We start from the raw sequence: 57367 nt of genomic DNA, 5'->3' as shown, positions 1-57367 counted from the left end.
GAGCGGCACGCGGTGGGCGCCACGCATTTTCATCTTCTCCGGCGGAAGGTTCCAGACCGATTGGTCGAAGTCGAACTCGGCCCATTCGGCCTGTCGGAGCTCACCGGGGCGCACGAACATATGGGCCGAGAGTCGGAGCCCATAGAGCGTAATCGCCTGTCCGCTATAGCCTTCGATCGCGCGCATGAGCTCGCCGGCGCGCTTGGGGTTGGTGATCGCCGCGTGGTGCTTGGCCTTGGGCACGGTGAGCGCCCCACGCAGGTCGCCGGTCGGATCGCGCTCGGCGCGCGCGGTGGCGACGGCATAGCGGAAGACCGGCCGAGCACGCTGTGCATCCGGCGGGCACTCTCATAGCGCCCAGTTGCCTCGACCGACCTCAGGACAACCAGCACCTCCTGGGTAGTGATCTTGGCGATCGACCGGTTGCCGAACTTTGGATAGGCTTTGTCGAGGAGCCAGCGGATCTTGTTCAGCGTGATCTCGGCTATGTTCTCGCGCTCGTTCTTGGCGATCCATTCCTTGGCGACGGTCTTGAACGTGTCGTTCTCTTCCACACGGGCCTTCGCCAGGGGCGACCTTCTGCTCATGCGAGAGATCGAGGCCAGCCGCGAGCAGCCGGCGAGCCGCGTCCCGCCGGGATCGTGCGTCGGCCAGGCTGACCTCCGGCCACTAGCCGAAGGCAAGCGTTCGGCATTTTTCGAGATAGCGATAATTGAGGCGCCAGAGCTTCGTCCCGTTGGACCAGACAAGAAGATAGAGACCACCGCCATCGTACAGCTTATAGTCACGGTCCTGTGGCATGGCGTCGGCAACGGTCGTGGCGAAAAGAGTGCTCATGGGGGTATCGCCCTGCAAAAGGACGGAGAACGATACCCTCGGATATACCCCCATTGTTCCCGATTGGTGCCGTATCCGCCCGGATTTGACCGGACGGTGATAGCACAGAAAATGCCGGATTTTCAGCCATTTCCGGGACGTCCTCGGACGTCCCCGGAAGAACAAATGGTGCCAGAAGAGGACTCAAAAACGAGCGATTCCGGCGCAGAAAACCGCCAATTCTTGAGCATTGTCGCGGGCTGATACCATGATCGATACCCAAGGACTTTTTGTCGGAGCGGTTCGGGTCCTGAAGCCCCCGAAATTGTGAGTGTGCCCAGGTGATTCGATAAAGCTGCTTTGGGACGGCTATGGCCCTTGCTGGCGATTCAAGAAATTCTTGAAACTTTCATTTTTTGAAAGTATATGGAATTTTATGAGCGCGCTTTCGGAACAGATTTCGGGATCAAGCCTTGCTGAGCGGGTCTTCAACGAAGACCAGCTTCGTGAGTTGTTGGGCGGGAGCGATGCCCGCCGTCATGCTCTGGTACATAGGGCTTTGAAGGACGGTTCTCTGATTCGCCTCAAGCGGGCCACCTACATGTTGGGTCAGCGAACCAGCAACGATGCCATCCATCCCTTCGTGGCTGCACAGGCGCTTTTGCCAGGGAGCTACATTTCCTTTGAAACCGCCCTCGCCTACCACGGCTGGATTCCGGAGGCCGTCTTCACCACGGCAAGCGTTTCGCCCAGCCGCAAGACGATTACCTATGACACGCCATCCTTCGGGCAATTCAGCTTTCATCCCCTCGCGCTCAAGGAATACCAGTTTCTGACGAGCGTCGACCGGGAAAAGTTCGGCAAACTTGCGGCATTCGTCGCACAGCCTTTACGAGCACTGATGGATCTTGTCGCCTTAAGGAAAGAACGCTGGTCCGGTTTGGACTGGCTTACCACGGGCATGCGCATCGACGAGGATCGGCTGTTGTCACTTAAGCGCAAGGATTTCTCCGCACTCCGACCCGTTTACAAGCATAAGGCCGCCAACCATTTTCTCCATTCTCTTGAAGACGCCATTTTGACGAACAAAGGCGCAGCCAAAGGACGCCTCGCGGATGATTGAAATCATTCAGGAGAAGCTTCGCCAATATCGAGCAACCAACGCGGTCGAGGAAGAGAATGCGACCAAGGAGATCATCCAGGAGATCGCTCTGTACGCGCTATGGCGTGGCGACTTTTTCGATGTTGCTCTTTTCCAGGGCGGCACGAGCCTGCGCATCCTGCACCGTCTGCCAAGGTTTTCCGAAGACCTCGATTTCATGCTCCGGTCACCGAACCCCGAGTTCGATTGGGCACCCTATCTCAAAATTCTGGTCGAGGTTTTCGCACAGTTCGGATTGAAGCTCGATGCCCAGCCGAAGGAGAGGATGGACAAGGCGGTTCGGGAGGCGGTGCTCAAGGATGACTCCATCGCGAGTCAGCTCGATCTGACCTTCGCAGGCACGGGACGCCGCCGAACGATCAGGATTAAGCTGGAGATCGACACCAATCCACCGCCCAGGTCCGGGGAAGCCAGCACCTTTCTCGATTTCCCCGCCGACTATGAGGTACGGCATCAGGATCTGCCGTCCAACTTCGCGCTGAAAATCCATGCGCTCCTTTGCCGAGGCTATCTGAAGGGCAGGGATTGGTATGACTTTTCCTGGTATGTCTCGAACGGGGTGTCTCCCAATCTGGCGCATCTCCAGGCGGCCCTCATCCAGGCGGGCCCATGGGCGGGGCAGGAAGAACTCAAGATCAATATGGCATGGCTGGAGGACACGCTGCGGAACACCATAGCCACTATCGACTGGAAAGCCGCCGCCAACGACGTCATGCGCTTCCTTCGCCCAGCGGAGGCGAAGTCGCTGGAATTATGGAGCGACCGCTTCTTCCTCGCAAAGCTTGGGAAGATGGCGGCGGCGTAAATTGGCCATTCCGAGTTGCGGTCAGCGGCGTTTTGTCCAGCGTACTGACTAGTTGCCATGCCCAAGGTAGAAGTATTGGCCCTCTCCGCGATAAAGCAGTCAGGTCGTTCTACGGCTTGAACAGATCTGACGTTCGAATCGCGGGTTAACGGCTCTCGACATCTCAGGAAGGGGTCGACCACTTTAGGAAGTTTGGCGGCAGGAGCGCGAACGTCGTTCTGTTCGAAGACCCGCCGTTCGCCTGGCGCAAAGCATCGGTACACCAGCCCAGGAGATGCGACGACGATGGAGGCAACGACGCCCTGGGCGAGCGTCGGCATTACCTGCGTTGCGCCAAGAGACGCCGGCAGCAACTTGCCCGGCGTAAGCAAGGGGGCGCCGGGCAAGAAGCAGAAATGTGCAGGATCGCTTGAATGCAAGCTCATCGATGCACGGCAGGTCAAGCGCGTGTCGCCTCGGTGGCGGGCATATCCGCGATCGTGGCATAGGCGACCAAGGGCACGAGGATCAGGCTGAACGCGATCGTAAGGATCACCTTGCCGCCAATGGCATCGGCCTGCGTTAGCAGTCCGTCGCCGAGCGCAGGCATAAGCAGCGCCAGCGGGAGGGAAAACAGCACGGCACATAGCGCCGCAGCGGTGATCGCGCGCAGGACCAGATTGCGCGGCAGCATCTTCGCCAGCCGCGGCGCGCGAAGCCCTGCCTCCTCCATCATCCGGCCGCCCGCGAGCGCCTTGCGGACAAACGGCGTGCCGAGCAGCACCGAAAGCAGGCCGATCCAGATCGGCGTCATGGCAAGATCCGCGCCGATCGTTTCTAACGGGAGCACGGGCGCCTGCCAGAGATAGGCTGTATAGCCCGCGTTGCAGACGGCATTGAACGCCGCGACGCCAAGCGCCTGCGCGATCAGATAGGTTTTCCACGTCATCGTCGGTCTCCTTCGGTGGGGGTCAGGCCAAGGCTAAATCGGCGGCATGCGGGGTGCGCGCGATGCAGCCCATGCCGGCCAGTGTCGCGGCGACAGCATTGTCGAGCGGCGTATGCGGTTCGGTGCCGAGCAACTCCACGAGACGGCGATTGTCGAGCCGCATCGGATGCTTCCAGACGGGTTCGATCTCCAATGCTTCGCGGGGAAAGCCGCCAAAGGGGGCCGCGAGACGCATCATCCACCAGGGAAAGGCGCGCTCGGGCACGTCCTTGCCCACGACGCGGCGCACCGCATCGCGCATCTGCGTGCCGGTCGCGTCCCATTGGCCCGCGAACTGGACCTTCTCGTGGGGGCGCAACCGCTCGGGGATCGCGAGCAGGCCGGCAAAGGCGGCGGCAAGATCGGGGAGATAGGCATAGGCATGCGGAACCTCCCGCGCCATGCTGGTAAAACTCTGCACGGGTTGCCCCGGCTTCACCATCGCCTGCGCGAACCAGCTGGCCCCCGCCGCCGGCCCGAAAAAGTCGCCTGCGCGCAGGATCAGCGACGGAACCTCGGCCTCCGCCAGCTTGCGTTCGAGCGCGACGCGAATCTGCCCTTTCCGGGTGCGCGCATTTTGCGGCGTGGTTTCGTCGATGACGGGCGTATGCGCGGGGTCATAGTTATAAACGGTGCCGGGCAGCACGATCCGCGCGCCCCCGGCGGCGCGCGCCGCCGCCAGCGTGTTGTCGATCATCGGCAGCACGAGCGACGACCAGTTGCGATAGCCCGGTGGGTTGACCGCATGCACGATGACCGCAACGCCATCACCAAAGGTGGCGGCACGGACGACGGCGGCCCTATCCATGGCATCGCCCGTCACGAAGTGTGGGGCGGCGCACGCATGCCGCCAGCGCGAGGTCGCTAGATCGGCCTCGCGGCAGAGCGCGCGCACCTGCCATCCGTCGCGGATGAGTTGGGCGGCAATCGCACCGCCGACCCCGCCGGTTGCACCAAGAACCAATGCCGCCCGGGGGGCGGCGCTTGTCGAAACAGTCTGAACCATCGGTAATCTCCTTCAAAGCAGAAGATCGCCCCGATCGGCTCACATGAAAATTGTCAATTATCCACCATCAGACTATAAGAAATTTATGAGCCAGAATGTCGGATGGGACGATCAGCGCGCCTTTCTGGCGGTTGTGGACACGGGCAGCCTGTCGGCTGCGGCACGCCGGCTGGGCTTGTCGCAGCCCACGGTGCGCGCGCGCATCGAGGCGCTGGAGGCGGCGTTGGGCACGGCGCTGTTCACTCGCTCGGTGCATGGCCTGGTTCCAACCCCGACCGCCGAGGCAATGGCCGCACCCGCGCGCGCCATGGCGCATGCATCGGAAGCGATGCTGCGGGCGGCATCCGCCGATTCAGGCGCCGTCGCCGGCCGGGTTCGGCTCAGCGTCTCCGACTTCGTGGGTCTGGAGGTCCTGCCCCCGATGCTTCGCAGCCTGCGCGACAAGCATCCCCGTCTCGCTGTCGAGTTCGAGCTGAGCAATGCCAGTGCCGACCTGCTCGACCAACAGGTGGATGTGGCGGTGCGGATGCATCCGCCGGAGCAATCCGCGCTTGTGGCCAAGAAGGTGCCTTCGATTCCGCTCGGTCTGTTCGCTCATCGGGATTATCTTGCGACCTATGGTCGTCCCGGCTCCAGCGCCGAGATTGCCGACCATCTGTTCATCGGGCCGGACCGCAATCGTAGCGACCTCGCTATCGCAGCGCGGATCGGCGACCCTTCTCGCATCCGCTGGATCGCACGGACCGACAGCCATCCCGCGCAACTCGCGCTCGCCCGCGCGGGCCTCGGCATTGCCGTGGCGCAGGTCCCGACGGCGCTGCGCTATCCCGATCTCGAGCGCGTCCTGCCCGATATCGCGCTTCCCGAATTGCCGACCTGGATCGTGACGCATGAGAATCTGCGCCGCCTGCCGCGGGTCGGGGCGCTGTTCGATCATCTCGTCGATGCGTTCGAGGCCTATGGCGACTACCGGCGCGTGGATAGCCGGAAATGAAGCGGGACAATCCCATCCGATTGTCGATATTGCTGCCATAAATTGGACTTCGCCTTCATAGATTGGCTTGGGCATGGTCGCGCCACAGCTTAGGGATAGTGCCCATCATCATCGGGCGTTCCTCCCATTCCTAAGCCGTGCCAGTCGGGGCAAACGCCGTTTATCGCCTCCTGACAAAACCTGCCGTTCACCTATCGCTTGGGAACGGCAGCTTCGTCCCAAATCCCGCCTTTCGACAGGCGCCGGTAAGCCACACCAAATGATCAACTTGAATGGCTGGCTTCGAGAATGCGGCGCAAGGTTTCTCCCTAAAAATTGAGTGCGAAGCTATCGCGGTCTCTCGCTGGCCGGACACGCCCGGACGCCGCTGGACGTCGTCGGATTTCAAGCAGAAGAGGACTCGAAAACGCCATATTTATCTCTATAATTCAGTGCCTTACTATGGCTGTCGTCGGTCGATACCATAATCGATACCCTGGGACTTTTTGCTTCGGAGGTTCGAGTCCCTCGACGGAAAATTCCGACCTAAAAACACATCAATCAGGCGAGTGATTCGGATGGTACGATTCCGACCGCTCAAACACGAAAACCTAATTTTCGCGCAGCACGCTAACCTAAAATCTGCGCATCCCGAAGCGCTCGACCCAGCGTATCGCGCGCTAGGGTGAGAGCCAACGCTGTCCGAAATACGACTGCAAATTTCGGACAGATTATGAGCCGCCAGACCCTAAGATCTGCATTCTCCAGCGGATTAGCGCCGGCACGCCACGAAGCGTATGGGCGCCAGCGGACGTTTTCGGCCTCGCGATGCCGCCGAAAAGCCCTCCAGCGCCTCGTCGCCACCAGCACCTCGTTCTCTTCCCTCCTGAACCGGCAGATGCCATCCAGAACGTGATATGTTTACATATCTCGTTTGACTCATATGATATGGAAAGGGAGCATTCAAATTTGACGTGCCGGCCGAAGCAAGATATGTAGACGCTTCATGTGATTTCATTTTGAATCGTGTAGGGATCATCGTGGGCGCTATATCTGAAACCCTGCGCGAACTCGGCGAACTCCTGCGGCAGGCGAGGCTGGCCGCCGGACTGACGCAAGAGCAGGTGGCCGATCTGGCTGGCATATCCCGTCCACGCTATCGCGATATCGAAACGGGCATTGCTGCAGCGCGCGCCACGACGCTCATGAATGTCTCCCGTGCCATCGGGCTGGAGATGATGCTGGTGCCGCAAGCGATGGTCCCGGCCGTCCGGGCGTTGATGCGTCCGCATGACGACGACGACTTGCCGGCCTTTGTTTCACAGCCCGATTGAAGACGAATATCATGGCACAAACTTCTCACGCACCTCAGGCGATCCAGTCCCTAGACGTGTTCCTGAATGCGCTGAAGGTCGGTGTGATCGTCAGGACGCCCGGTGACTTCAACGCGTTCAGCTTTGACGAGGTGTATCGGGCGACCGGCGGTGTGCCGATCCTCAGCCTGTCCTTCCGCGCGGCTACCGGGGGCTTGCGCAAGGATCCCAAGCCGGTGAGCGGGGCATTGCCGGCCTTCTTTGCGAACCTGCTGCCAGAGGACAAACTGCGCGAAGCGATGGAAAAGCATCATGCAGGCGCCGTCCGCCCGGGCAATGATTTCGACCTGTTGGCAGCGCTCGGCGCGGATCTGCCGGGAGCCGTCCGGGCCCTGCCGAGCGACGGCACGAAAGCAGCGCCGCAGGACCGTGCAAAGGGAAAGCCGAAGGCGCGTTTTTCGCTCGCGGGCGTGCAGATGAAGCTGTCGGTGATGAAGAACACCGGCAAGGGCGGCGGACTGACCCTTCCGCTCGATGACGGCCAGGGGCAATATATCGCGAAGTTCCCCTCCACGGCATTTCCCGGCGTGTCCGAAAACGAGTTTGCCAATCTCGCCCTCGCGGCCGCGGTCGGCATGGAGGTGCCCGAGCGTGAATTGGTCGCGAAGTCCGATTTTGAGGGGATTCCGGAAGATTTCGACACGCTGTCAGACGGCAAGGTTCTTCTCATCAGGCGTTTTGACCGTGGCCCACAGGGTGAGAGAATCCACATAGAGGACTTCGCCCAGGTGTTTGGCGTCTATCCCTCCCGCAAATATGAGGGGGCGGCCTATCACGATGTGGCCGCCGCCGTGAACGCGGCCGTGTCTCCTGCCGCCGCGCTCGAATTTGTGCGCCGGCTCGCGCTGGCGGTAGTGACCGGCAATGGCGACATGCACCTGAAAAACTGGTCGCTGATCTATCGTGATGAAGGCAGCACGCCCGCGCTCGCGCCGATCTACGACGTGTTGTCGACTATCCCTTACATTCCCACAGACAGCATGGCGCTATCGCTGGGTGGCGAACGGTCGTTCAAGGCGCTGTCGGCGCCTCGCTGGAAATCTTTCGCGAACCGAGCAAGGCTGCCTGAGCCGGCGGTTCTTCAGGCCGTGGTGGAGACAGTGGCTCGCGTTAACGAGCATTGGTGGCATCTGCCGGAGCGCGCCATCCTCCCTGCAACGGTGCTCAAGCGTATCGACGCGCATGTGAAAGCGATCACGCCGATCTTGAACTCCTGCGCGGAAAAATGAGCAGCGGAAGAGGAACTCGAACGACAAAATGATCATCATAGGCGGCGGAGTTCGTTCTCCCCAAGCAAGGGGAGAAAAGTCGGCGGCCTCCCTCACGAGCGATAGCGCTCAACCAGGATCGACCAGTTCCTTGGGGAGCAGCAGCCGATATTTCGCGACATAGCGCCCGTTCGGCACGAGGCTGCGGTCGCCGACCCCGAGATCGATCCGATCAAGGTCGAGATGGCGCATGACCGGCAGATCGGCGCGCTCCGCAAGATAGAGAAATAGCCTGCGCGCCTTGATCGAGGCGCATTGCTCCAACAGGCTCTGCATGAGTTTTGGCCGTATCAAGGTCATGCTCTCCATGATCAACCCGGCCTCGACGAGGCCGAATATCTTCGGCGCGAGATGCAGCAGTTCCAGCGCGGCGCGTTCCGCAGTGGAAGTCCTCAAGGCAAAGCCCTCAGGCGTTGTCTGCTCGATCACGCCCAAGTCCGGCGGGAGGAGCTTCGTCTGGACGTGGCGGATCTCATCGCCCCAATGGGTTCTAAACCAGAGCGGCAGCGCGACGTTTAGCGGCGAAAGCAGACAGGCCCGCGTGGCAGCGAACCGCACATAATGGTTGTTGCCCCACATCTCGAGCGCGGTCAGCGCCCCCACATGGACAGGCGACCGCAACTGGGACTGCAGGCCGTGCAGTGCGCCTTGCCAGGTCACCGTTTCCTTCGGGCGCTTGAAGGCGCCCCGGCCGAGCGACATCAGCCAGCGCGATGAAGTGTAATTCTGAAGATCCTGCGGCGTTATGCCGAGGGTCTTGAGATAGGCAGTGGTCGCGACGCTGCGGGGCTCCCAAGCATCGAGCAGAGACCTCAATTTCTCTGACCGTAATGAACTCATGGTATATTTATGGCATAATTTTCAATGCCCTCAAGCGAAAGTTCGCCCGCGCATTTCGCCGGCCGGGTTCCGCATCATCCGGCTTTGACGAGAAGGCGTTTCACGCGTTCTCCCGAATGGGCTTGCCGAAAGCGTGACTGCTCATATTCCCGAACGGGAAGATTGGCTTGGAAATGGGCTGATGAGGGCAGAAAAATTCCCGATCGGGAAGATGCGAAAGGTCGCTCGCTTGACGACTACCTTGTGACGAACCCTTGGGATGTTCTGGTTTCTCTCAGAGGATTTGTCACGTGATCGCCGGCCCCGCTGCCCTAGCGCCTGCCATCACGTATCGGGCTGCGTGGCAATGAATGCGCCGGAATCTACTCCATTTCCGATCTCGATCACCGGATGCACCGCGAGTGTCGCATTCAGACAGAAAACAAGCAGCCGTTCGTCGGCGTGCTTCGTCAATCTCCGATCAGTCGCTTCAGGCACCGATATGGGATGAACGTCGACCGCCCGATCTTGACCGTTTCGATCTCACCGGACTTGATCAATTCGTAAAGCGTCGATCGGCCGATGCCGGTGAGCTTCACTGCCGTGGAGACCCGCACGCTGATCGGCTCGGTCGGCAATGCCTGCTGAGCGGCGAGCGCCTCCCGCGTCGCCTGCCGCCGCTCATCTATGGTTGGGCCCCTCGTCATGATCTCGGCCGTGAGCAGATGGCGATCATCGCAGGATCCTTCGCGCCAGCCAGCCCTCGACGTCACCCTGCCGCCGGGCAAGGTCGAGCGGCGGCAGAGCGGATGCGAAGCGCGAGACGCCCGACCCATCGAAACTGTCGATGTCGGCCCCTGCGCACAGGTGGATGCGGCGCACACTGTTGACCCGTCCGACATGGCAGATCGCACCGTGCGCGTGCGCAACGCGCGCCCACTGGGCCATGGTCGCCAGCTTCCAGCGCGTGTCGCCGCCGACGAAGATCCCTACTTGCGGACCTAGCAGACCGCGGACATGCCCGGGCTTGATGCCGTTCTGGACTGCGATCAGGAAGGTCGCGCCAGACAGTGTGCGACGATGCCGAAGCCTGTCGAGCCAACCACGCGAGAATTGCAGCGAGGCGAGACCGCCCATGACGATGTCGGGCACCACGATCCAGTCGGCATCTGCCCCGAGCCGCGCTACGGCCCTCTCGAACGCGGCGACATGAAAGGGCTCGCCACGCTGGAACGAAGTCCACGCGCCGTTGTCGAGCGCATAGCAGAATCCTTCAGTGCGAAGGACACCGCGCGCCGATACCAGCAGCCGCCATCCGGCGGTACGCAGGGCGTCCAGATTGCGGCGTGTCCCGGTGCGGGAAGCGTAGGCGATCATCATCGCACCGGGACACGCCGCGAGCGCAGGAAGGCCCGGTCGCTTTCGAGGAATGCCGCCAGCATCGCAGGGATGAGTTCTGCAATCGGTTCTTCGCGCCCATAGGATTCTGCATAGAGCGCGGCATAGTCCTGCAGCATCTGGTGCAGGTCGGGCGTGACGGTGATTGGCAGCTTGATCGACGTCCTGTCCGGCAGCTTGGGAAGCTTGAGTTCCGGCATGTGTTCCTCCTAACCGCGCCACGGCGCGAGTATGAGATCGCGGTGCACAATCAGCCGTACCGGCGCGCCAGGCCGGATGGTGATTGTCGGCTGTATCTGCAGATTGCGGGACGTGATCTGGTCGCCGGCGCGCGACACATTCTGCTGCGTTGATTCGCGGATCGCCTGGACGAGGTCACTCTCGCCCGAGAATGTCACGTTCGCGCCAACGCCGAGCAGGGTCGAAATCGCAACGCCCTTCAGGAGCGCCCATGTGTGGAAGTCGACCTTGTCGGCGAGCCCGGCATAGCCAGATGGGTCCGTCGCGGGCACGTTGTCGAGCCGAATCGAGCTGCCGTCCGGCAAGATAATCCGCTGCCACACCACCAGCGCGCGCTTCTGTCCGAAGGCGACTACGCTATCGTAGCTGCCGATCAACCGCGCGCCCTGCGGAATGAGAAGGATGTTGCCCGTTGCGCTGTCGAAGACGCGTTCGGTCACTTGAGCGGTGACGAGGCCAGGGAGGTCGGATCGAAGCCCGGTGATCAGGCTCGCCGCGATGACACTGCCGGCGGATAGCATGTTCGGCGACGCCGGCGGGCTCAACCGATGCTCGTTGACGTCGCGGCCGGTGTCGCGCGCCGCGACGAAGTCGGCCTTGCGCTGCTGGGCATTGGGATCGCGATCAGGATCGATAGCGATCCGCGACGCATCGGTGGCTGCGACCGGTGACGAGGATGGCATCGCAGCGGCGTCGCGGCTCGGATCGGTGCGATTGCCGGATTGCACTAGCAATCCCGATTCACGCGCCGCCCTCAGCTCTGCTGCCCGTCGATCGCGTTCGGTCGCTGCGGCCTGGTCGGCACGCCCGGTTTCGCCGCTCGTCGGCGCGATGCCCATGGCGCGCTGATGATCGAGGATCGGCCGGCCGAGATCGCCGGGCAGCGGTGGCCCGAGCTTGGGCACGTCGCCATAGCTGCCCGGCAGCCCGCTCAGTGTATCGGCCGGCGCTTTCGCCGCGACCGTCTGGTCGTCGGCTTGTCCAGCGAGGTGCAGTGCGGACGGCCGCAGCGCGACCCACGCCGTCGCAACCAGGCTGACGGAGCCGAGCGCCGCGATCGCCACAACGGCGCCCCGCTTGAAGCGGATCGCCCGTGCCGGCTGGGCGCGAAGCGCCAGCGTTTCCGGGTCCACCTTGCCCGGTGCGGCGGGGATCTCGGATGCTGGTGGGGCTGCCGCCTCGGCGGTCATGATCCCCTCCGCTTGGGCGCGCCTTCCGCCACCCGGCTGATGCGGACAATCTGCTGGTGCTTTGTGCCGAGGCGAAGTTCGGCAACGTCGAAGATGCGATCGACGACGTAGAAGCGGCCCTTTACGCGATAGTTGACGAGCTGCGCCTCGCCTTTCCCGTCCACCAGGAAGATCGGCGGCGCCTCGCCGACGGCCAGCGTCGCCGGGAATTCAATGAAGGTCTGCCGCCCGTCGTCAAAAGCACGAAACGGCCGCCAGGCTGGCCGATCGCCCGATACGGCATAGTTGAAATGAAGCTGCTCGACCTCGATCCCGGCCGCCACCGGAGCCGCCGCCTCGGTCGCCGCGGCGGCGCGCTTCAATGCGATCAGCGCATCCTGGGGATAGGTCCAGGAGAGCGCGGCCATCGCCGTCTTCATCACGCTGGTCAGCGCGATATGATAGCTGCGCCGGTCGGTGGTGATGACGAGATTGGTCGACAGACCAGCGCTGAACGGCTTGACCAGCACATGGGTTCGCTTTTCCGCGCCCGACCCGCTGCTAGTATCGCCGATCACCCAGCGCACCGTGTCTCCGCTTGCCACGGCGACCAGCGTCTCACCCGGTTGCAGCGCGATGTCGGTCACCCGCTCGGGCGCGGTGATGACATGATAGATGGCGCCGTCGGCGAACGGATAGACCTGCGCGGCGTTGATGAAGCCCTGCGCGACGGGCTCGATCGTCGCCGCGCGGTTGGCCGCGGCGACCGGCGTGGTTTTGTCTGTGGTCGCCTCTGCGGTTTGGGCAGCAAGGATCAGGCAAGGCGCCAGCAGCGCTGCGGCTGCGAGAGTTCTGGTCATGGCTGGGTCTCCGTATTGACGGTCGGTTGAGCGGCAAGGTTCGGGTCGAGCGGCGAGCCGAGCGGCACGTTGCTGGGCGGCTGCGTGGTGCGCGCGGGAGCAGTCGACGCCGCGGGCTCGAGTTCGCGGCTCCAGTCGATCGCGTCGATGTAGATGCCGAGGGGGTTCTTGCGGAGGGTGTCGGCCGATACTGGCGGCTTCGTCAGGATCGTCAGGATGCCGGTCCAGTGGGAGGAACCTGACTCGCTCCCACGCTCATAGGCCGTCTCGGTCCATTTGACTTGAGACATGCGCCGACGCCTTTGGCCGCGAACGGCTTGGACATGCGCGTCGGCCACCCGGCCGCGTCGATGGCGGGTCAAACTTTCCCAAGCGAGGTTCTCAAGCCTCGGCGCCGCCCTCGCGACGCGTGACCAGACTAACGCCCTGACTCGAAGAAGCAACACTAACCGGTTGGGTTCAAAACCTTCTCCATAATGGATGTAATTTCGGGCTGCGATGCTCGGCATGAAAGGCGGGGGTCAATGCGTCCCCGGCGATGGCTCCTCGTGACTACAGAGCCGTAAGGTCCAACGGATGCTGAGCCAAACCTTCGCTGGTAGCCTCCCGGCAAGAGTCCGCACGCACGGGATTTTCGTCATGGGCGCAAGCGGTCGTCGTTCCGGGATAGTATATCCGCTTCGCCCAGAAGGTCGTGCAGAAAGTCCTGCATCCATGCCGGCAGAGTGCGGATGCCGCCGCGGAGATCTTCAACGATGGCAGGGCCATGATCGGGGTCGCCGAAGATCGCGCGCAGTCGCGCGCGTATGCGCTCGCCATCCTGCGGCAGCACGTCCTGAAGCCAGTGCAGCGCCTGCACGACGCGCATTGCTGGCCGTCCAACCCAATAGAGCTTGCTGGGGGCAGTCTTCCTGAACGCAATCACGAGATTGCCAAGCTCGAAGGATTTGAGGCGCGCGTCGGTATGCACGACGATGTGCGCGGGCACCGCATTGGTAAGGCCGAGGTCATTGGCGGCCGTGATGCCGTCGATGAGCATGCGGGTCTGGTCGCGCCGAGACAGCGCGTCGATCACGGCGCGGGGATCGGGATTGGTCAGCTTACCGGTCAGGCTGTTGGTTCTGGGCTTGTCGTAGAGTCCGCGCGCGATGCGGCGGATCTGCTTGCCGCGCGTCAGCCGGTGAAGCGCCTGGTCGACAGCCTCGCGCGGCCCGAGATCGAGGAAATCGACGGGTGTCCAGGCGCCGAAGGGGGCCGCTTGCTCCAGCCGATCAAGGATGTGCGCTTTCAGATCGAGGGCATTCCCACGCATTGCCGCTTCCTTTGTCAGAAATATATATACATTTTTCTGACAAAGATCGTGCGCGAAGAATGGCTGCTGGGATCAGCAGTCGCGGTGCCTACGCCTGGCGGCGCTTTCCCTCGAAGCCATCCTTCACATCGTTGACCCAAGCCGCGATCTCTCGGTCACTCCACCGCGACGCGAACGGCGACAGCTTGTACGGCGCGGGGAACTTCCCTTCTTGGATCAGCCGGTAGATCATGGTCTTACCGAGACCTACCCGATGACGAACCTCTGCAAGACGGAGCAGACGGTCGGGCGGTTGCGCGGCTTCGGGGTCTGTTTCGGTCGTCATTTGTGCGACTCCGCCAGCCTTTCGCGCGCCTTTGCGAAACCGCGCCTACCGAAGGCGGCAAGCATGGCCATGCCTCCCAACAGTTGCATCGTGGTCTTTCTCCCCTGGTCGCCGCATGGCTGGTTGGGCGGGAGACGGCGAAGGTGAAAGGTACCCGCCAACTATTTTTGCGAGGAAGGAAGCCGATCCCTCCCGTTTCGGGGTGGCTGAAGGATATTGGGCGAAATGCTCGGATTCAGCGTCGGGCAAGCTGGTGATGTCGAGAGTGTCCCCTTCGACGTGGTTGCGCGCGACCAATCCGACCTTTGATTTCAAAATACTGTCGGGGAAAATCGCTGGCGTGCGTCAATGACGACGGAAGGCGATCCTCGTTGCCGCTCCCGGTCATAAAGCGAGGTTAAACGGCACAGCATGCAGGGCTGCTCGACACCATGAGTTCTGATGATGAGCGTCCCGATGCACACACCAGCCTGACCCGGCAGCAGCTTCACGCACTCGTCTGGGAAAAACCGATCAGCCATCTGGCAAGGACATTCGGCCTGTCGGGTCACGATCTGGCGAAGATATGTGATCGGCTCGACATTCCCCGGCCGGCTCCGGGACATTGGAACAAGCTGGCCGCCGGCAAGGCGGTTGAGACAAGGGCGCTGCCACCAGCGCGTTCCGGCATGGCGGACCCGATCAGCATAATGCCGGTCCCGCCCACCCGTGCCGCTGAGCCGGCGGTGGAAAAGGAACTGGCGGCTGCACGGGACAGGACGAAAGCGCTGCAGGTGGCCGAACTGCTTGTGCGCCCGCATCCGATCATAGCCGGCTGGGTCGCCAGACGAGAGAAAGAGATCAGGAAGGGCGAACAAGTCTACGATCGTCGGCTCAAACGGTTGGTCCGGCCCTCGGCGTTCACGCCGCAGGAGCGGCGACGCCACCGCATGCTCGATGCGCTGCTCAAGGCGCTGGAAGCTCAGAAGATCCTCGTCACCGAGGGCGAGCGGTTGGAGCTTTTTGCGACATCCGGCCGCGAAAGGATCGAATTTCAGTTCAGGGCGAAGCTGCAACAGGTCCGGCGACCGCTCACGGCCGATGAGCAGCGTTGGCGCTCGTCCGGTGACAAGGACTACAAGCTCGAACTCGTCGAAACCGACATTCTCATCTTCGAGGTGAAAGGCTGGCTGCCCGGTGGTTTGCGGCGCAACTGGCAGGACGGCCGCAAGGGCACGGTCGAGATGATGGTCGGCGACATTCTTGCGACGCTGGTCGCCGCGTTCCCGCTGATGGCGGTCGAGCGGGAGCAGCGCGAGAAGGCGGAGGAGCGGCGGCGGATCGAGGCTCAGCGGCGCTACGAACTGGAACAGCAACGCAAGCTCGAGGAGAACCGCTTTCGGCGTCTGCTCGAACATGCCGGCCGGTGGCGCGAAGCCGAGCTTGCCCGGAGTTTCGTCGCCGCGCTTCGCGCCGCGATTCCGGATCCGACCGTGGTCATAGAAGACAAGCTGGCGTCCGAATGGCTGGATTGGGCGGAGGCGCGGGCGACCCAATATGATCCGCTCGCATCCGATCCGCTGGATGTGTTCGAATCGATCGCCGATGTGACGAACTGGACCTACCGTGATCGGTGATCGGATGTCCGTCCTGTCAGCCGCGCGCAAAATTCGGCTTCAGCACCTTGGCGCCGTCGCGCAACTGGTCGAGATGATCGGACCAGTGCTGCATCATGCGCACGCGCTCGTCCCAATATTCGCCGCGGGTGTAGGCACGCCGGATGGCGTTGGTCTCCATATGGGCTAGCTGGCGCTCGATGGCGTCGGGATTGAACTTGCCCGTTTCGTTGAGCAGCGTCGCTGCCATCGCCCGGAAACCGTGCGCCGTCATCTCCTCCTGGCCGAAGCCGAGCGCCCGCAGCGCCGCATTGACGGTATTCTCGGACATCGGCCGACGCGGCGAGCGGAAGGAGGGAAAGCAATATTTCCCCGTGCCCGTGAGCTCCCAGAGCTGCTCGAAGAGCTTGGTTGCCTGCGTGGACAGCGGCACGCGGTGCGGCCGCCGCATCTTCATCTTCTGCTCGGGAATGTTCCAGACCGAACGGTCGAAGTCGAATTCGCTCCACTCGGCCTGGCGCAATTCGCCGGGGCGCACGAACAGGTGCGCCGACAGCCTGAGCCCGAACAGGGTGATGGCATGGCCGGTATAGCCTTCGATCGCGCGCATGAGTTCGCCCGCGCCCTTGTCAGTAGTGATGGCGGCGAGATGCTTGGCCTTGGGCACGGTGAGCGCGCCGCGCAGGTCGCGTGCCGGATCGGTTTCGGCCCGCGTGGTCGCGATGGCATAACGGAACACGCGACCGAGTACGCTGCGCATGCGCCGTGCGCTTTCGTATCGGCCGGTGGCCTCGACCGAACGGAGGACAACAAGCACCTCCTGCGCGGTGATCTTGGCGATGGGGCGATTGCCGATCCTGGGATAGGCTTTGTCGAGCAGCCAGCGAATCTTGCTGAGGGTGATCTCGGCCATCCCTTCGCGTTCCTGCTTGGCGACCCATTCCTCGGCGACCAGCTTGAAGCTGTTCTCCTCGGACAGCATTTCGCGCGCGGTGGCGAGCTTGGCCTCGTGCGAGGGATCGAGGCCGGCCGCGATCATCTTGCGCGCTTCGTCGCGCCGTTCGCGCGCGTCACCGAGGCCGACATCGGGCCAGGCGCCGAAGGAGAGCGTCCGCTGCTTGCCGAGATAGGCGTAGTTCAGCCGCCAGAGCTTCCGGCCGTTCGGTTTGACGAGGAGATAAAGACCGGCGCCGTCGGTGAGCTTGTATTCGCGCTCCCTCGGCCTGGCGCTCGTAACGGTCGTCGCGTAGAGTTTTCCCATGGTATCGGCCCGTCCATAAGGGGCCTTCGATACCATGCAGGATACCATATTTGTTCCCGATTGGTGCCGGATCAGCCCGGATTTGACCGGACGGTCTTGGCACAAAAAGTGGCTGAAATCAGCCACTTTTCGGACGTTCTCGGATATCCCCGGAAGAACAAATGGTGCCCAGAAGAGGACTCGAACCTCCACGACCTTGCGATCGCCAGCACCTGAAGCTGGTGCGTCTACCAATTCCGCCATCTGGGCACGGGGTAGGGGCGGGCCTTTAGGGGAGGTGGAGCGGCCTTGTCAACAGGCCTGTTGCTGGGGCAGAGGCGAACCCAGCGATCGGTATGAGGAACGGACGGGCATGAACAACACGCTAGTGACGGTGATCGGTGGCGGCGGCTTCCTGGGCCGCTATGTCGCTCAGGCGCTGATGGCGCGTGGCGCGCGGGTGCGGATCGCGCAGCGCGATCCGCGCGCGGCCTGGTTTCTGAAGTCGCTCGGTAGCCTCGGGCAGACCCAGTTCGTCGGTGCTGACATCACCAAGCCCGAGACGGTCGCGCATGCGGTCGCGGGCAGCGATGCGGTGGTCAATCTGGTCGGCATCCTCTCGGGCGATTTCGCGCGAGTGCATGTCGCCGGCGCGCGCGTGGTCGCCGAGGCGGCGCGTGCGGCGGGCGTCGAAACGCTCGTGCATATGTCCGCCATCGGCGCCGACCCGGCGAGCAGCTCGGCCTATGGTCGCAGCAAGGGCGAGGGCGAGGCGGCGGTGCGCGCGGCGTTCCCGCAGGCGACGATCCTGCGCCCCTCGATCGTGTTCGGGCGCGAGGACCAGTTCCTCAACCGATTTGCCAGCATGATCGCGAGCGCGCCGCTGGTGCCGGTGCTGCGCGCGCAGACCCGGTTCCAGCCGGTGTTCGTCGGTGATGTGGCGGAGGCGGTCGCCGCCGCGATCGCCGAGCCGGAGCTGGCGGCAGGCAAGACGTTCGAACTCGGTGGCCCGGACGTGCTGACGATGGCCGCGCTGCTGCGCTGGATCGCGCAGGCGATCGGCCGCAAGCCGACGTTTCTCGAGTTGCCTGACGCGATCGGTGGGCTGATCGCGATGGGCGGCGCGCTGCCCGGTGCGCCGATCACGCAGGATCAATGGAAGATGCTCCAGCATGACAATGTCGTGGGGAGCGCGGCGGTCGGCTTCGCCGATCTTAAAATTTCCCCAACCCCGCTTGCTGCGGTCGCCCCGACGTGGCTTGTCCGCTATCGTCGCAACGGGAGATTCGGCGCCCGCGCTGCCGCCTGAACGGCGGAGCGTGACGGCGTGGACGTGCGGGGGGCGCGATGGCGCTCGCCGCAAAGGGGGATTTGCGTGACCGATCTACTGACCATCATTCTGCTCGGCATCGTCGAAGGCGTGACCGAGTTCCTGCCCGTGTCCTCGACCGGGCACCTGATCCTCGCCTCGGCGCTGCTCGGCTATGATTCCGCCTATTGGGAAGTGTTCAACATCGTCATCCAGCTCGGAGCGATCCTCGCGATCGTCGTGCTGTACTGGCGGACGTTCTGGGCGGTGATCTCCGGGCTGATGCGAGTCGATCCGGTGTCGATTCGATTCGTCCGCAACCTGCTCGTCGCGTTCCTGCCGGCGGCGGTGATCGGGCTGGCGCTGCACAAATATATCGAGGCGCTGCTCGCATCGCCCGTCACGGTCTGCGTCGCGCTGATCGTCGGCGGCTTCGCGATCCTGTTCATCGAGCGCACGGTGAAGGAAGGTGACATCGCCGGCGTAGCGGACATTCCGCTGCCCAAGGTGATCGGCATCGGCTTCATCCAGTGCCTCGCGATGATCCCGGGCGTTAGCCGCTCAGGCGCGACGATCCTCGGCGCACTCAGCCTCGGGGTGGAGCGGCGCACTGCGGCGGAGTTCAGCTTTTTTCTTGCCATTCCGACGATGCTGGGCGCTACCGCTTTGGAATTGGTCAAGAACCGGCATGAGCTGGCGGCTGGGGGCGGGGTTGGATTCGGCGGCATCGCGATCGGTTTCGTGGTCGCGTTCATCGTGGCGCTGCTGGTGGTGCGCTGGTTCGTCGGCATCGTCACCAAGCGCGGCTTCTCGCCCTTCGCGTGGTATCGGATCGTCGCTGGCAGTGCGGCGCTGGTGTGGCTGTTGGCAAGGTAGGTCCGTACCGTACCTAATCATGCGCGAAGATGTGACGGAAACGGTGTCGTGTCTCGGCAATATCTCCAAATAGGTAATGTTAGCTTACCTATGCGACCAAAAATGCGTGACAGGCGTAACAATCGCCTGTATAGCCGCGTCTGCAACCAGAGCAGGCGAAGATGGCGAACGATCACCTCCTGAAATTTGTCGACCGCGCGCAAAGCTATCCCGCGAAGCGCGATGCCGAGGATCGCGCGGACGATTTCCGCGAGATCGCCAACCGCTATTCGGTGCCGGCGGCCGAGGATCAGGCCGGACGCTGCTCGCAGTGCGGCGTGCCCTATTGTTCGGTGCATTGCCCGTTGCATAACCATATCCCCGATTGGCTGCGCCTTACCGCCGAGGGTCGGCTGCGCGAGGCGTATGAGCTTTCGAACAGCACCTCGACCATGCCGGAGATCTGCGGCCGGATCTGCCCGCAGGACCGGTTGTGCGAAGGCAATTGCGTCATCGAATTTTCCGGTCACGGCGCGGTGACGATCGGCTCGGTCGAGAAGTTCATCACCGATACCGCATGGGAGGAAGGCTGGGTCGAGCCGCTCGTACCGGGGCGCGCCCGTGGCCAGTCGGTCGCGGTGATCGGCGCGGGGCCAGCCGGCCTCAGCGCCGCCGAATATCTGCGCGGCTTCGGCTATGACGTGCATGTCTATGACCGCTACGATCGCTCGGGTGGATTGCTGACCTATGGCATCCCGGGCTTCAAGCTGGAGAAGTACGTCGTCACGCGCCGCGTCGAGCGGCTCGCGGCGGGCGGGATCGTCTTCCACAATGATTTCGAGATCGGTCGCGACGCCAGCCTCGACGAACTGCGCCAGCGCCACGATGCGGTGCTGATTGCCACCGGCGTCTACAAGCCGCGCGCGATCAAGGCGCCCGGCGTCGCCAGCGACGGCGTGGTCGATGCGCTCGACTATCTCACCGCCTCCAACCGCAAGAGCTTCGGCGACGCGGTGCCGGCGTTCGACGATGGCAGCCTCGATGCCGCGGGCAAGCACGTCGTCGTGATCGGCGGCGGCGATACCGCGATGGACTGCGTGCGCACCGCGGTCCGCCAGGGTGCGGCCAGCGTGAAGTGCCTCTACCGCCGCGACCGCGCCAACATGCCCGGTTCGCAGCGCGAGGTGGCGAATGCGGAGGAAGAGGGCGTCGAATTCGTCTGGCTCTCCGCACCCGAGGCGTTCCTCGCCGGGGAAAGCGTGACAGGCGTCAAGGCGAGCCGGATGCGGCTCGGCCAGCCGGATGCCAGCGGCCGTCGCGCGCCGGAGATCGACCCCGCCGGCGGCTTCGACGTGCCCGCCGATCTCGTCATCAAGGCGCTGGGGTTCGATCCCGAGGATCTGCCTGGCCTGTTCGGCGCGCCCGAACTCGGCGTGACGCGCTGGGGCACCGTGCTGGTCGACAACAAGACGCTGATGACGTCGCTCGACGGCGTGTTCGCAGCGGGCGACATCGTTCGCGGTGCATCGCTGGTGGTGTGGGCGATCCGCGACGGCCGTGACGTCGCAACAACGATGCATGTGTACCTCAAGGCGAAGGTGGGCGCGGGGAAGGTCGCGGCGTGAGGCTCGCACCGTTTGCAATGGCGCTGGCGTTCGCTAGTGCGCCCGTCACCGCGCAGACGGCGGCTCAAGCGCCCGCTGCGCCAAGCGAAGCTGCGTTGGTCGCCGCGCGTGGTATCGTCGTCCGGCTGGTGCCGCCCGGGACTTACAAGGCGCTGATGGGTTCGACCATGTCCAACATGACGTCGAGCATGGCCGACAGCTTGAAGGCACTGCCGATGCGCGAACTCGCCCAACTGGGCGGGATGAGTGCCGAAGACGCGCAGAAGCTCGACCGGGTCGATCTCGAACAGGTTATGGCGATCTACGATCCGCGTTGGCGCGAGCGCCAGCAGCGCACGATGACGGCCATGTTCGGAGCGATGGGCGATTTCTTCAACACGCTAGAACCCGAATTGCGCGAGGCGATGGCGCACGCCTATGCATCGCGCTTCTCGGTCGACGAACTCCGCGATCTCGATAGATATCTCGCCACGCCAACCGGCACCAAATTCGCTGGAATGCAGATGACCATCATGACCGACCCGGCGATGATGGCATTGATGAAGGGTATGGTGCCGCGCCTGATGCGCGAGATGCCGCGCTTCGTGCAGGCCGCCAAAGCCGCGACCAAGGATCTGCCGCCGCCGCGTAAGGTCGAGGATATCACCCCGGCCGAACGTGCCAAGATGGCGAAGATGCTTGGAGTGGACGAAGACAAGCTCGGCAATCCGAAGACGGTGATGTGAGCGTGTTTTGCGAGCCTTGCGCGGCATCGATCGCGTCCCCGGTCGCTTTTGACGCGCACCGGGCCGCAGCGGTGAGGCAGACCGTCTATGTGCGTCCCGAGATGAACGAGGTCATGCACATCCTCAAGATACCCGAGGGGCCGCGCTACGGCGATGCCGGCCCTCAACCGATTCCCGACGCGCAGGCGCGCAAGCGCGTGCGCCGCTATCTGACCAAGGCTGCGGTCGAATCCGCCGACCAGAAGGCATCATGAGCATGGACCAGCGCACCTATCTCGCCGAACACGGCATGTACCGCCCCGAGTTCGAGGGGGACGCCTGCGGCGTCGGCCTCGTCGCCGCGACCGACGGCAAGCCGTCGCGCCGTGTCGTCCAGTCGGCGATCGATGCCTTGAAGGCGGTGTGGCATCGCGGCGCGGTCGATGCTGATGGCAAGACCGGCGACGGCGCCGGGCTGCATGTCGATCTGCCCGCCAAGTTCTTCGACGATGCCGTGACGGCGTCTGGTCACAAGATGCGCCCCAACCGGCTCGGCGTCGGCATGATCTTCCTGCCGCGCACCGATCTCGGCGCGCAGGAGGCGTGCCGCACGATCGTCGAGAGCGCGATCATCGAGCAGGGCTATACGATCTATGGCTGGCGGCAGGTGCCGGTCGATGTCTCGGTGATCGGCCAGAAGGCGCAGGCGACTCGCCCCGAGATCGAGCAGATCATGATCGCCGGGCCGATGCCCGACGCGCAGAGCGCCGCCGAGTTCGAGAAGGATCTGTATCTCGTCCGTCGGCGGATCGAGAAGCGCGTGATCGAGGCGCAGATCAGCGGATTCTATGTCTGTAGCCTGTCGTGCCGGTCGATCATCTACAAGGGGCTGTTCCTCGCCGAGAGTCTGTCGGTGTTCTATCCCGATCTGACCGACCAGCGCTTCGAGAGCCGCGTCGCGATCTTCCACCAGCGCTATTCGACCAACACCTTCCCGCAATGGTGGCTGGCGCAGCCGTTCCGCTGCCTCGCCCACAACGGCGAGATCAACACGATCCGCGGCAACAAGAACTGGATGAAGAGCCACGAGATCAAGATGGCCGCCAATGCGTTCGGCGAGCATTCGGAGGACATCAAGCCGGTGATCCCGGCGGGCGCCTCCGATACTGCCGCGCTCGACGCGACCTTCGAGGCGATCGTGCGCTCGGGCCGCGACGCGCCGACCGCCAAGCTGATGCTCGTGCCCGAAGCCTGGGGGCCGAAGGGCGAGATGCCGCGCGCGCACCTCGACATGTACAAATATTTCGCGAGCGTGATGGAGCCGTGGGACGGCCCCGCCGCGCTGGCGATGACCGATGGCCGCTGGGCCGTGGCCGGCGTCGATCGCAACGCGCTGCGCCCGCTGCGCTACACCCGCACCTCGGACGGCCTGCTCATCGTCGGGTCAGAGAGCGGCATGGTCGTCGTTCCCGAATCGACCGTGGTCGAGAAGGGCCGGATGGGACCGGGCCAGATGATCGCGGTCGATCTCGACGAAGGCAAGGTGTTCACCGATCATGCGATCAAGGATCAGATCGCCGGCGAGGCCGATTACGGTGCGATGATCGGCGAGTTCATCGCGATGGTCGATCTGCCGGCCGCGCCCGAGGGGGCGACGACCCGGTTCGAGCGCGCCGATCTCACCCGCCGCCAGGTTGCCGCCGGGCAGACGCTCGAGGACATGGAGTTGATCCTCGCGCCGATGGTCGAGGGCGGCAAGGAAGCGATCGGCTCGATGGGAGACGACACGCCGCTCGCCGTCATCTCCGACAAGCCGCGCCTGATCAGCCAGTTCTTCCGGCAGAACTTCAGCCAGGTGACCAACCCGCCGATCGACCCCTTGCGCGAACGCCACGTCATGTCGCTCAAGACGCGGTTCGGCAATCTCGCCAACATCCTCGATACCGAGGACCGCCGCGACGGCGTGCTCGTGCTCGAATCGCCGGTGCTGACTGGCGCCGACTGGGCGCGGCTGAAGGCGCATTTCGGCGCGCAGGCGGCCGACATCGACTGCACCTTCGAAACCGGCGGCGGCCCAGAGACGCTGCGCGCCGCGATCACGCGAATTCGCGCTGAAGCCGAACAGGCCGTGCGCGAGGGCAAGAGCGAACTGTTCCTCAGCGATCTGGCGATCGGCCCCGACCGGGTTGGCATCGCCGGCGTGCTGGCGGCGGCTGCGGTGCATACGCATCTCGTCCGCCGGGGCCTGCGCTCCTATGCGAGCATCAACATCCAGACCGCCGAATGCCTCGACACGCATTATTACGCGGTGCTGATCGGCGTCGGCGCGACGACGGTGCATGCGTATCTGGCGGAGGCGGCGATCGTCGACCGGTTCGAACGCGGACTGTTCGGCGAACTGACGCTGGATCAGTGCCTCGCCAACCACGTTCACGCGATCGACGAGGGGCTGCTCAAGATCATGTCGAAGATGGGGATCGCGGTGATCTCCAGCTATCGGGGTGGCTATAATTTCGAGGCGGTCGGGCTGTCGCGCAGCCTCGTCAACGATTTCTTCCCCGGCATGCCCGCGAAGATCTCGGGCGAGGGCTATGCGTCGCTCCACCTCAACGCCAAGCTGCGCCACGAGGCTGCGTTCGATACCGCTGTCGTCACGCTGCCGATCGGCGGCTTCTACCGCCAGCGCCACACCGGCGAGACGCATGCCTATTCGGCGCAGTTGATGCACCTGCTGCAATCGGCGGTCGGCTCGGACAGCTATTCGACCTATCTGCAATTCTCGCGTGGCGTCGAGGCGCTGCCGCCGGTCTATCTGCGCGATCTGCTTCAGTTCAACTATCCGGGCGAAGGCGTGCCGGTCGATCAGGTCGAGGCGATCACCGAAATCCGCAAGCGCTTCGTCACGCCGGGCATGTCGCTGGGCGCGCTCAGCCCGGAGGCGCACGAGACGCTGGCGATCGCGATGAACCGGATCGGGGCCAAGGCGGTGTCGGGCGAGGGCGGCGAGGACAAGTCGCGCTACACGCCCTATGCGAACGGCGACAATGCCAATTCCGGCGTCAAGCAGATCGCCTCGGGCCGGTTCGGTGTGACCGCCGAATATCTCAACGCCTGCGACGAGATCGAGATCAAGGTCGCGCAGGGCGCCAAGCCCGGCGAGGGCGGGCAGTTGCCCGGTTTCAAGGTGACCGAGTTCATCGCCAAGCTGCGCCATGCGACGCCGGGCGTGATGCTGATCTCGCCGCCGCCGCACCACGACATCTATTCGATCGAGGATCTTGCGCAGCTCATCTATGATCTGAAGCAGATCAACCCGATCGCGCGGGTGTGCGTGAAGCTCGTCTCGTCGGCCGGCATCGGCACGGTCGCGGCGGGCGTGGCGAAGGCCCATGCCGACGTCATCCTCGTCTCCGGCCACGTCGGCGGCACCGGCGCGTCCCCACAGACCAGCATTAAATATGCCGGCACGCCGTGGGAAATGGGGCTTTCCGAAGTCAACCAGACGCTCACGCTCAACGGCCTGCGCGGCCGCATCAAGCTGCGCGCGGACGGTGGCCTCAAGACCGGGCGCGACATCGTCATCGCCGCGATCCTCGGCGCGGAGGAGTTCGGCATCGGTACGCTGTCGCTGGTGGCGATGGGCTGCATCATGGTGCGGCAATGCCATTCCAACACGTGCCCGGTCGGCGTGTGCGTGCAGGACGAGCGCCTGCGCGCGAAGTTCACCGGCACGCCCGAGAAGGTCATCAACCTGATGACCTTCATCGCAGAGGAAGTGCGCGACATTCTCGCCCGGCTCGGCGTCAAGAGCCTCGACGACGTGATCGGTCGCACCGAATTGCTCCGCCAGGTCAGCCGCGGCGCCGAGCATCTCGACGACCTCGATCTCAACCCGATCCTCGCCAAGGTCGACGCAGACGAGGATCAGCGCCGTTTCAGCCTGAAGACGTGGCGTAACGAAGTGCCCGACAGCCTCGATGCGCAGATCATCAAGGATGCGGCCGCAGTGTTCTCGCGCCGCGAGAAGATGCAACTGACCTATTCGGTGCGCAACACGCATCGCGCGGTCGGCACCCGGCTGTCGAGCGAGATCACGCGCAAGTACGGCATGGACGCGCTCGCCGACGGGCACGTCCACGTCCGCCTGCGCGGTTCGGCGGGGCAGAGTCTCGGCGCGTTCCTGTGCAAGGGCATCACGCTCGAAGTGTTCGGCGACGCCAACGATTATGTCGGCAAGGGCCTGTCGGGCGGCATTATCGCGCTACGCCCGGTGGTCTCATCACCGCTCAAGTCGAACGAGAATACGATCATCGGTAACACGGTGCTGTACGGTGCGACCTCGGGCAAGCTCTACGCGGCGGGCCAGGCGGGCGAGCGCTTCGCGGTGCGCAACTCCGGCGCGACCGTGGTCGTCGAGGGCTGCGGCGCCAACGGCTGCGAATATATGACCGGCGGCATGGCGGTCGTGCTCGGGCCGGTCGGCACCAACTTCGGCGCGGGCATGACCGGCGGCATGGCGTTCGTATACGATCCCGACGGAAGCTTCGCGCGCCGCGCCAACCCGGAGAATATCACCTGGAACCGGCTGTCCTCGTCGCACTGGGAATCGGTGCTGCTCAGCCATGTCCGCGCGCATCACGCCGCGACCGACAGCAAATGGTCGGGTGCGCTGCTCGACGATTGGGGCCGGGTGATCGACCATTTCTGGCAGGTCGTGCCGAAGGAGATGCTTTCGCGGCTGAGCCATCCGCTCGACGATCGTGAAGCGTTGGAGGCCGCCGAGTAGTTACACCCTTCCTTGCCACATGGCGCGCGGCTACACCGGCGCCATGTGGCAACTGTATCAATTTCCGCTCTGTCCGTTCTCGCGCAAGGTCCGTCTGCTGCTTGGTGAGAAGGGTGTCGGCTATGAGCTCGTGCGCGAATCGCCTTGGGCCAGGCGCGACGAATTCATCGATATGAACCCCGCCGGCCAGGTGCCGGTGATGACCGATCAGGCGCGTAACCTGCTGCTGATCGATTCGATGGCGATCTGCGAGTATTTCGAAGAGACCATCGACAAGAGCGCTATGATCTCCGGCTCCGCCGCCTATCGCGCCGAGATCCGCAGGCAGGTCGCGTGGTTCGATGCGCAATTCTTCGCGGATGTGACCGCGCCGTTGCTCCACGAGCGGATGGAAAAGCGGCTCGTCACGCGAGTGGCGCCCGATTCGAAGGTGCTGCGCGAAGCGATGCGCGCGGCGGTGCGGCATCTCGACTATACCGACTACCTGCTCGATCATAACAATTGGATGGCGGGATCGACGATGACGCTCGCCGATCTGGCGGCGGCCGCGCATATCTCGGTGGTCGATTATCTCGGCGGCATCGATTGGAAGAACCACGAACAGACCGCACGCTGGTATCGCGGGTTGAAGAGCCGGCCGAGCTTCCGCCCGCTATTGTCCGAGCGGATGGACGGCATCCAGCCGACCTCGCATTACGACGATGTCGATTTCTGACCGGGCTGGGGAGGGCCGATGCACGTAACCCATGATCCCGAGGCAGAGGCATCGCCCGTCATCGGCTTCGACGATTTCCTAAAGGTCGATATCCGCGTCGGCACGATCGTCGAGGCGCTGCCTTTCCCGGAGGCGCGCAAACCCGCCTTCAGGCTGGTGATCGATTTCGGCCCGGTGATCGGCCTTAAAAAATCCTCGGCGCAGATCACCGAGCATTACACGCTGGCGGACCTCCCCGGCCGGCAGGTCGCCGCAGTCGTCAACTTCCCACCGCGCCAGATCGGCAAGGTCATGTCCGAGGTGCTGACGCTCGGCTTCCCCGATGCGGACGGGAAGGTCGTCCTGGTGATACCGAGCGCGGGCGTGCCCAACGGCGGCCGGTTGTTCTGATCCCGGGCCTTATTGCGCCAAACTCTTCGATGCCTGTTCGAACATGTCCTTCGACAAGCCCGGCGTGGCGAGGATACGCTCCAGCTCTGCCCGCATCAGCGTCGCGCGGCCCGCATCGTAGCGCCGCCACCGGCCGAGCGGCGGGAGCAGCTTGGCGGCGGTCTGCGGGTTGAGCTTGTCGAGTGCGATCAACTGGTCCGCGACGAAACGATAGCCGGCGCCCGATGCCGCATTGAAAGCGCGCTGGTTGACGCTGAACGCCCCCACCAGCGAACGTGCGCGATTGGGGTTGGCGAGCGTGAAGTCGCGGTGCCGCGCCAGATCCTCGACCGCCGCGAGCGTATCGTCGCGCTGGGCGAGCGCCTGTGCCTGGAACCATTTGTCGAGCACCAGCGCATTGTCGCAATAGCGGTTGTAGAAGATGTCGAGCGCCGCCACCCGCTCGGCCGCATCGCTGCTGACCAACGTGGTGAGCGCGCCCTGCCGGTCGGTCATGTTGTCGGCCGCCTCAAACTGCGCGAAGGCGAGCGCGCCCGCATCCGCGGCACCGCTCGCGGCGATATAGCCGAGCGCGACGGTCTTCATCCGGCGCAGGCCCTTGGCCTCTGGCGAATAGACATAGCCGCCGATCGCCGCTGCCTGATCGTAGGCGGCGCGCCATTTCGGCTCCAATGCACGGCCAATCTCGCGGCGCAGCGCCTCGCGGGCGCGGAAGATCGCTTCGGGATCGACCACCGCCATCTGGTCGCCGACGAAGCTTTCCGACGGCAGCAACACCGCCTCGGCGATGAACGCGGGATCGAGCGCGCTATTGTCCAGCGTGGTCTCGATCGCGGCGATTACCGCAGCCTGATCCGCCTGCATCCCGCTCGCGGCGGCGACGAGCGTGTCGAGCATGAGTTGCTGCATCGCCTCGTAGCGCGCGAACGGATCGTCGTCATGCGCCGACAGGAACGCTAGATCGGCGGCGCTGCGATCGGTTTCGATCACCACCGGCGCGGAGAAGCCGCGGTTGATCGACAGCACTGGCCGCTCGGTAGCCGTCTCGAATGCGATCTCGGCGACATCGTCCTCCAGCAGCACCAGTCGCTCGTCGCTGAGCGACGCTCCGGTGTCTGCGCCGAACAGCTTGAGTCGTAGCGGTAGCACCATCGGTGCCTTGATCGGCTGGCCCGGCGTCGGCGGCACGCTCTGCGACAGTGTCAGCACCGCGCGGCCGCCACCGACGTCATGCGAAAGCCGCGCTGTGACGCGTGGCGTGCCGGCCTGGCTGTACCAGCGGCGGAACTGAGTCAGGTCGATGCCGCTGGCTTCCTCGAGCGACGCGACGAAATCCTCGCAGGTCGCCGCCGTCCCGTCGAACCGTTCGAAATACAGGTCGGTGCCCGCGCGGAACGCCTGCGCGCCGAGCATCGTCGCGAGCATGCGGATAACCTCCGCGCCCTTGTTGTAGATCGTCGCGGTGTAGAAGTTGGAGATTTCCTGATATTCGTCGGGCCGGATCGGGTGCGCGAGCGGGCCGGCATCCTCGGGGAATTGCGCGGCGCGAAGCCCCCGCACATCCTCGATCCGCTTGACCGCCGCCGATCCCTGGTCGGCCGAGAAGCTCTGATCGCGATAGACGGTGAAGCCTTCCTTCAGCGAAAGCTGGAACCAGTCGCGGCACGTCACGCGATTGCCCGACCAATTGTGGAAATATTCGTGCGCGACGACCGCAGCGATCGCGTCGAAATCGTAGTCGGTCGCGGTGTCGGGGTCGGCGAGGATGTAGCGGCTGTTGAAGACGTTGAGGCCCTTGTTCTCCATCGCGCCGAAATTGAAGTCATCGACCGCGACGATGTTGAACACGTCGAGATCATATTCGCGGCCATAGACGCGCTCGTCCCACGCCATCGATGTCTTGAGCGCTTCGAGCGCATGGTGCGTCTTGGCCACATCGGCGGCGCGCACCCAGATGCCGAGCTGCACCGTGCGGCCCGATTGCGTGATGAAGCTGCCCGAATTGCAGGCGAGATCGCCCGCCACCAGCGCGAACAGATAGGACGGCTTGGGGAACGGGTCGTTCCACGCGGCCCAGTGCCGGCCGTCGTCGAGATCGCCCTGCGCGACCGGATCACCATTGGCGAGGAGCACCGGATAGCGCGCCTTGTCGGCGGTCATCCGCACGCTGTAGCGGCTCAGCACATCGGGCCGATCGGGGAAATAGGTGATGCGGCGGAAGCCCTCCGCCTCGCACTGCGTGCACAGGATGCCGCCCGAGGCGTACAGGCCCATCAACTGCGTATTGCGATCGGGCGCGATCTCGACCTCGGTCTCGACGACATGCGCATCGCCGGCGAGTGCCAGCACCAGCGCGTCGTTCTCGAGTCTCCAGTCGTTGACCGCGACGCCGTCGATCATCACCGACAACAACGTCTGCCCGGCGCCGTCTAGCCGCAACGGACCGTGCCCGGCGTTGCGCTCGACCGACAGCGTCGCGCGCACCCGCGTCGTTTCCGGCGCGAGGTCAAAATCGAGCGCGATGTCGGGCACGCGCCACTCGGGCGGCGTGTAATCGGCGCGGCGGGTGACGTGTGGCTGGGCGGTGGCGGTCTGGATATCGAGCATGCCGAGGATGTAAGGGGGCGTATCGCGGCGTGCCACACAAATCGCCGGCTTTGCGCGGGTCTGCCACCGTGATACCGCCCGCGACATGAGTACAGGCGTAGGCAGATTGATGGCGGCGGTCGCGCTGGCGCTCATGTCGCCCGGCACGGCACCGGCGGCCGACACGGCGCAGGCCGCCGCGCCGTCTCCGGTCCAGCTTCCTGATGATCAGGCGGCGATGAAGGCGCATGTGATGTTCCTCGCCTCGGATGCGTTGCGCGGGCGCGAAGCCGGAACGCCCGAATATCGCATAGCCGCCGAATATGTGGCCGCGCGCTTCTTCGCGGCCGGGTTGCGCCCGGCGGGCGACAAGGGCGGCTATCTCCAGACCGTGCCGTTGCTCCGTTACCAGCCCGCCGATCACGGCGATCTGGTGTTGACCGCCAAAGGCGGCGCGCCGACGCCGCTGGTGTTCGGCAAGGATTTCGTGCCCGGCGCGGTGCCCGGCAAGCCGGTGTTCGCGCTCGATGCGCCGGTGGTGTTCGTTGGGCAGGGTATCGTCGCGCCCAAGTACAAGCGCGACGATTATGCCGGTGTCGATGTGCGCGGAAAGATCGTCGCCTTCCTCGCCGAGACGCCCGCCAACGTCCAGAACGAGGAGCGCGCGCATTTCGCCAGCCCCGCCAGCCGCACCGCGATCGCAGCCGATCACGGCGCGGTGGCGGCGATCATGATCGAACCCGGCAGCGTCAGCGAGGCGCGGTGGGACCGGTCGCGGATGACATGGGCCTATCCCGACGGCACTGGCCAGGTCGCCGGCGTGCCGCTGATCGCCACCGTTAGCGGCGCGGGTGCGGCCAAGCTGTTCGCGCGCGCGCGGACGCCCTGGGAGAAGATCGCGCCGCGCGCCGACGATCCGACCGCGGTGTTCAAGGCCGAGCAACTGCCCTTGGTCCTTACCGCCGCGCTCAAGACATTGTCCGAGCCGCTCGAAAGCTACAATGTCGCTGGATTGTTGCCCGGCACCGACCCGGCGCTGTCGCGCGAAGTGGTGGTGCTTTCGGCACATCTCGACCATCTCGGCGTCGGGCTGCCGGTGAACGGCGACGCGATCTACAACGGCGCGCAGGACAATGCGGTCGGCATCGCCGCGCTGATCGAGGCGGCGAAGCGCTTCCGCACCAGCGACATGCCGACGCGGCGCTCGATCCTGTTCCTCGCCGTCACCGCCGAGGAGGAGGGGATGGTCGGCTCCGACTATTTCGCGCGCCATCCGCCGGTGCCCGTGTCGCGGATCGTCGCCGATGTGAATTTCGACATGCCGATCCTCTCCTATCCCTTTCAGGACATGACCGTGTTCGGGGCGGACCGCTCGACGCTCGGGCCGATCGTCGCGCAGGCGGTGGCCGCGCTCGGCGTCACCATGTCGGCCGATCCTGACCCGGCCGAGGGGTTCTTCGTGCGATCGGACCATTATCGCTTCGTTCAGCAGGGTATCCCGTCAGTGTTCCTGTGGCCGGGGCAGGCGGGGCCGGGGAAGGCGGCGTTCGAGGACTTCATGAAGCACCGCTACCACCAGCCCTCGGACGATCTGTCGCAGCCGATCGACTGGGCACAGGGGCTGCGTTTCGTCGCCGCCAATTACGCGATCACCCGCGCGATCGCCGATGCCCCCGAACGGCCGCGCTGGAACAAAGGCGATTTCTTCGGCCTGCTCTACGACGGGCCGGGCGCGAAATAGCGTGCGGCTGTTCGTCTTCGGGCTTGGCTATACCGGGCAAGCGCTGGCGACGCGGCTGCGGGGCCAAGGGTGGCATGTCGCGGGGACGGGGCGCGGCGGCACGCTGGATTTCGACGACGTGGCGGCGGTGCGGCGCGAACTGGCGACGGCGACACACATCGTCTCGTCGGTGCCGCCGGCGGACGAGCGTGATCCTGTGCTGGAGCGATACGGCAATGCGCTGGGTGAAAGCGCTACGTGGCTCGGTTACCTCTCCTCCACTGGCGTGTACGGCGACGCCGCCGGCGCGTGGGTAGATGAAACCGCGCCGACCGGCACCGGCCGCCGCACCGCCCGCAGCGCAGCGGATGCCGCGTGGCTGGCGCTGGGCGCGCGCGTGTTCCGCTTGCCGGGAATCTATGGCCCCGGCCGCTCGACGCTGGAGCGCATCGCCGCCGGAACCGCGCACCGTACCGGCCTCACGGGGCAAGTGTTCAGCCGCGTGCATGTCGCGGATATCGTCACTGGTGTGATCGCGGGCTTCGGCGCGCCGCCGGGGGCGTACAACCTCGCCGACGATCTTCCCGCCAGCCACGACGATGTCGTCGTTTTCGCATCACGCCTGATCGGCCTGCCGCTGCCGCCGCTGGTCCCGCTCGACGGACTTTCTCCGATGGCGCGCGGTTTCTACGCCGAGAACCGGCGGATTGCGACGACCAAGGCCAAGCGGTTGCTCGGCTGGCGCCCGCTCTACCCGGATTACCGCGCCGGCTTGCGCTCGGTCAGCGCGATGAGCAATCCGGCGATCACCAGCGCCCCGCCGGTCATCGACAGCACCGACCAGCGATAGCCTTCGAACAGCGTCGATAACGCCATCGCAATGACCGGCACCAGCACGCTCGAATAGGCCGCCTTGGCCGGGCCGATCGCACGGATCACGCCATAATAGAGCGGGAAGGCGACTGCGGAGGCGACCATGCCGAGGTAGAGCGTCGCCGCCAGATAGGCGGGCGTCGGGCTGATCACCGGCGGGCCATAGGTGGCCCAGGCGAACGCGCCGTTGATGAGCGCGCCGAGCAGCATCGATGCCGCGACCATCGGCATCATCGGATAGCGCTTCGCCGATCGCGTGCCCTGCATCACGTTGCCGACCGACGCGGCGAGCGTGCCGCCCAGCGTCAGCGCGATTCCAGTCAGCGCCTGGATCGGCCCGTGCGGATCGACTCGCGCCTCGTGGAGGAACAGCAACGCGATCCCTCCGATCGCCACCGCCGAGCCGACCAGCAACTGCCGCCCCAGCCGGTGGCCGAGCAGGAGTCGCCCGAACAGCGCGTTGGGCAGCAGCAGCAACGCGAACACCACCGCGACCAGCCCGGAGGTGATATGCTGTTCGGCGCGGTAGATGAAGTTGAAGTTGAGGCAGAATTGGAACAGCCCCAACACTGCGGCGAACCCCCAGCCGCGTGCATCGAGCCTGATCGGCTCGCCGCGCACACGCGTATAGACCAGCATCGTCAGCGCGGCGATGCTGAAGCGGTAGCAGACCGACCAGCCCGGCGGCACCACCCCCAATTGCCCGCGAATCACCAGCCAGGTCGATCCCCAGATCAGCGTGACGATCGCGAACGGGATCAGCACGGACAGGCGCGTGGCTGGGGGTGGGGCTGCGGTCATAACCTCGCAGTATCGTGCGGGGTCACCCCGGCAAGCACGATCTGCTTATCGCGTCACAAGGTGTCGTTATGGAAGCGCGGCGATCGCCTCGGCGAGCGGACGCACCTGCTCGGCGGTGTGGTTCCACGAGGTCACCAGCCGGATCTCGCCCGGCGCCCAATCGTAGAAATCGAACCCGAGCGCACGCAGCCCAGCCGCTTCTTCGGGCGTCACGCGCAGGAACACCTCGTTCGCCTCGACCGGATAGACCAGCCGCGCGCTCCCGGCATCGGCGAGCAGCCGCGCGGCGGCGTTGGCGGCGGCGCCATTGGCGATCCATCGATCGTCCTCGAGCAACGCGATGATCTGCGCGGCGAGATAGCGCCCCTTCGACAGCAGCAGACCAGCGCGCTTGCGGCGGCGCAAGGTGTCGGCGGCGAGCTCGGGCTTGAAGAAGATCAGCGCCTCGGCGGTCATCCCGCCGTTCTTGATGAAGCCGAAGCTCAGCGCATCGACCCCGGCGCGCCACGTCAGGTCGGCGGGCGCGCAGCCGAGATGCGCGACCGCATTGGCGAAGCGCGCCCCGTCCATGTGCAGCGCGAGGCCGCGCGCGCGCGCGAGTGCGCCGATCGCGGTGACTTCGGCGGGGGTATAGACCATCCCGTACTCGGTCGCGTTGGTGATCGAGATGGCGTGCGGCTGGACGCGGTGGACGTCGTCAGCGATGATGTCGATCACCGCGCGGATGCTGTCGGGCGTCAGCTTGGCGCCGACGCCTTCGCCGATCATCAGTTTGGCGCCGTGCGTATAGAATTCGGGCGCGCCGCACTCGTCGTTCTGGATATGCGCATCGCGGTGGCAGACCACGCCACCGAACGGCGGGCAGAGTGCCGCCAGCGCAAGGCAATTGGCGGCCGTGCCCGATGGCACCCAGAGCGCGCGGACCTCGGTCTCGAACAGCGCCGAGAAGCGCCCGTCGAGGCTGCGGCTCAGCGCGTCGCCGTCATAGGCGGTGTCGAGCATGTTGTGCGCGGCCATCGCGGCGAACACGGCGGGATGGACCGGGGCGGCATTGTCGGAGAAGAAGCGCATGGTCAGGCCTTGCGGCGGAACCCTGGCGGGCGTCAACCGGGCTACTGGTCGTCCCGGTAACGTTCTTCATCGCGTGGCTCGTCGGATCGCGGCGGTCGGCCCCGATCGTCGCGATCCTCGCCACCGAGTGAAATGCTGCCGTCGCGCCCGACATGGAGGTGGAGACCCATTCCGTCGATGTCGCCGCCGACCGGCAGCACCGAATTGTCGCCGTCGTCGAGCGCATCGGGATCGACCGACGCCGGGATCGCCTCGGGCGGGATTGCCGCGCCGACGCCGAGCGCTTCGGTCATGAACTCGCGCCACACGCGCGCAGGTACGCCGCCGCCCGATAGACCGGGATTGGGCGTGTTGTCGTCATTACCGACCCACACGCCGACGACGAGGTTGTCGGCGAAGCCCATGAACAAGGCATCGCGATTGTCTTGCGTGGTGCCGGTCTTGCCGAAAGTCTTGATCGACAACGCCGCGCGCCGCCCGGTGCCGGTTTCGGCCGAGGCGGAAAGCAGGTCGAGCATCTCGTCGCGCTCGGTGCGGGTGAGCGCGTGAGTGCCGCCGGCCAGCCCGTCATACCAGTGATGCTCCTCGGGTTCAGCTTCCAGCCCGTGTGGGCGCACCGGATAGCTCTCGGCGGCAATGCCCGCATAAGCGGCGGTGAGTTCGAGCAGCGACACGGTCGAGGTGCCGAGCGCGATCGTTGCCTCATTGGGGATCGGTGTCGAGATGCCGAGGTCGCGCGCCGCCTTGATGACCTGCGCGACGCCGACCTTCTGGATCAACCGCGCCGCCGCCACGTTGCTCGATTTGGCGAAGGCGTGGCGCAGCGTGATCTCGCCCTCATAGCGTCCGTCGCTGTTCTTCGGGCTCCAGTCGCCGATCGTGACGGGTTCGTCGGCGATCGTCGAATCGGGCGTAAGCCCCGCGCGCATCGCGGCGAGATACACGAACAGCTTGAACGCCGATCCGGGCTGGCGCCGCGCCTGCGTGGCGCGGTTGAACGGGCTGGCGGCGTAATTCTTGCCGCCCACCATCGCGACGACACGACCGTCGGGCCGCATCGCCACCAGCGCGACCTGCGCAGTCTTGAGGCCCGCATGCGCGACGGCACGCTCGGCCATGCGTTGCAGTCGGCGGTCAAGCGTGGTGCGCACCGTGGTTTCGGTAACGATCTCGCCGGCACGGTCGCGCGCGTCGGGCAGCACCCAGTCGGCGAAATAGGTGCCGTCGGGCAGCGGCTTGATCCGGCTGGCGGACAACCGCGCCGGGGCGACGTTGGCGGCGGTCGCCTTGTCGATCAGCCCGGCGTCGGCCATCGCGCGTACGACGAGCTTCTGCCGGGCACGCGCGCCCTTCAGGTTGCCGGTCGGCGCCAGCCGCGACGGTGCCTTGACCAACCCCGCCATCATCGCGGCCTGGCCGATCGACAAATCCTCCGGGTCGCGGTTGAAATAATGCTTCGCCGCTGCGCGCAGCCCGTAGACGTTGTCGCCGAAATAAACGTTCGACAGATAGCGCGACAGGATTTGATCCTTGCTCAGCCACGCCTCGAGCCAGAAGGCGATCATCACCTCGCGGATCTTCCGCGCGGCGGTGCGATCCGAATCGAGGAAGGCGTTCTTGGCGAGCTGCTGTGTGATCGTGCTGCCGCCCTCGCGCAGCCCGCCCCGGCCGATATTGTGGAGCATCGCACGCAGGATGCCACGCGGATCGATCCCCCAGTGGGTGCGGAAACGCCGATCCTCGATCGCGATGAAGGCGTTGGTCACGTTTTTCGGCAGTTTCGCCGCATCGACCGGCGCGCCGATGATCGCGCCACGTCGCGCGATTGGCGTGCCATCTTCGGCGAGCAGGGTGACGCTCGGCGGCAACGGTGGCTGGAGCGACTTGGACAGCGGCGCGGTGATGGCGAGCCAGCCGACCAGCAGCACAAACAGAATTACGAGCGCGCCCAGGGCGCGCATGATCCAGCGGCCCCACGCAATGCGGCGCCGCGGCGCCGCGGCGTCGTCATCGTCGAAATCGTCGTCGGGCTCAGGCTCGGCCGCGCGGCGGCCGTACGGGTCGCTCAGGTCGCGCGGCGGCGGCATGCCGCCGGTCAGCTCGAACGGCGGGTCGCCGTCGTTCGCCGAACCAAAGGGAAAATGCCGCATGCTCACTCCGCCCGGCCTTCGCTATGGCCAGCACGTGTATTATAGCAATATAACACGTCGTTCAAGATCGCGGCGGGTCGGGGCATCGTCGGTCCCTATCACCGCGCGGCGCGCGGCGCGAGCCGGGTCAGCGCGTCGGCACCGGCTCGGGGCCGGTATAGTCGTAGAAGCCGCGCTTGGTCTTGCGGCCGAACCAACCGGCCTCGACATATTTCACGAGCAGCGGCGCCGGGCGGAACTTGGGGTCGCCGGTGCTGGTGAACAGCACGCGGCAGATCTCCAGACAGGTGTCGAGCCCGATGAAATCGGCGAGCGTCAGCGGCCCCATCGGATGGTTGAGCCCGAGCTGGCAGCCGAGATCGATGTCGCGCACGCTCGCCACGCCCTCGCCGAGCGCGAAGCACGCCTCGTTGAGCATCGGCATCAATACGCGATTGACGATGAAACCGGGCGCGTCGTTGGCGCGGACGACCTGCTTGCCGAGCGACTGCGCATAGCTTTCGACGGTAGCTACGGTCGCGTCCGAGGTAGCGAGGCCGCGGATCAGTTCGATCAGCCCCATCACCGGCACCGGATTGAAAAAATGCACGCCGACGAAGCGCGCCGGATCGGGCGAGGCCTGCGCCAGCCGGGTGATCGGGATCGACGAGGTGTTCGAGGCGAGAATCGCGTCGGCGCCGAGCACCTTGCCGACATCGGCGAAGATCGCGCGCTTGATCTCCTCGCGTTCGGTGGCCGCCTCGATCACCAGCGCGCAATCGCCCATCGCGGCGACGCCTTCGATCGGCTCGATCAGCGCGAGCGCCGCGTCGCGCGCGGCAGCGTCGAGTTTCTCCTTGGTGACCAGCCGGTCGAGCGCCTTGGCGATGCCCGCCTTGCCGGCCTCGGCGCGCTCGCGCGAGACGTCGCTCAGCAGCACGCGGTAGCCGGCCTGCGCCGAAACCTGCGCGATCCCCGCGCCCATCTGGCCTGCGCCGATCACACCCACTGCTTGCATCGTCCGGCCCTTTGCCTAAGAAAATCCCGACGCACGCTTTAGCGGCATTTCGCCGACCTGCCAGCCGCTATGAAGGGGCCTGTACCGATGTCTGCTCTCGCGCTCCTGTTAACGGCGGCGCTTCCCGTGACGGCCGCGCCGGTCAAGCCGGGTCCGTTCACCACGTTCGGCGATTGGGCGGTGGCGTGCGACAATGCCAATCGCTGCACGCTGACCACGCTCGATCCCGAAGACGGCCCGGCGCCGAGCGAGGTGTTCACGGTGATGCGCGAGGCGGGGTCGCCCGGCCGCTGGAAATTGTGGCTGACCGCGCGCACCGACGAAGATCCGTTCGCGATCGAAATTGGCGGCGAGCAGGTCGGCGGGCCGTTCCGCGCCACGCCAGACGGCGCGACGATCGAGGGTTCGACCGCGCGCGCGGTCGCTGCAGCCCTGCCCGGCGCGCGGCGGATCGCGGTGATCGACGGCACCGGTCGCGAACTGGCGCGGATTTCGCCCGATGGGCTCGACGATGCGCTGCGCTACATGGACAGCGTGCAGGGCCGCGCCGGTACGGTCACCGCCGCGATCGCGCGCGGACGCAAGCCGGAGAGTGCGGTGCCGGCCGCTCCGGTGCTGCCGATCGTGCCGGTGGTGCGGCCGGTCGGGCGTCCACCGGTGTTGACGCAGGCGCGCATCAAGGCGCTACTGCGGCGTGCCAAATGTCCGGTCGCGCGCGGCGCCGCCAAGGCGCAGGTCCATTCGCTCGATCATATGCGCAACGTCGTGCTGGTGCCGTGCCGCACGACCGGCGACAACCCGACGGAGGCGGTGTTCGTGCTCGACAAGGGCGTCGCCAAACCCGCCCGGCTCGATGCGACGCCGGGCCTCGGCGGGTGGACGCGGGTGCCGCGGGTCACGAACGGCAGCTACGCGAACGGCTCGCTCTACAGTTACGCGCGCAAGGCGCGGGACGGGGATTGCGGGGTGTCGCAGCACTTCCTTTGGGACGGCAAACTGTTCCGGCTGATCGAGCAGGCGCAGATGGATGTGTGCCGGGGCAATACGACCTTCCTCAACACCTGGCGGGTGCGGTTGCGGACGAAATAGAGGTTAGGGCGCGAGGCGGCTCGGCTGGGCTTCGGCGAGGATCACCGCGAACAGGTCGTCGGGATCGGTCCATTCGGCGATCGGCGTCCAGCCGCCGGAATGGAGCAGGACGCGGGCGTCGCGGGGGCCGTATTTGTGGCTGTTTTCGGTGTGGATCGTCTCGCCGGCGGCCATCGTGAAGGCGTGGCCGTCGATCGTGAAGGCGCAGTCGGCCTGCGCTTCGAGGTGCATTTCGATGCGGGCGCGGTCGTCGTTCCAGCGCGCAACGTGGCGAAAGTTGTCCACAGGAAGCGCGGCGCCGAGTTCGCGGTTGATGCGATCCAACAGGTTGAGATTGAAGGCGGCGGTGACGCCGGCGGTGTCGTCATAGGCGGCGGTGAGCAGGCCTGCGTCCTTGATCCGGTCCATGCCGATCAGCAGCATGGCGCCTCCGCCAAGCGACGCCTTCATCGTGCGGAGCAGATCGACCGACGATTGCGGCACCATGTTGCCGATCGTCGAGCCGGGGAAGAAGCCGAGCTTGGGCGCGGTGGCGATCTGCGCGGGCAGCGTGATCGGGCGGAGGAAATCGCCCTCGACCGGCAGCACGGTCAGGCCGGGAAACGCACCGGCGATGACGGCTGACGATTCGCGCAGGAAATCGCCCGAGATGTCGATCGGCACATAGGCGGACGGATCGAGCGCACGCAGCACGATCGGCGTCTTCATCGACGAGCCCGAACCGAATTCGACCAGAGCGCGGCCCGGCCCGGCGAGCGCCGCCACCTCGGGCGCGATACGGCGCAGGATCGCGGTTTCGGTGCGGGTCGGGTAATATTCGGGGAGATCGGTGATCGCCTCGAACAGTTCCGAGCCGCGCCGGTCGTAGAACCAGCGCGCCGGAATCGCGCGTGGGCGCATTTCGAACCCGCGCAGCACGTCAGCGCGGAAGGCGGGATCGGCCAGACTGGCCTGGCCATCTTCGATTTCGGGCTTCAGCATCAGAGATCCTTCGCCAGACGCACGCCGGTGAACTGCCAGCGCTGGTGGGGATAGAAGAAGTTGCGGTAGCTCGCGCGGGCGTGGCCGCGCGGGGTGGCGCAGGAGCCGCCGCGCAGCACGAACTGGCCGCTCATGAACTTGCCGTTATATTCGCCGACCGCGCCCTCGATCGCGCGGAAGCCGGGGTAGGGGCGGAACGCGCTGCCGGTCCATTCCCAGACATCGCCGAAGAAGGCGGGGCCGCCGAGCGACGGACGCGGTTCGACCGGGCCGGCGGTGTCGAGCTGGTTGCCGCCATCGGCATCATGCGACGCGGCGGCGGCTTCCCATTCGAACTCGGTCGGCAGGCGTGCGCCCGCCCACGTCGCATAGGCGTCGGCTTCGTAGAGGCTGACATGGGTGACGGGCGCGGCGGGATCGATCGCGCGGCGGCCATCGAGGCCGAATCGCGTCCAGACGCCGTCGTGCTGCTCCCAATAGAGCGGCGCGGTGATGCCTTCGGCTTTCACCCACGCCCAGCCGTCCGAGAGCCAGTGGCGCGGCTCGGCATAGCCGCCGTCGGCGATGAACGCGGCCCATTCGCCGTTGGTGACGGTGCGATCGGCGATGGCGTGTGGGGTCAGCAGCGACTTGTGGCGCGGCCCCTCGCTATCGAAGGCGAAGTGGGGATCGTCATGCCCGATCTCGACCACGCCGCCGCCATGTTCGATCCAGCCGACCGGCCCCGGCATTTCGACCGGCACCTTGCGCGCACCCGGCCAGACCGCGGGTTCGAGCGGGTTTTCCGACATCAGATGCAGGATGTCGGTGAGCAGCAATTCCTGATGCTGCTCCTCGTGATGGCAGCCAAGCCGCACCAGCTCGCGCGCTTCGTGCGGCAGGCGGGGCAGCGCCGCGACGATCCCGGCATCGACATGCGCGCGGTACGCGAGAACCTCGTCGAGCGTGGGGCGGGTGACCATGCCGCGCCGCGCGCGGCTGTGGCGCTTGCCTTCCGCCTCGTAATAGCTGTTGAACAGGAACGGGAAACGCTCGTCGAAGCGGTGATAGCCGGCCACGAAATCGCGCAGCACGAAGGTCTCGAAGAACCAGGTGGTGTGCGCGAGATGCCATTTGGCGGGGGAGGCATCCTCCATCGACTGAACGGTCGCATCGGCGTCCGACAGCGGCGCGACCAGCGCGACGCTCAGCCCGCGCACGGCATCGAACCGCGCGGAAAGCGCCTCGGGGGAAGGGGACAGGCCCAGCCGCGTTCTCATGATGTTCTCCATATCGGCGCGTCATCCGGGGTGTCAACCGGTCGTGCGCGACCGAACGGCTAGGAGCGTGAGCCTCCGGGCACCCACAAAACGTCGCCACCGGCATTTTGGTTCACGAACCGGCTGGCGACGAACAGATAATCCGAAAGGCGGTTGAGATAGGCGAGCGCGGCCGGGTTGAGCGGAACGCTTTCCGCCGCCGCGATCGCGGTACGCTCGGCGCGGCGCACGATCGCGCGGGCGAGGTGCAGCGCCGCGCCGGCAGCGCTGCCGCCGGGCAGGATGAAGCTGGTGAGCGGGGCGAGCGTGTCGTTCATCGCGTCGATCTCGGCTTCGAGCCGCGCGACCTGCTCGGCCACGATGCGCAATGTCATTTCGGACGGCGTGAAATCCGCGCCCGGCGTGGCGAGATCGGCGCCGAGATCGAACAGATCGTTCTGGATGCGGGTCAGCGCGCCGGCGAACTCGGCACCGCCGAGCGCGACCACCGCGAGGCCGATCGCGCTGTTCGCCTCATCGACATCGCCGATCGCGGCCATGCGCGGATCGGCCTTCGACACGCGCGACCCATCGACCAGCCCGGTGGTGCCGTCGTCGCCGGTGCGCGTGTAGATTTTGTTGAGCTTGACCAGGGTAAACGTCCGATCAGCTTCGCGCGCTGCCGATGAACAGGATCAGCACGATGATGAAGATCGCGATCGCCTGAAAGAAGACGCGGTACTGCATCATCTTGTTCGATTTGAGCGCCGATTCGCTCGGGCCGGTCTCGCCGCTGCGGGCATCGGCGCTGGCGTTGAGCAGGAAGGTGGCGAGGCCGCGGATGAGCACGACCACCACCGCGATCATCGCCGCGATCAGCAAGATGGAGAGGAAGGTCATCATGCGCGCCTACGTTCGAGTACCGGGTACAATCGTTTCCCGTGTCGTTTCGTATCGAGCGAGGCCGAGACACCCTGCGCGGCGCGCGGGGCATGTCCCTCGACTTCGCTCGGGACGAACGGGAAAGGGTCCACCCGTTGCGGATTTGCCTATCTAGGCGTTCGCGGTGGCGATGCCAATGGGGGCGCTCGGCGCGCTTTGTCGATGGGCGCTTCGTCGGCGGGCGCTTCGTTGCGAGCGAGTCACTTGCGCATCGCTCGTCTCCCCCCACCGTTCGTGTCGAGCGCAGTCGAGACACTTCGCGCAGCGCGTGGGGCACGCCCCTCGACTTCGCTCGGGACGAACGGGGAGGGGGCGTAATGTCATGTCCGGGGTTCGCGGCGGCGATGCGGGTGGGTGTGCTTGGCGGGCTTGGCGGTCGGGTGCGACACCCTTCGAACACAACCGTTCCCACACCGTTCGTGTCGAGCGCAGTCGAGACACCTTGCGGCGCGCGTGGGGCACGTCCCTCGACTTCGCTCGGGACGAACGGGGGCGGGTGCATCCTTGCGTAGCGTCGTGTTTAGGCGCTCGCGGTGGCGATGCCATCGGGGAGGCGCCCGGTGCGCAATCGCTCGGCGAGCGCCGCGCCATCCAAGCCGCTGTCGCGCAAGGCCGCCAGCGTCGGCGCGCCGTCGCGTTTGGCGAGGCGCTTGCCGTTCGCGTCGGTGAGCAAGGGATGGTGGTGATAGCGTGGCGTCGGCAGGCCGAGCAGCGCCTGGAGCAGCCGGTGGACGTGGGTGGCGGCGAACAGATCGTGCCCGCGCACGATATCGCTCACGCTTTGCCACGCATCGTCGATCGTCACGGCGAGATGGTAGCTCGCTGGTGCATCCTTGCGCGCGAGCACGACATCGCCGTGGGCGAGCGGATCGGCGGGGATGTCGCCGGCGCTGGCGTCGTGCCAGCGAAGCGGGCCGGTGCGCGCGACCGCCGCCGCCATGTCGATCCGCCAGCAATGCGGCTCGGCGATCCGCGCCGAGGCTTCCGCCGCCGACAGATGGCGGCAGGTGCCGGGATAGACCGGACCATCGGGGCCGCCGTGCGGCGCGGAGAGGCTCGCGGCGATCTCGGCGCGGGTGCAGAAGCATGGATAGAGCAGCCCCATGCCGCGAAGCCGGTCGAGCGCCTGCGCATACGCGTCGAGTCGGGTCGACTGGCGCAACACCGGGCCATCCCAGGTCAGCCCGAGCCAGCGCAGATCCGCTTCGATTGCGGCGATGAACTCCGCGCGGCTGCGCGTGCCGTCGATATCCTCGATGCGGAGCAGGAAGCGTCCGCCGGCCTCGCGCGCAACGTCGTGCGCGCGGATCGCCGAGGCGGCGTGGCCGATGTGGAGCCGTCCGGTCGGGCTCGGCGCGAAGCGCGTCACGATCACGAAGTTCGCCTCGGCCCTTGACCGCGAGTCGCGCGCTGTGCTGTCATCACCACGTCATCCTAGTGGGCGAATGCCGCGCAAGGAAGCGAGGGGAACGCGTACGTGTACCATCCCGACTTGATCCGCCACCCGGATAGCTGCCCGGCGCTGGTGCTGAATGCGGATTATACGCCGCTCAGCTATTATCCGCTGAGCATCTGGCCGTGGCAAACCGCGATCAAGGCAGTGTTCCTCGATCGTGTCGACATCGTCGCCGAATATGAGCGCGAGGTGCGCAGCCCCACGGCGCGGATCAAACTGCCGTCCGTGATCGCGCTCAAGCAATATGTGAAGCCGAGCGCGTTTCCGGCATTCACGCGCTTCAACCTGTTCCTGCGCGACAAGTTCGAATGCCAATATTGCGGTTGCGGGCATGACCTGACCTTCGACCATATCATCCCGCGCGCGCAGGGCGGGCGGACGACCTGGGAGAATGTCGCGACCGCGTGCGCGCCGTGTAACCTCAAGAAGGGCGGGCGGACGCCCAAGCAGGCGGGGATGCCGCTGCACATCGAGGCGATCCGCCCGACGAGCTGGCAGTTGCAGGAGCATGGCCGGCGCTTTCCGCCGAACTTCCTGCATGCGACCTGGCGGGACTGGCTGTATTGGGATGTCGAGCTGGAGGCGTGAGCCGGTTGGTGGCTTGGCGGTCGGTTCGCCACATTACGCAGCGGCCCCGGCCTGCGCCGGGGCGACGATGTGGTCAGAACGGTATCTTTAGCGTCACCTTCGCCTGCAGGTCGCCGAGCCGGCCCTGATCGGCGTGTGGTGAGACCGTCGCGTCGCCGGGGAGCTTCAGGCGCAGGCGCTGGTCCTCGACGTAGCGCTCGGGGAGCGGGCGCAGCCGGTAGGCCTCGTCGCGGCCCTGCCGGCCGCAGACGACGATATCGCCATCTGCGTCGGGCGGGCAGGGCGCGGTGTGGCCGGTCGCCAGTGGCGGCGGATCGGCCGATCCGGGCGCGGCTTGCAGGAACATCGCCATCAGTCCGAGCATCGCTGGCCCTCGTATGGTGTGCGCGCAGCATCGCCGCCGAACATGGCGGCAAGATGGTCGATCCTCCCCGGCGCTTGACCAACCCCGCACCGCGATGCAGCATCGCCGCATGGCAGAGCTTCCCTCGATCGCGAACAACCCCGACGTGCGTTTCCTGGGCAAGCTGCTCGGCGACGTCATCCGTGCCTATGGCGGCGAGATGCTGTTCAAGCGGACCGAGTATATCCGCGCCGCCTCGGTCGACCGGCATCGCGGTGTCGCGGGGGGCGAGGTCGATCTCGGCCTCGGCAGTCTCAGCCTCGACGAGACGCTCGATTTCGTGCGCGGGTTCATGCTGTTCTCGATGCTCGCCAATCTCGCCGAGGATCGCCACGGCGTCGCCGCCGAGAAGGGCGCGGATGTCGCCTCGGCGCTGGCGCGGCTCGCCGAGGAGGGGATCGACAAGAGCGCGGTGATGGCGCTGCTCGATCATGCGCTGATCGTGCCGGTGCTGACCGCGCACCCGACCGAGGTGCGGCGCAAGTCGATGATCGACCATCGCAATCGCATCGCCGAGCTGATGGCGCTGAAAGATGCGGGCCTCGCCGAGACGCCCGAGGGCGACGATGTCGAGGAGGCGATCTACCGCCAGATCGCTTTGCTGTGGCAAACGCGCGTGCTGCGGCGCGAGCGGCTGTACGTGACCGACGAGGTCGAGACCGCGCTCAGCTATCTGCGCGACGTGTTCCTGCCGACGCTGCCCGCCTTGTACCAGCGCTGGGACCGCGCGCTTGGCGAGCGCACGCCGAGTTTCCTGCGGCCGGGAAGCTGGATCGGCGGCGACCGCGACGGCAATCCGTTCGTCACCGCCGATTCGCTGCGCACGGCGCTCGGGCGGTCGTGCGAGGCGGTGATCGGATTCTATCTGGAGGCGCTGAGCGAACTCGGCGCCGAACTGTCGATTTCGAGCGAACTGGCGAGCGTCGACGAATCGGTGCTGGCGCTGGCCGAGGCGAGCGGCGACACCGGCCCGAGCCGAAGTGACGAGCCGTACCGGCGCGCGCTGACCGGCATCTACGCGCGGCTGGCGGCGACGCATCTGAAGCTCACCGGCAAGGCGGCGGCGCGGCCGGCTGCGGTGAAGGGGGAACCCTATGCCGATCCGCAGGCGCTGCGCTCCGATCTGGTCGCGATCGCGCGGGCCTTGCGGGCCGGCGGGGCGGGGGCGCTGTCGAGCGGGGGTGCGCTCGGGCGGCTGATTCGCGCGGTCGAGACGTTCGGCTTCCACCTCGCCACGCTCGACATGCGCCAGAACAGCGCGGTGCATGAGCGTGTGGTGGCGGAACTGCTCAAGGTGGCGGGGGTCGAGGACGATTACCGCGCGCTGGGCGAATCGCAGCGGGTGTCGCTGCTGCGCCACGAACTGTCCAACGCGCGGCCGCTGACCAGCCCGTTCGCCGACTATTCGGACGAGACGCAAAGCGAACTGGCGATCGTGCGCGCGGCGGCCGAGGCGCATGCCAAATACGGGCCGGGCTGCATCACCAATTACATCGTGTCGATGGCGCAGTCGGTGTCGGATCTGCTCGAGATCAACGTGCTGCTCAAGGAAGTCGGGCTGTACCGGCCGGGCGCATCGCCGACCGCCGCGATCATGGCGGTGCCGCTGTTCGAGACGATCGGCGATCTCGAGGCGGCGCCCGAGATCATGACCGAATGGTTCGCTTTGCCCGAGGCCGGCGCGATCACGCGCGCGCGGGGCTTCCAGGAAGTGATGATCGGCTATTCCGATTCGAACAAGGACGGCGGCTATCTCACCTCGACCTGGTCGCTCTCGAAGGCATCGACTGCGCTCAAGGCGGTGTTCGAGCAGGCGGGCGTCGGCATGCAGCTCTTCCACGGTCGTGGCGGCGCGGTCGGGCGGGGCGGCGGCTCGTCGTTCGCGGCGATCCGTGCGCAGCCCGACGGCACCGTGCAGGGCCGCATCCGCATCACCGAACAGGGCGAGGTGATCGCGGGCAAATACGGCACGCGCGAGAGCGCGATGGTCAATCTCGAAGCGATGACGGCGGCGACCCTGCTCGCCACGCTGGAGCCGGTGTCGGCGGCGGATCAGGCGCGGTTCGCGGGCGCGATGGAGCGGATTTCGCAGGATGCGTTCACCGCGTACCGCGATCTCGTCTACGGCACCGAGGGGTTCCGCACCTTCTTCCGCCAGATGACGCCGCTGACCGAGATCGCCGGCCTCAAGATCGGCTCGCGCCCGGCGAGCCGCACCAAATCGGACAAGATCGAGGATCTGCGCGCGATCCCCTGGGTGTTCAGCTGGGCGCAGGCGCGGGTGATGCTGCCGGGCTGGTACGGCGTCGGGCAGGCCCTGGCGGCGTTCGAGGACAAGGGGCTGATCGCCGAAATGGCGCAAGGCTGGCCGTTCTTCGCGGCGATGCTCGGCAACATGGAGCAGGTGATCGCCAAATCCGACATGGGGATCGCCGAGCGCTATGCGGCTTTGGTCGAGGATCGCGCGCTCGCGCAGGCGATCTTCCCGCGCATCCGCGACGGCTGGCAGGTGACGTATGACGCGCTGCTGGCGGCGACGGGGCAGTCGCATCTGCTGGAGAAGCATCCGGCCCTGGATGCGTCGATCCGGTTGCGGCTGCCGTATATCGAGCCGCTCAACATGCTCCAGATCGAGCTTATCAAGCGCCGCCGCGCGGGCGAGGAGGACGAGCGGGTCGGGGTGGGGATTCTGCTGTCGATCAACGCGATCGCGACGGCGTTGCGGAATTCCGGCTAGGCGCGCGAGAGAGTAGCGAAGCTAAGCGCAAGCCCGGCGCAGCCGGAGCCTAGCCCGGCCGGCGGCGCCACAGCGCCGTCCGGCGACGCGGCTTCTTTCTCCGGCCTTCGCGTTTTGGGCGTGTCCCTCGACTTCGCTCTCGCCGGGTTCGTTGCGGTTGCGCGCGTTGATGTCGCCGATTGTGGCACTGCGCCCGCCGGCATGGAATTGCTGCCCGTCGACCAGCTGATGCCGCTACCCCGCCGTGGCTGCGGCTCCATTTACTGTCCCGCGATGATCCGCACCGGCTCCAGCAAGCCTGACGGGGTCAACGGCGTACTGGCGGACAATGGTTTGCCCACGAGGGCGTAGCCGCCGCCCGCCGCGACGTTGGTCCAGGCGTGCGGAGTCTCGCCGGGCTGAAGATCGCCGACGAAGCGGTTCTGCCACGTATTGGCCACGCGAACCTCGATCGCGTTGCGCCCACGGCGCAACAGCCTGGTGACATCGACCCGATAGGGTTTGGCCCAGGCGGTTCCGGCCAGCTGGCCGTTGATTCGTACCTCCGCAACGTCACCGATCGAGCCGAGATCGACATAGAGGCGCTGTCCCGTGCCGAACCAGTCGGAGCGCGCATCGATCGTGCGCCGATAGCTGCCGACGCCGGAGAAATAGCGCACCGCCGGATCGGGATTGGCCGTCCAAGTCCCCGTTGCGCCCCTGATCGGCGCGACGCCGGGCAGGTGCAACGTCCAGTCGCCTGCCAGCGTCGCGAGCGTCCGGTCCATCGGCGCGGAGAGCGTCAGTTGGGTCGTTGTCGCAGGCGTGCGGAAGATCACGAACACCGCTTCATAGGGGTTCAGCGTCAGCGGTATCCTGGTACGCCCGTCCGCGATCGTGTAGCCGACCTTATCGACCCTGCCGGTATCGGCATGCCACACTTCGGGCACGCGTCCTTCCGTCCGGAACCAGACGGGAACGGTCGCGGATCGGTCGCTCTGGTTGGTCACGAAGTACAGTTCACCGTCCGGGAGTGTGCGATGGGTGAACTGGATGTCCATGCCGGGGTCGGGCGCGGCATATTCGAAGTCGCGCGCGATCCTTTCCGCCGCAAGCACGGCGGGGACATCGCGACGCCAGTACACGCGGCCCTTGCCATAGCTGTTGACGGTCATCGCTGCGCCATCGGTCTGCCCCCAAAGCGTATCCGCGATCGTCCGCACCGCATCATCGGGCGAGCCGAGACTGGGCGAGCCGGTCGGTTTCGGCCCCACCAGAACGGCGCCGGCCGCAACCATGTCGCGCAGCTTGGTGATCATCGGCAGCGTCATGCGATCCTCTCCTTCCGGGAGGACGAGCAGCCGGTACCGCATTCCGCCGGGGAACACGATCTGGCCGTTCTCGACCCGAGCGAGCCGCGAGAGCGCATCGGCATTGACGTAGTCGAAGCCATGCCCCGGCAGATCGCGCGCGCCGCCGGCATCCCGATACGGCACGCCAGACGGCGCGCCTTCACCGTAGAAGTACAGCACATCGGCTACGGCATTGCCCTGCTGAAGCAGATAGGAACTGCGCGTGAGATAATCGATCCAAGGCTTCGCCATCTCGGCCCAGGTTTCATGCCGCGTGAAGACCTGCCCGAATGGCCCCAGCGTCAGACCGGGTTTGTGCGTATCGTCGGGCTGGTGTGGCGAGGTGTGGATCACCAGGCGATTGACCCCCATCGCCATGTATTTGTCGACGACCCACTTCAGGCTCCAGGGCGTGGATGTCCATTGCGGCTGCGATGAGGTCAGCGCCTCGGCGGCGACCAGCGGCTTGCCGTAGACGTGCGCCGTCGAGCGCGTTTCGATGATGTCCGCGGGGAACTCGTCGTTCACCACACCCTGATAGGCGGCAGGCTTGCCGCCAAACGGGATCGCCCAGAACTCCCCCATCGGAATGTCGGTCTGGCTCTTGGCGAGCATACCGTCCGCCACGGTCGGCCAGGCGGCGCCGGTGGCCTCGCCATAATAGCCGAGCTTGTGGGCTTTCGCGAAGCGCGTGATCGTACCGTAATGGTTCTCCGCCACCAGATCGGCGAGGGTACGGCGGAAGTCCCATAGGAATGCGTCGCTCTTCTCGGCGCTGTCGACGACATGTCCCGCCAGCACCGGCAACATGCGGGTCAGGTCGTAGCCTCGACGCTGCCGGAATTCCGCCGGCATCGGCTCCGTCCAGTTCTCCTGCCCGGCCTCCCAACTGTCCGTCAGGAGATAGCGCAGGCCATGATCGCCAACCAGCGAGCCGAGCGATGTGATGACCGGCGTCAGATATGCGTCAAGATGCGCGCGGACATGGTCGGCGTTGAGCTTGTCGACCTCAAGCCCCGTGCCCTCCGGTGTGGCCGGATGGTTCACTTCACCGGTCAGCGACCAGCCAGCACGCAGCACCGTCCAGTTCCCCGCCGGCGCGGTCCAGTCGAGCGTGCCGTCAGCGCGGAGCCTGTCGGTCAGGTCGACAATCTCCGAGCCGCGAATGGCTGCGGACACCGGCACGCTGGGCGTCCTCAGCACATCGGCATCGGCGCTGACGCCGAAGCCCGCCCTGTCCTCGAAGAGATCGACTCGCGCACCGGGCACCAGCGCCAGTTCCGCGACGGCAATGCCCGGCTCCTGCGGCCACGGGTTTCGCGACACTTCAGCACGGTCGAACACGATCCGGAAATGGCGCGCGGTCGTCGCTGAAAAGGCGAAGGTCCGTTGCGGAGCGGGATTGTGCGCCGCGCCGACCAGAGTGCGGATGGATCGCCAGACCGTCCCGTCGTCACTCGCTTCGATCCGCCCCTGCGGACCATCCGCGAAGCGTCCGCCGACCGACCCGACATAGGTCAGCGCCCGGATCGTCGCGGGATTGGCGAAATCGTACCGAACCCAAACCGGGGCATCCGGTGACGGCGCCGGGAGGACGACCTTGCCCCCGAGATCGCCGTCGGTCAGTCGCGCGGTATCGACGCCGGCCGCGTTCGTGGTGACGTGCGGGGCGAGACTGGCGAGCGGCACGTCCCCCGAGGGCGTCCTAAACGCCAACACCGCGACGTCGCGCGCCAACACCGGCCCGCCCTCTTCAGGCTTGCCGGTCGGGTCATGCTTGATGATCGTCTGAAACGGGCCGGCATTGGCGGGAAGCGGCGCAAGCTTGCCTGCGCGCCGGCCGCCGGTCAGCCGAGTCTCGCTCCATACGAACTTCTTCATACCCCATTCGGGCTTCACCCACGGGCCGCCGGTCTCACTCCAGCCCGGCGCCGCAGCCATTGCGAATTCAAGGCCGAGCCGGTTCGCTTCGGATGCGGCGAAACGCAGGTTGGCGAACCATTGGGGGCTAAGCACCGTCACCCGCTCGGGCACGATCTTGGGCGCGCCCATATCGCCGTCGAACATCATCGCGCCGGCGATACCGACGCGCTTCATCCACTCGAGATCCTTGGTGATGCCCGCTTGCGATACGTTGCCGCTGAGCCAATGCCACCAGACGCGCGGGCGGGCGGTATCGGGCGGCGCGAGGAACGCGGCGCGCAGCGGATCGGCCTCGAGACTGCCCTGCGTCGGCGGCGCCGGTGACGCGTGAACGGACGTCGCCAGCGTGGTGGTTTGCGCAGCCGCTGTGCCCGCCAGAGCCGTAGTGGCGAACAGAAAGACAAGACGCCGGGAAAACGACAGAATCATGTTTGCTCCCAAAGGGTGCCTGCACCCGGCCAGCGGAGTGGCCGTGACGTCGGCCACTCCGCTCACACCTCAGAACTTCTTACGGATTCCGATCGAGACCACCCGCCCGATCGGCGAAGCGACCGTCGGATCGAAACCGTAATAATTGTTCCCGGTATCGTAATAGAACGGCGGATCGGTATCGAAGAGGTTGCTGACATCAACGGTAAGCTGCGTGTTGGCCGCCACCCCGGAGAATGGCAGTACCCAACCGCCATGGAAGTCGACCGTCGTGAACGACCCCGTATTGCTGTTGTCGATCGGATTCTTGTAGCCGTTTGTATAGTTCACGAAGAGAGTCGCGTCATACCCGCCCTTTGCCCAGCCGAGATGACCGCGCAACTTCAGGTTGACGGCATAATCGGTGTTGAGCCGGCTGGTGACAATCGTATCGCCATTGATCTTCTGGTCGAACTTCCACAGCCAAGTGCCGGCCGCGCCGAGATTGAACGCCCCGTAATCGCTCGCCATTGCATATGAGACGTCGAAATCGACGCCGTCGATCTTCTGCCGGGCGAAGTTCTGACGGCGCAGATCGTAGATGGCGGTCGGCAGCGCCGCCACGTCCGGGTAGGATAGGCCATCGTGTCGGATGCCTGCGGTCGCCGCCAACACCTGTGCGGCGGTCGGCGCGTAGGTGCGGAAGCGATCGTAGGTGGGGTTATTGGGTTCGGTGACGACGTTGAAACTCGGAAAGCTGATAACGTTCTTGTAATCGATGTTGAAATACGACGTGCTGATCTTCAGGCCGGGCAGAAATTTGGGCTTGAGATCGCCGCCGAGCGAGAAGGTTGTGGCCTTCTCGGGCTCGAGCTTGTTGCCGCCGGCGAGAATGATGGAATAGGCGCTCGACCCGGCACCCGTGAAGTCGCCGAAGCGGATGACGCGCGTGTCGATCGCCGTTCCGGCGTCGGCCAGGCTGGGCGCGTGGAAGGATTTGCCGAAGCTGCCGTGCAGCACCAGTCCTTCGACCGGAGTCCAGTTCACCCCCACCTTCGGATTGGTGGTGCCGCCGACGTCGTCGTAATGATCGTACCGGCCGGACAGCGAGATATCGAGCTTTTGGAAACCGGCGGTGGCATTGCCATCGCCAAACACCGGGATGAACAGCTCGCCGTAGAACGAGTAACTGTTCCGGGTTCCCGAAGTCGTGGTTTGCGGGCTGGTGCCGGACGGGCCGGTATCCACCGAGGCGTCGAACTTCTCGCGGCGAACGTCGGCACCGAGTGCGGCCTTGACCAAGCCGCCAGGCAGCTGGAACAGCGAGCCGTCGACCTTGGCGAGCCCTTCCAGCACGGTCTGCTGACCATAATAATGGGTCCGATAGTCGCCGACCTGCGAGACGAGCTTCGGATCGTTGGCCGGCCCGACGCCATAGGGGTTGAACTGTCCGTTCCCGACAAGCGTGGTCAGCAGGGCCTGGTTGATTCCGGCCTGATAGATGTGGTCGCGCTCGCGCCCGTAGTTGATGTCGATCGCCCCCTTCCAATCGCTGAACAGGTTCGCGTCGAGACCCGCGTTGGAAGACCATGTTTCAGTGCGAATGCGATTGGTGACCGTCGGGCCGAAATCACCGATCCCGTTGTAGGTCACCGTTTGCGCGCCCGCCGGTATGCCTTGTGCGACGACCGCGTTGTAGAACGGCCCGCTGGTGACGGGCACGCTGAGCCCGCCGCTGGAACCGTAACCACCGGAGATCGCCAGGAGCGAGTTGACGTTCCGCCTGGAATAGATCGTGCGGGCGCGCAGCGTGATGCCGTCGCTCAGTTCCTGCCGGACAGACAGCAGGCCTTGATGGCGGTGCTGCGCGGGCACAAGGTCGTTGGCCTTGTTGACGTCGCACCGGTTGACGCCGCCGCCGGCGACGCCGGACGACGATAGCGCATAATTCGTTCCGCCGACGGTTACATTGGCGGGGCTACACAGCGTCGATAGCGTGCGCGAGAAGTAATACTCCCGGCTGCGACCGTTCAGCGCGGTATTCTCCGAATATTCATAATCGAAGAGGAGCGAACCCGTATCCCAGGTCTTACCCGCCAGCACATTGCCATTATAGGTCCGGTATCCGCTGCCGAAGCCGATCCGCCCGTTCGTCTCGATCCCGTTCGCATTCTTGCGGAGGATGAAATTGACCACGCCCGCCACCGCATCGGAACCGTAAATCGAGGAAGCGCCATCGGCCACCACTTCGATCCGTTCGATCGCCGACGGCGGGATCGCGCTCGGGTCCGGCGCGGTCTGGTTGATGCCGGCGCCGGGAAGACGAAGGCCATCGACGAGAACCAGCGTCAGACCGCCTCCGCCGTTGCCGACACCGATGCCGTGGATGGCGGGCTGGTCGACGAAATTGGCCTGATCGTGCCCGGTGTTCTGCCCCGTCGCGCCAAAGCTGCCAAGTTGCGGCACCGACCGGAGCAACTCGGTGGTGGTCGAGGCGCCGGTTGCCACGATATCGGCGCGCGAGACCGTTGTCAGGGCCGACCCGGTCGGCGCAACGCCACGAATGCTCGAACCGGTGACGATGATATCCTGGACCGGTTCGGCGGCTGGTGCCTCGGTCGGTGGAGTTTCGGATTGCGGCGGTGCCGCCGGCATTTCCGGCGCGGGATTGGAAACGCTGCGCTGTTCGGCAAAGGCGGCAGCGCGAGGCTTGCTCGTCAGCGAGGCCGCTGAAGGCCGCAGCACAGGTGCCGCAACCGTGTAGGTACGCGGCCCCGTCTGTCGAACCAGCAGCCCCGTGCCGGCGGTGAGACGCTTCAGGCCTTCTTCGACGGTAAACGCGCCTTTGACCTTCGATACGGTCTTGCCCGTCACGGACGAGCCAAGCGCGAGGATCTGGATGCCCGCTTGCTGGGCGAAGCTGACAAGGCCTTTATCTGCTGGCTGCGCATTCACATCGAACTGGCGCGTTACCGCCTGGCCGACGGCGGCGGTCGCGGCAGTCATCGCCACGGTGGACAAGGCCGTCGTAGTGATAAGCGCTAAGATAGGCTGACGAAACAGCAACATGATCCCCTCCCATGATCAGCGCATTGTTGCGCTCTGTTTTGTCAGATGAAGGGTGCGGAAATTTCCTTCAGGCGGTGGGTGATTTTTTTATTCGAAGCGTTGCCCCATCTCGTTCCACATAACCACCGACCAGGCTTGCCGCGGTCGCGGCGAAGCCGTCCAGATCGTCCGTGCTGAACCACCCGACAACCTCGCGATCGGACAGGCTGGGATCGACCTCAAGGCGCTCGACATGATATCGGTTGAACTCTTCGACTGCGGCACCGAGCGTCATTCTGTCCAGAACGATCCGTCCCTCGCGCCAGGCAAGGCGCTGATCCGAAGCCGGACCATCGATCAGGTCACGCTGAAGATTGCCATATTGATCGACGATCGCGCGGTGCCCGGCTTCGACAAGAACCGCCGCATGCGTGGCGGCAAGCGGCCAAACCCGCACAATGCCTTCGGTGACGATGATTTCGGTCGAATCCGCATGGCGCCGGACATCGAATGCCGTGCCGACCGCCTGCGCGACCGCAGGACCGGCGGAGACCGTAAACGGCCTTTCCCGGTTTTTAGCGACTTGGAACCAGGCCTCGCCACTCGCCAAGGTGACATCGCGCCGCTGCTCCGTGAAGGAAATCCGAAGCGCTGACCGACTGTTGACCATCGCCACGGAGCCGTCCTCGAGCGGAACATGGCGAATTTCCCCAACTTCGGTTGTGATGCGCCGTGCCCTCGGCCAAATCTGCCATGCTACTCCGCCCGCCAGCATCGCCGCCAACCCGGTGCCGAACTTGAGAAGCCGTCTCCGAGATGGCGCGTCGTCGATTTCTTCGTTTTCATTGCCGACGACCGGCTCGATCGGCTTGCCGCGCAGCGCACGCGCGCGATCGAGCAAGCTCAGCGCCGCGCGCTGACGCAGAAACGCACCCTGATGCCGACGGTCGGCGCTGAGCCACTGATTGAGGGTAATCTCCTCATCAGCGGTCAAACCACGATCGAGACGTGCGGCCCATTCACTGGCTTCGGTATCAATCTTGGACACGATGCCGAGCCTTTCCGTATCGCTTGCCCGCACCTGCGAGAGGAAGCTCGGCCAGTTCCTCCTGCGTCAAAGCTCGCACGATCTTGTCCAGGCTGCGCGATACCTCATTTTCGACGACCGATTCGCTAACGCCGAGCCGGGTGGAAATATCACGCTGCGATAGGCCGTCGATCTTGCGCATGCGAAAGATCTGCCTCCCACGCTCCGGAAGCGTCGCGATCAGTTGTTCGACGCGTGCCAGCATCCGCCGATCCGAGGTCAGGCGTTCAGGATTTCCACATTCGACCTCAGCCGCTTGCTCCAACTCTGCCAGGCCGGTCGCTGCCTCGATGCTGACGATCCTATCGCGACGAAGCTGCTCGAGCACGATGTTGCGTGCCGTTTTGAAAAAATACTGGCGCGGGTCATTGATATGGCTCACGCGCTCAAGCGTGGCGATACGGCAATACGCCTCCTGCACGACGTCATCCACATCGATCGCGGGAAACGCAGATCGCAGCCAATTTCGCAACCGCGCCTCGTGCGGCAGAATATAGCGCCCTACCCATCCGACCAGTTGCCCTGACGCCAGCTTCATTCCACCCTCACCAAGGCGTAGATGCGCCAAGTCTCGTTTTCCTTCACCTCGTGGTGCACAGTGCCTGAAAAAAAAGCGAGCTTGTCGGTGGCGGGCCATGGTGAGGCCCGCCTCGTTATTGCGCGCCGAACGGTTTCGCAGACCTCGGAAGCCGTGCGATCGAACATCTGATAATGTCCTATATGGGGCGTCTCCCCGTGGCGCGACGAGCCGGCTATTTCGCGCGGCCGGCCTTCTCGTCCGCTAGGCGTCTCTCGAACAGCGCCGCGTAAGTGTCGGCATAAGCGCGGCAGGCGCTGCTGTCGATGAACGGATTGGGCTTTCGCGACGCCGCGAGCTTGCGTGCCTTCACGTCGCCATCGGACTGGCCGGGGTGCGGCGTGATGAGGATGTCGCACGGCAGCGCGCGGACGGTGGCGAAGCTGCGGCGGAAAGCGTCGGCTTCTTCGGGGTGCGCTGTGTAGCGATAGCCCGGCCCTGCGATCGGGTTGAGGCTGGCGGCGAAAACCGTGCTCAGACACCGACGGCCCTCGCAGGATCGCCAGGTCCAACTCATGCTGCCGGGGGTGTGCCCGGCGGTCATGCGGGCGGTGACGATGGTGTCGCCGAGGCGGATCGGCGTGCCATCGGTGACAGCGCGCACGCGGGCGGTGGCGGGATAGGCGACGCCCCAGGCGATCTGCGGATCGTCGGCGGCTGGCTGGCCTGAGCGCAGCACGCCGGCGGCAGCGGCGCTGGCAATCACGGTCGCGCCACTGTCGCGGGCGAGCGCGGCGATGCCACTGGCATGATCGAAATGCGGCTCGGTGTTGAGGATCAGCTTTACGTCGGCGATACGAAAGCCGAGCCGGCGGATGTTCGCCTCGATCGCCCGAACTCCTTGCGGCACCGCGCCGTCGATCAGGATCAGGCCCGCAGACGTGCGGATCAGGACGACGTTGAGCCCGCCGAAGCCGACGAGATAGGTGTTGCCGTAAATGTGCAAAGGCGCCTGCGGCGTGATCCACTTCGCCGAATCCGCGGGCAGGATCGGGCGCAGCAGCGGATCGTCGGCATGAGCATTTCCCGGCACTCCCACCATCCCCGCCAGACCGAGTATCGCCGCCAAAACGCTCTTCATGATCAATCTCCCTTATCGCTCGATGACGATGCGACAGGGATGGGTCGGCGCGCAAAGCATCATATCTCGACAGAGACATGAGGTGGGTTCATGCCGCGGCGATGGACCGCGCCCATCTCCCGCTCAATGCACTGCGCGCCTTCGAGGCGGCGGCGCGGCATCTCAACTTCACGCGCGCTGCGATCGAACTGCGGGTCTCTCAAGGTGCGATCAGCCATCAGGTCGCTGCACTCGAACAGCGGCTCGGCACGCCGCTGTTCCGCCGTCTGCCGCGCGGTCTGGCGCTGACCGACGAGGGCCACGCGCTCGTGCCGGTCGTCGCGAGCGCCTTCGACGCGATCGGCGCAACGCTCGACCGCTATGCGGGCGGGCGCCTGAGCGAGGTACTGAGTGTCGGGGTCGTAGGCACCTTCGCGGGCGGTTGGCTGCTGCCGAGACTGGCGGAATTTGGCCGCGTCCATCCGCATATCGACCTGCGGTTGATGACCAACAACAATCGCGTCGATCTCGCAGGCGAGGGGCTGGATCTGGCGATCCGCTTCGGCGATGGCGCGTGGCACGGCACGCA

General features: G+C 65.4%; 50 protein-coding genes, 1 tRNA gene and 1 pseudogene (2 of these 52 cut by a window edge). 20 read left to right on the top strand and 32 right to left on the bottom strand.

The window, feature by feature from the left end:
• From J0A91_RS25125 to J0A91_RS25120, 3 genes and pseudogenes are all read right to left on the bottom strand, one after another.
• A protein-coding gene (locus J0A91_RS25125; RefSeq protein WP_338056961.1) for a tyrosine-type recombinase/integrase crosses the window boundary here: on the bottom strand, positions 1-243 show its 5' end (the start). The gene continues 318 nt to the left of window position 1, outside the view; the window shows 243 of its 561 coding nt (coding positions 1-243); the start codon lies at positions 241-243; the stop codon falls past the left edge of the window.
• 134 nt (positions 244-377) lie between these two features.
• Positions 378-554: pseudogene (locus J0A91_RS25185) on the bottom strand (phage integrase central domain-containing protein); the annotation flags it as partial.
• A 115-nt stretch (positions 555-669) separates the two neighbouring features.
• Complete coding sequence (locus J0A91_RS25120) at positions 670-837, bottom strand: Arm DNA-binding domain-containing protein (protein WP_476749570.1); 168 nt, start codon at positions 835-837, stop codon at positions 670-672.
• Between the two features lie 415 nt (positions 838-1252).
• Here J0A91_RS25120 and J0A91_RS04160 point away from each other — a divergent pair, with 415 nt between their 5' ends.
• On the top strand, positions 1253-1939 hold the full coding sequence (locus tag J0A91_RS04160) for a type IV toxin-antitoxin system AbiEi family antitoxin domain-containing protein (protein WP_069203853.1): 687 nt from the start codon (positions 1253-1255) through the stop codon (positions 1937-1939).
• Positions 1932-2783 (top strand): nucleotidyl transferase AbiEii/AbiGii toxin family protein, encoded by an 852-nt coding sequence (locus tag J0A91_RS04155; RefSeq protein ID WP_069203852.1) that lies wholly within the window; start codon positions 1932-1934, stop codon positions 2781-2783. The genes J0A91_RS04160 and J0A91_RS04155 overlap by 8 nt, the downstream gene beginning before the upstream one ends.
• 439 nt (positions 2784-3222) lie before the next feature.
• Here the strand turns inward: J0A91_RS04155 and J0A91_RS04150 are convergent, their stop codons facing one another.
• Positions 3223-3711, bottom strand: a complete 489-nt coding sequence (locus J0A91_RS04150) for a hypothetical protein (RefSeq protein ID WP_069203851.1) — start codon at positions 3709-3711, stop codon at positions 3223-3225.
• A 22-nt stretch (positions 3712-3733) separates the two neighbouring features.
• Positions 3734-4756: an NAD(P)H-binding protein gene (locus J0A91_RS04145; protein ID WP_069203850.1), complete on the bottom strand. Its 1023-nt coding sequence runs from the start codon at positions 4754-4756 to the stop codon at positions 3734-3736.
• 43 nt (positions 4757-4799) lie between these two features.
• Between J0A91_RS04145 and J0A91_RS04140 the strand changes: the two genes are divergently transcribed.
• From J0A91_RS04140 to J0A91_RS04130, 3 genes are all read left to right on the top strand, one after another.
• Entirely contained in the window at positions 4800-5750 is a 951-nt protein-coding gene (locus tag J0A91_RS04140) for a LysR family transcriptional regulator (RefSeq protein WP_338056960.1), read from the top strand.
• A 953-nt stretch (positions 5751-6703) separates the two neighbouring features.
• Entirely contained in the window at positions 6704-7063 is a 360-nt protein-coding gene (locus tag J0A91_RS04135) for a helix-turn-helix domain-containing protein (protein ID WP_240502194.1), read from the top strand.
• A gap of 11 nt (positions 7064-7074) precedes the next feature.
• Positions 7075-8331 carry a type II toxin-antitoxin system HipA family toxin gene (locus J0A91_RS04130; protein ID WP_069207016.1) on the top strand — a complete coding sequence of 419 codons (1257 nt, stop codon included), beginning with the start codon at positions 7075-7077 and terminating at the stop codon, positions 8329-8331.
• Positions 8332-8439: 108 nt separating this feature from the next.
• Here the strand turns inward: J0A91_RS04130 and J0A91_RS04125 are convergent, their stop codons facing one another.
• From J0A91_RS04125 to J0A91_RS04085, 9 genes are all read right to left on the bottom strand, one after another.
• A complete protein-coding gene (locus J0A91_RS04125; RefSeq protein ID WP_240502193.1) occupies positions 8440-9186 on the bottom strand; it encodes a type IV toxin-antitoxin system AbiEi family antitoxin in 747 nt (248 codons plus the stop codon).
• A gap of 473 nt (positions 9187-9659) precedes the next feature.
• Positions 9660-9896 (bottom strand): helix-turn-helix domain-containing protein, encoded by a 237-nt coding sequence (locus J0A91_RS04120; protein WP_083224497.1) that lies wholly within the window; start codon positions 9894-9896, stop codon positions 9660-9662.
• 25 nt (positions 9897-9921) lie between these two features.
• A complete protein-coding gene (locus tag J0A91_RS04115; RefSeq protein WP_069203847.1) occupies positions 9922-10569 on the bottom strand; it encodes a hypothetical protein in 648 nt (215 codons plus the stop codon).
• Complete coding sequence (locus J0A91_RS04110; protein WP_069203846.1) at positions 10566-10787, bottom strand: DUF2274 domain-containing protein; 222 nt, start codon at positions 10785-10787, stop codon at positions 10566-10568. Before J0A91_RS04110 ends, J0A91_RS04115 begins: the two co-directional genes overlap by 4 nt.
• A gap of 9 nt (positions 10788-10796) precedes the next feature.
• Positions 10797-12017: a TraB/TrbI/VirB10 family type IV secretion system protein gene (locus tag J0A91_RS04105; protein ID WP_069203845.1), complete on the bottom strand. Its 1221-nt coding sequence runs from the start codon at positions 12015-12017 to the stop codon at positions 10797-10799.
• The gene (gene trbG, locus J0A91_RS04100) at positions 12014-12856 is read right to left on the bottom strand and encodes a P-type conjugative transfer protein TrbG (RefSeq protein ID WP_069203844.1); all 843 of its coding nucleotides are present in this window, start codon (positions 12854-12856) and stop codon (positions 12014-12016) included. The genes J0A91_RS04105 and trbG overlap by 4 nt, the downstream gene beginning before the upstream one ends.
• Positions 12853-13146, bottom strand: a complete 294-nt coding sequence (locus tag J0A91_RS24800) for a VirB8/TrbF family protein (protein ID WP_069203843.1) — start codon at positions 13144-13146, stop codon at positions 12853-12855. The genes trbG and J0A91_RS24800 overlap by 4 nt, the downstream gene beginning before the upstream one ends.
• A gap of 347 nt (positions 13147-13493) precedes the next feature.
• The gene (locus J0A91_RS04090) at positions 13494-14168 is read right to left on the bottom strand and encodes a DUF6088 family protein (protein ID WP_069203842.1); all 675 of its coding nucleotides are present in this window, start codon (positions 14166-14168) and stop codon (positions 13494-13496) included.
• 88 nt (positions 14169-14256) lie between these two features.
• Entirely contained in the window at positions 14257-14493 is a 237-nt protein-coding gene (locus tag J0A91_RS04085; RefSeq protein WP_069203841.1) for a helix-turn-helix transcriptional regulator, read from the bottom strand.
• A 668-nt stretch (positions 14494-15161) separates the two neighbouring features.
• On the opposite strand from J0A91_RS04085, the gene J0A91_RS04080 reads away from it, so the two are divergent.
• Positions 15162-16109 (top strand): hypothetical protein, encoded by a 948-nt coding sequence (locus J0A91_RS04080; RefSeq protein WP_240502192.1) that lies wholly within the window; start codon positions 15162-15164, stop codon positions 16107-16109.
• A 16-nt stretch (positions 16110-16125) separates the two neighbouring features.
• Here J0A91_RS04080 and J0A91_RS04075 read toward each other — a convergent pair whose 3' ends face one another.
• The gene (locus J0A91_RS04075; RefSeq protein WP_069203840.1) at positions 16126-17349 is read right to left on the bottom strand and encodes a tyrosine-type recombinase/integrase; all 1224 of its coding nucleotides are present in this window, start codon (positions 17347-17349) and stop codon (positions 16126-16128) included.
• Positions 17350-17511: 162 nt separating this feature from the next.
• Positions 17512-17598, bottom strand: a tRNA-Leu gene (locus J0A91_RS04070).
• A gap of 103 nt (positions 17599-17701) precedes the next feature.
• Between J0A91_RS04070 and J0A91_RS04065 the strand changes: the two genes are divergently transcribed.
• The 8 genes from J0A91_RS04065 (at position 17702) to J0A91_RS04030 (ending at position 27712) form a co-directional block, all read left to right on the top strand.
• Positions 17702-18637 carry a complex I NDUFA9 subunit family protein gene (locus J0A91_RS04065; protein WP_069203839.1) on the top strand — a complete coding sequence of 312 codons (936 nt, stop codon included), beginning with the start codon at positions 17702-17704 and terminating at the stop codon, positions 18635-18637.
• Positions 18638-18703: 66 nt separating this feature from the next.
• Complete coding sequence (locus tag J0A91_RS04060; protein WP_069203838.1) at positions 18704-19513, top strand: undecaprenyl-diphosphate phosphatase; 810 nt, start codon at positions 18704-18706, stop codon at positions 19511-19513.
• 161 nt (positions 19514-19674) lie between these two features.
• On the top strand, positions 19675-21117 hold the full coding sequence (locus tag J0A91_RS04055; RefSeq protein WP_069203837.1) for an NAD(P)-dependent oxidoreductase: 1443 nt from the start codon (positions 19675-19677) through the stop codon (positions 21115-21117).
• Positions 21114-21842: a DUF2059 domain-containing protein gene (locus J0A91_RS04050; RefSeq protein ID WP_240502191.1), complete on the top strand. Its 729-nt coding sequence runs from the start codon at positions 21114-21116 to the stop codon at positions 21840-21842. The genes J0A91_RS04055 and J0A91_RS04050 overlap by 4 nt, the downstream gene beginning before the upstream one ends.
• 71 nt (positions 21843-21913) lie before the next feature.
• Positions 21914-22096: a hypothetical protein gene (locus J0A91_RS04045; protein ID WP_069203835.1), complete on the top strand. Its 183-nt coding sequence runs from the start codon at positions 21914-21916 to the stop codon at positions 22094-22096.
• The gene (gene gltB, locus J0A91_RS04040; protein WP_069203834.1) at positions 22093-26607 is read left to right on the top strand and encodes a glutamate synthase large subunit; all 4515 of its coding nucleotides are present in this window, start codon (positions 22093-22095) and stop codon (positions 26605-26607) included. Before J0A91_RS04045 ends, gltB begins: the two co-directional genes overlap by 4 nt.
• Positions 26608-26650: 43 nt before the next feature.
• Entirely contained in the window at positions 26651-27322 is a 672-nt protein-coding gene (locus J0A91_RS04035) for a glutathione S-transferase family protein (protein WP_069207013.1), read from the top strand.
• 18 nt (positions 27323-27340) lie between these two features.
• Entirely contained in the window at positions 27341-27712 is a 372-nt protein-coding gene (locus tag J0A91_RS04030; protein WP_069203833.1) for a tRNA-binding protein, read from the top strand.
• A 9-nt stretch (positions 27713-27721) separates the two neighbouring features.
• On the opposite strand, the gene pepN is transcribed toward J0A91_RS04030, so the two are convergent.
• Positions 27722-30319, bottom strand: a complete 2598-nt coding sequence (pepN, locus tag J0A91_RS04025) for an aminopeptidase N (protein WP_069203832.1) — start codon at positions 30317-30319, stop codon at positions 27722-27724.
• An 85-nt stretch (positions 30320-30404) separates the two neighbouring features.
• Here pepN and J0A91_RS04020 point away from each other — a divergent pair, with 85 nt between their 5' ends.
• Entirely contained in the window at positions 30405-32039 is a 1635-nt protein-coding gene (locus J0A91_RS04020) for a M28 family peptidase (protein WP_069203831.1), read from the top strand.
• 1 nt (position 32040) lies between these two features.
• Entirely contained in the window at positions 32041-32868 is an 828-nt protein-coding gene (locus tag J0A91_RS04015; protein ID WP_069203830.1) for a Rossmann-fold NAD(P)-binding domain-containing protein, read from the top strand.
• On the opposite strand, the gene J0A91_RS04010 is transcribed toward J0A91_RS04015, so the two are convergent.
• From J0A91_RS04010 to J0A91_RS03995, 4 genes are all read right to left on the bottom strand, one after another.
• On the bottom strand, positions 32778-33692 hold the full coding sequence (locus tag J0A91_RS04010) for a DMT family transporter (RefSeq protein WP_069203829.1): 915 nt from the start codon (positions 33690-33692) through the stop codon (positions 32778-32780). The two genes, J0A91_RS04015 and J0A91_RS04010, sit on opposite strands and share 91 nt — an antisense overlap.
• Positions 33693-33758: 66 nt before the next feature.
• Positions 33759-34763, bottom strand: a complete 1005-nt coding sequence (locus J0A91_RS04005; protein WP_069203828.1) for a threonine aldolase family protein — start codon at positions 34761-34763, stop codon at positions 33759-33761.
• A 41-nt stretch (positions 34764-34804) separates the two neighbouring features.
• Positions 34805-36913 carry a transglycosylase domain-containing protein gene (locus J0A91_RS04000; protein WP_069203827.1) on the bottom strand — a complete coding sequence of 703 codons (2109 nt, stop codon included), beginning with the start codon at positions 36911-36913 and terminating at the stop codon, positions 34805-34807.
• Positions 36914-37040: 127 nt separating this feature from the next.
• The gene (locus J0A91_RS03995) at positions 37041-37910 is read right to left on the bottom strand and encodes a 3-hydroxyacyl-CoA dehydrogenase NAD-binding domain-containing protein (protein WP_069203826.1); all 870 of its coding nucleotides are present in this window, start codon (positions 37908-37910) and stop codon (positions 37041-37043) included.
• 87 nt (positions 37911-37997) lie between these two features.
• Here J0A91_RS03995 and J0A91_RS03990 point away from each other — a divergent pair, with 87 nt between their 5' ends.
• Entirely contained in the window at positions 37998-38999 is a 1002-nt protein-coding gene (locus J0A91_RS03990) for a DUF1176 domain-containing protein (RefSeq protein WP_069203825.1), read from the top strand.
• 3 nt (positions 39000-39002) lie between these two features.
• Here the strand turns inward: J0A91_RS03990 and egtD are convergent, their stop codons facing one another.
• The 5 genes from egtD to gluQRS all read right to left on the bottom strand — a co-directional run bounded on the left by egtD (position 39003) and on the right by gluQRS (position 43535).
• Positions 39003-39980 carry an L-histidine N(alpha)-methyltransferase gene (egtD, locus tag J0A91_RS03985; protein ID WP_069203824.1) on the bottom strand — a complete coding sequence of 326 codons (978 nt, stop codon included), beginning with the start codon at positions 39978-39980 and terminating at the stop codon, positions 39003-39005.
• On the bottom strand, positions 39980-41239 hold the full coding sequence (gene egtB / locus J0A91_RS03980; protein ID WP_083224898.1) for an ergothioneine biosynthesis protein EgtB: 1260 nt from the start codon (positions 41237-41239) through the stop codon (positions 39980-39982). The genes egtD and egtB overlap by 1 nt, the downstream gene beginning before the upstream one ends.
• 59 nt (positions 41240-41298) lie before the next feature.
• Positions 41299-41871, bottom strand: a complete 573-nt coding sequence (locus J0A91_RS03975; protein WP_069203823.1) for a cob(I)yrinic acid a,c-diamide adenosyltransferase — start codon at positions 41869-41871, stop codon at positions 41299-41301.
• A 13-nt stretch (positions 41872-41884) separates the two neighbouring features.
• Positions 41885-42118 (bottom strand): twin transmembrane helix small protein, encoded by a 234-nt coding sequence (locus J0A91_RS03970; protein WP_420852813.1) that lies wholly within the window; start codon positions 42116-42118, stop codon positions 41885-41887.
• 562 nt (positions 42119-42680) lie between these two features.
• On the bottom strand, positions 42681-43535 hold the full coding sequence (gluQRS, locus tag J0A91_RS03965; protein WP_069203821.1) for a tRNA glutamyl-Q(34) synthetase GluQRS: 855 nt from the start codon (positions 43533-43535) through the stop codon (positions 42681-42683).
• Between the two features lie 102 nt (positions 43536-43637).
• Here gluQRS and J0A91_RS03960 point away from each other — a divergent pair, with 102 nt between their 5' ends.
• A complete protein-coding gene (locus J0A91_RS03960) occupies positions 43638-44204 on the top strand; it encodes an HNH endonuclease (protein ID WP_069203820.1) in 567 nt (188 codons plus the stop codon).
• A 73-nt stretch (positions 44205-44277) separates the two neighbouring features.
• Here J0A91_RS03960 and J0A91_RS03955 read toward each other — a convergent pair whose 3' ends face one another.
• On the bottom strand, positions 44278-44568 hold the full coding sequence (locus J0A91_RS03955; RefSeq protein ID WP_069203819.1) for a hypothetical protein: 291 nt from the start codon (positions 44566-44568) through the stop codon (positions 44278-44280).
• Positions 44569-44677: 109 nt separating this feature from the next.
• Between J0A91_RS03955 and ppc the strand changes: the two genes are divergently transcribed.
• On the top strand, positions 44678-47344 hold the full coding sequence (gene ppc, locus J0A91_RS03950) for a phosphoenolpyruvate carboxylase (RefSeq protein ID WP_069207011.1): 2667 nt from the start codon (positions 44678-44680) through the stop codon (positions 47342-47344).
• 260 nt (positions 47345-47604) lie between these two features.
• On the opposite strand, the gene J0A91_RS03945 is transcribed toward ppc, so the two are convergent.
• From J0A91_RS03945 to bla, 5 genes are all read right to left on the bottom strand, one after another.
• Positions 47605-51027, bottom strand: coding sequence for a glycosyl hydrolase (locus J0A91_RS03945; RefSeq protein ID WP_069203818.1), 3423 nt, complete (start codon positions 51025-51027; stop codon positions 47605-47607).
• Positions 51028-51096: 69 nt separating this feature from the next.
• Positions 51097-54012 carry a TonB-dependent receptor gene (locus J0A91_RS25045; protein WP_069203817.1) on the bottom strand — a complete coding sequence of 972 codons (2916 nt, stop codon included), beginning with the start codon at positions 54010-54012 and terminating at the stop codon, positions 51097-51099.
• A gap of 130 nt (positions 54013-54142) precedes the next feature.
• On the bottom strand, positions 54143-55102 hold the full coding sequence (locus J0A91_RS03935; protein ID WP_240502190.1) for a FecR family protein: 960 nt from the start codon (positions 55100-55102) through the stop codon (positions 54143-54145).
• A complete protein-coding gene (locus J0A91_RS03930) occupies positions 55089-55709 on the bottom strand; it encodes an RNA polymerase sigma factor (RefSeq protein ID WP_240502189.1) in 621 nt (206 codons plus the stop codon). Before J0A91_RS03930 ends, J0A91_RS03935 begins: the two co-directional genes overlap by 14 nt.
• Before the next feature lie 184 nt (positions 55710-55893).
• The gene (gene bla / locus J0A91_RS03925; RefSeq protein WP_069203816.1) at positions 55894-56799 is read right to left on the bottom strand and encodes a subclass B3 metallo-beta-lactamase; all 906 of its coding nucleotides are present in this window, start codon (positions 56797-56799) and stop codon (positions 55894-55896) included.
• Positions 56800-56900: 101 nt separating this feature from the next.
• Here bla and J0A91_RS03920 point away from each other — a divergent pair, with 101 nt between their 5' ends.
• Positions 56901-57367, top strand: partial view of a LysR family transcriptional regulator gene (locus tag J0A91_RS03920; RefSeq protein ID WP_069203815.1) — the 5' portion only. The gene runs 400 nt beyond the window's last position; 467 of the gene's 867 nt are visible here — the first part of the coding sequence; it begins with the start codon at positions 56901-56903; its stop codon lies off the right edge, out of view.

The sequence above is a fragment of the Sphingomonas panacis genome, from assembly GCF_001717955.1.
Lineage (GTDB): Bacteria > Pseudomonadota > Alphaproteobacteria > Sphingomonadales > Sphingomonadaceae > Sphingomonas > Sphingomonas panacis.
This window is presented reverse-complemented; position numbering and strand designations above follow the sequence as displayed.

What these genes read in the sequence shown, in the direction of transcription:
- J0A91_RS03990 (WP_069203825.1), top strand. Translation starts at nt 37,998, where the DNA reads ATGTCTGCTCTCGCGCTCCTGTTAACGGCGGCGCTTCCCGTGACGGCC.
- egtD (WP_069203824.1), bottom strand. Translation starts at nt 39,980, where the DNA reads ATGCTGAAGCCCGAAATCGAAGATGGCCAGGCCAGTCTGGCCGATCCC.
- J0A91_RS04110 (WP_069203846.1), bottom strand. Translation starts at nt 10,787, where the DNA reads ATGCCGGAACTCAAGCTTCCCAAGCTGCCGGACAGGACGTCGATCAAG.
- J0A91_RS25120 (WP_476749570.1), bottom strand. Translation starts at nt 837, where the DNA reads ATGAGCACTCTTTTCGCCACGACCGTTGCCGACGCCATGCCACAGGAC.
- J0A91_RS04065 (WP_069203839.1), top strand. Translation starts at nt 17,702, where the DNA reads ATGAACAACACGCTAGTGACGGTGATCGGTGGCGGCGGCTTCCTGGGC.
- J0A91_RS24800 (WP_069203843.1), bottom strand. Translation starts at nt 13,146, where the DNA reads ATGTCTCAAGTCAAATGGACCGAGACGGCCTATGAGCGTGGGAGCGAG.
- J0A91_RS03970 (WP_420852813.1), bottom strand. Translation starts at nt 42,118, where the DNA reads ATGACCTTCCTCTCCATCTTGCTGATCGCGGCGATGATCGCGGTGGTG.
- J0A91_RS04115 (WP_069203847.1), bottom strand. Translation starts at nt 10,569, where the DNA reads ATGATGATCGCCTACGCTTCCCGCACCGGGACACGCCGCAATCTGGAC.
- J0A91_RS03995 (WP_069203826.1), bottom strand. Translation starts at nt 37,910, where the DNA reads ATGCAAGCAGTGGGTGTGATCGGCGCAGGCCAGATGGGCGCGGGGATC.
- J0A91_RS04075 (WP_069203840.1), bottom strand. Translation starts at nt 17,349, where the DNA reads ATGGGAAAACTCTACGCGACGACCGTTACGAGCGCCAGGCCGAGGGAG.
- J0A91_RS04130 (WP_069207016.1), top strand. Translation starts at nt 7,075, where the DNA reads ATGGCACAAACTTCTCACGCACCTCAGGCGATCCAGTCCCTAGACGTG.
- J0A91_RS04010 (WP_069203829.1), bottom strand. Translation starts at nt 33,692, where the DNA reads ATGACCGCAGCCCCACCCCCAGCCACGCGCCTGTCCGTGCTGATCCCG.
- J0A91_RS04090 (WP_069203842.1), bottom strand. Translation starts at nt 14,168, where the DNA reads ATGCGTGGGAATGCCCTCGATCTGAAAGCGCACATCCTTGATCGGCTG.
- J0A91_RS04150 (WP_069203851.1), bottom strand. Translation starts at nt 3,711, where the DNA reads ATGACGTGGAAAACCTATCTGATCGCGCAGGCGCTTGGCGTCGCGGCG.
- pepN (WP_069203832.1), bottom strand. Translation starts at nt 30,319, where the DNA reads ATGCTCGATATCCAGACCGCCACCGCCCAGCCACACGTCACCCGCCGC.
- gltB (WP_069203834.1), top strand. Translation starts at nt 22,093, where the DNA reads ATGAGCATGGACCAGCGCACCTATCTCGCCGAACACGGCATGTACCGC.
- ppc (WP_069207011.1), top strand. Translation starts at nt 44,678, where the DNA reads ATGGCAGAGCTTCCCTCGATCGCGAACAACCCCGACGTGCGTTTCCTG.
- J0A91_RS04145 (WP_069203850.1), bottom strand. Translation starts at nt 4,756, where the DNA reads ATGGTTCAGACTGTTTCGACAAGCGCCGCCCCCCGGGCGGCATTGGTT.
- J0A91_RS04160 (WP_069203853.1), top strand. Translation starts at nt 1,253, where the DNA reads ATGAGCGCGCTTTCGGAACAGATTTCGGGATCAAGCCTTGCTGAGCGG.
- J0A91_RS04105 (WP_069203845.1), bottom strand. Translation starts at nt 12,017, where the DNA reads ATGACCGCCGAGGCGGCAGCCCCACCAGCATCCGAGATCCCCGCCGCA.
- J0A91_RS04035 (WP_069207013.1), top strand. Translation starts at nt 26,651, where the DNA reads ATGTGGCAACTGTATCAATTTCCGCTCTGTCCGTTCTCGCGCAAGGTC.
- J0A91_RS04030 (WP_069203833.1), top strand. Translation starts at nt 27,341, where the DNA reads ATGCACGTAACCCATGATCCCGAGGCAGAGGCATCGCCCGTCATCGGC.
- egtB (WP_083224898.1), bottom strand. Translation starts at nt 41,239, where the DNA reads ATGAGAACGCGGCTGGGCCTGTCCCCTTCCCCCGAGGCGCTTTCCGCG.
- J0A91_RS04020 (WP_069203831.1), top strand. Translation starts at nt 30,405, where the DNA reads ATGAGTACAGGCGTAGGCAGATTGATGGCGGCGGTCGCGCTGGCGCTC.
- J0A91_RS03955 (WP_069203819.1), bottom strand. Translation starts at nt 44,568, where the DNA reads ATGCTCGGACTGATGGCGATGTTCCTGCAAGCCGCGCCCGGATCGGCC.
- J0A91_RS04140 (WP_338056960.1), top strand. Translation starts at nt 4,800, where the DNA reads ATGAAAATTGTCAATTATCCACCATCAGACTATAAGAAATTTATGAGC.
- bla (WP_069203816.1), bottom strand. Translation starts at nt 56,799, where the DNA reads ATGAAGAGCGTTTTGGCGGCGATACTCGGTCTGGCGGGGATGGTGGGA.
- J0A91_RS25045 (WP_069203817.1), bottom strand. Translation starts at nt 54,012, where the DNA reads ATGACTGCCGCGACCGCCGCCGTCGGCCAGGCGGTAACGCGCCAGTTC.
- J0A91_RS03945 (WP_069203818.1), bottom strand. Translation starts at nt 51,027, where the DNA reads ATGATTCTGTCGTTTTCCCGGCGTCTTGTCTTTCTGTTCGCCACTACG.
- trbG (WP_069203844.1), bottom strand. Translation starts at nt 12,856, where the DNA reads ATGACCAGAACTCTCGCAGCCGCAGCGCTGCTGGCGCCTTGCCTGATC.
- J0A91_RS04085 (WP_069203841.1), bottom strand. Translation starts at nt 14,493, where the DNA reads ATGACGACCGAAACAGACCCCGAAGCCGCGCAACCGCCCGACCGTCTG.
- J0A91_RS04080 (WP_240502192.1), top strand. Translation starts at nt 15,162, where the DNA reads ATGGCGGACCCGATCAGCATAATGCCGGTCCCGCCCACCCGTGCCGCT.
- J0A91_RS04000 (WP_069203827.1), bottom strand. Translation starts at nt 36,913, where the DNA reads ATGCGGCATTTTCCCTTTGGTTCGGCGAACGACGGCGACCCGCCGTTC.
- J0A91_RS04120 (WP_083224497.1), bottom strand. Translation starts at nt 9,896, where the DNA reads ATGACGAGGGGCCCAACCATAGATGAGCGGCGGCAGGCGACGCGGGAG.
- J0A91_RS04005 (WP_069203828.1), bottom strand. Translation starts at nt 34,763, where the DNA reads ATGCGCTTCTTCTCCGACAATGCCGCCCCGGTCCATCCCGCCGTGTTC.
- J0A91_RS04155 (WP_069203852.1), top strand. Translation starts at nt 1,932, where the DNA reads ATGATTGAAATCATTCAGGAGAAGCTTCGCCAATATCGAGCAACCAAC.
- J0A91_RS04055 (WP_069203837.1), top strand. Translation starts at nt 19,675, where the DNA reads ATGGCGAACGATCACCTCCTGAAATTTGTCGACCGCGCGCAAAGCTAT.